Source organism: Stenotrophomonas sp. YJH_SMC_138 (assembly GCF_059369855.1).
The window spans coordinates 57,672-113,506 of the sequence record NZ_JCAFTB010000011.1 but is presented as its reverse complement, the minus strand read 5'-3'; the positions used below and the strand labels follow the sequence as shown (position 1 = coordinate 113,506).

Genomic DNA, 55,835 nt, shown 5'->3' with positions numbered 1-55,835 from the left:
GCCTTGAGCAGTTCATGCGTAGCCAGCGGGTCCAGCCACTGCTGGCCGTTGGCCAGCGCGGCATCGACCAGTGCGCGCGCGGCGGCCGTGTCGACGCTGAAGTCCTGCGGCAGGCTGGGCGGCGTTTCCATCAACGCGTTCTGCGCTTCGCGGTAGCGCACCAGATGCTGGAAGCCACGTACGGCTTCGGCCTCGGTCGGATAGGTCGGCACCCGCGCCGCGTTGAGCGTGGCGGTGGCCTGGTCGTCGTTGCCCAGCCACACCGCGAACACCGGCTTGTCGCGGTGGTGGCGCGGGCGCAGGCCGAGCGTGCGGGTGAGTGCCTGCGCGGCGTCCGCCGATGAGGTGAACGCGGTCGGCACGTTGACCACCATCACCGCGTCGTTCTCGTTGTCGGCCAGCAGCGCTTCGATGGCCGCGGCATAGCGGTCACCATCGGCGTCGACCACGATGTCGACCGGATTGCTGCGCGACCAGCCCTGTGGCAATACCGCATCGAGCTTCTGCACCGTGCTGTCGGACAGGGTGGCCAGCGTGCCACGCAGCGCGATCAGCTGGTCCACGGCAAGGCGGCCGACGCCGCCACCATTGCTGAGAATGGCCAGGCGGCGGCCAGGGAAGGTGCCCAGCCGCCCCAGTGATTCGGCGGCGGTGAACAGCTCGTCCAGCGCACCGACGCGCAGCAGGCCGGCGCGGTTGAAGGCCGCACCGTACACATCATCGGCGCGGGCCAGGGCCTGCACATGGGTATCGCGGCTGCCCGGCTGCACGCGCTCGGCGCGGCCGGACTTCACCACCACCACCGGCTTGGCGCGGGCGGCGGCACGCGCGGCCGACATGAACTTGCGCGCGTCCTTGATCTGCTCGACGTAGAGCAGGATGGCGCGGGTACGGTAGTCGGTGGCGAAGTAGTCGAGCAGGTCGCCGAAGTCGACGTCCATCGTATCGCCCAGCGAGACCACGGCGGAGAACCCGACCGAGCGCGCCACGCCCCATTCCACCAGCGCGGCGGCAATGGCCGAGGATTCGGAGATCAGCGCGAGGTCGCCGGCCTGCGGAAAATGTGCGGCGATGCTGGCATTGAGCCGCGCGTGCGGCGCGATCACGCCCAGGCAATGCGGCCCGAGGATGCGCAGGCCATGCTTGCGCGCCACCGCCTCCACCTGTGCAGACAACGAACCGGGGCCTTCGCCCAGGTGCGCGGTGAGGATGATCGCCGCCTGCACGCCACGTTCGGCGGCAGTGCGCACCACCTGCGGCACGATCGCCGCTGGTGCGGTGATCACCACCAGGTCGGGCACCCAGTCCAGGTCCTTCAGCCGCTTGACCGTGCGGATGCCATCGATCTCGGCATGCCGCGGATTGATCCACGCCACCTTGCCGGGGAAGCCGGTGCCACGCAGGTTGCGCATCACCGCGCGCCCGGCCGAACGCTCGCGCGGGCTGCCGCCGATCACCGCGAGCGACTGCGGACGGAACACGGACTGCAGGTGGTAGGTACTCATGCGCCTACGGTACCCAAATTCCGTGGCGATGGGGTCGGAGGCGGGGTCGGACCCCTTTTCGCAGGAAAGGGCTCTGATCCCCTGCTGCGGATATCCGGGGTCAGAGCCCTTCGCTGCGCGAAGGGATCCGACCCCGGTGTGCACGTTTTGTTACAGCAGCGTGCCGTGCAGGATCATCGCGGCGATGCTGAAGTAGATCACCAGGCCGGTCACATCCACCAGGGTGGCCACGAACGGGGCCGAGGCGCTGGCCGGGTCGAAGCCGAGCCGCTTCAGGATGAAGGGCAGCATCGAGCCGGACAGCGAACCGAAGGTGACGATGCCCACCAGCGCGGCGCCGATGGTGATCGCCAGCAGGATCCAGTGCTCGCCGTAGTCGTGCAGGCCGCCCAGCTGCCAGATCACGATGCGCACGATGGCCAGGCAGCCGAGGATGGCGCCCAGCACCATGCCGGTCGGCACTTCGCGCAGGGCCACCTTCCACCAGTCGCGCAGGCGCAGTTCGCGCAGTGCCAGGCTGCGGATCAGCAGCGAGGTGGCCTGCGAGCCGGAATTGCCACCCGAACTCATGATCAATGGGATGAACAGGGTCAGCACCACCGCGCGCGCCAGTTCGTCCTCGTAGTGCTGCATCGCGCTGGCCGTCAGCATCTCGCCCAGGAACAGCACGCTCAGCCAGCCGGCGCGCTTGCGCAGCATCTCGAAGAAGCCGATCTGCATGTACGGCTTGTCCAGCGCTTCCATGCCGCCGAACTTGTGCGCGTCCTCGGTGGATTCCTCGATCAGCGCATCGAGCACGTCGTCCACGGTGACGATGCCGAGCATCTGCTGCTGCGCGTCGACCACCGGAATCGCCAGCAGGTCGTGGCGGCGGATCAGCCGTGCCACCTCTTCCTGGTCCATCAGCGCATCCACTGTTACCGGCGGATTGACCTGGGCCACGTCCAGGATCGATTCCTCGGGCAGGCCGGTGATCAGCCGGCGCATGGTCACCACCTGCTGCAGCTGCTGGCTGGCCGGCACCAGCACGTAGATCGCGTACACCGTCTCGCGGGTGCGCTCGACCTGGCGGATGTGCTGCAGGGTCTGCGCCACGGTCCAGCTGGCGGGCACCGCCACGTACTCGGTGGTCATCAGTGCGCCGGCGGTGTTCGGCGGGTAGCTGAGCAGCTTCTGGATGACCTGGCGGGCGTCGGTGCCCAGCAGCGGGATCAACCGCGCGCGCTCTTCCTCATCCAGCTCGTGGACGATGTCGGTGGCGCGGTCGTCGGCCATCAGGCCAAGCAGCGCCGCAGCCCGCGCGGGTGGCAGCGCGGCCACCAGCTCACCGCTGCGGTGCAGCTCCGGCGCTTCGAGCATCTTCACTGCACGCGGCAACGGCAGCGCAGCCAGCGTTTCCGCGGCGCGGGTCAGGTCCAGCGTGTTGAGGAATTCCACCGCGTCGGCGGTGTTGTAGTTCGCCAGCGGTGCGGCCAGTGCGGCGGCATCGGCCACCGGGCGCAGCAATTGCTTCTGGTTCATCGGTTTTGCCTTGTGGGGATGCGACCTCGCGCAACGCCAACGCAGGCAAACCGTCCCGGTGTCAGGCGGTGGCCATCGCTGGCGTCGAACGAGGTCGACTTCTACTGTCGCTGGACATGGGTTGGGGACTCCGGGATGCGTATGCCAACGGACGCGCCGCCAGCGGCGGGCAGTCTGGACCCGTGGGCCATGCAGGTCAACCTGGGCGCCCCGCGCTGGGTGGCCGCCCGGCCGGTTGTTCTCGTGCATACACAGGCCGGCGCGCATAATGTCGTGGTGGCGCTCGCCACGCCCTCCCCCATCCGAACGGACGCACAGCGGGCTCCCCCGATGACCAGGTATTCCCATGCATAGCGGTGGTCTGGAACTGGCCCTGGTGCTGCTGCTGGCGGCGGTCATCGCCGTGCCGGTGTTCAAGAAGTTCGGCTTCGGCGCGGTACTGGGCTACCTGGCGGCCGGCGTGGTGCTGGGCCCGGACGGGCTGGGCTTCGTGCAGGACGCCGACCGCATCCTCGGTGCCGCCGAGATCGGTGTGGTGATGCTGCTGTTCGTGATCGGCCTGGAGCTGTCACCGGCACGCCTGAAGGTGATGCGGCGCTCGGTGTTCGGCGCCGGCGCGGCGCAGGTGGCGTTGTCCGGGCTGGTGCTGGGCGGCCTGCTGCTGCTCGATCACTTCCAGTGGAAGAGCGCGCTGGTGGTCGGCGTGGCGCTGGCGCTGTCATCCACCGCGGTCGGCCTGCAGCTGCTGTCCGAGCACAAGGCGATCAACAGCGACCATGGCCGGCTCGGGTTCGCCATCCTGCTGTTCCAGGACCTGATCGCGATCCCGCTGCTGGCGGCCATCCCGCTGCTGGGCGGAGTGAAGAACGAGACCCTGCGCTGGGAAGATGCGGCCGTGGCGCTGGGTGCGCTGGCGGTGGTGATCCTGTGCGGACGACCGGTGCTGCGCAAGGTGTTCAGCATCATTGCGCGCACCCGCAGCCCGGAAGTATTCACTGCCACCGCCCTGCTGGTGGTGCTGGGCACCGCCTGGTTCATGCAGGAAGCCGGCCTCAGCCCCAGCCTCGGCGCGTTCCTGGCCGGCGTGCTGCTGTCCGATTCGGAGTTCCGGCATGAGCTGGAAGCGCAGATCGAACCGTTCAAGGGGCTGCTGCTGGGCCTGTTCTTCATCGCAGTGGGCATGGGCATCGACCTGGACCGCATCGCCGCCGAGCCGTGGCTGATCGCCGCGGGTGTCGGCATCCTGCTGGTGGTCAAGTTCAGCCTGCTCTACGCGGTTGGACGTGTCGCCCGGCTCAGCTCGCGGCAATCGCTGCTGCTGGGCAGCGTGCTGTGGCTGGGCGGCGAGTTTGCCTTCGTGGTATTCAACGAGGCACAGCGCGCGCACCTGCTGGGCAACGCCAACCACGACCGGCTGGTGGCGATCGTCGGCCTGTCGATGGCGATCACGCCGCTGCTGATGATCGCGCTGCTCAAGCTGCTCGGCCAGGAAAAAGCCGCACCACGCGCGGCGGCCGAGGCCGACAAGGTGGCGCCGGACAACCGGCCCAAGGTGCTGATCGCCGGCATGGGGCGCTTCGGCCAGGTGATCGCGCGCCTGCTGACCGCGCAGAAGGTGCCGTTCGTGGCGCTGGAGGCGAACCCGGACACCGTTGCCGACCTGCGCCGCTTCGGCAACCAGCTGTACTACGGCGATCCGACCCGGCCGGAGATGCTGCGTGCGGCGGGGGGCGAGCACATCGATGTGTTCGTGATCACCGTGGATGACCCGGAGACCAACCTGCGCGCGGTACGCATGGTGCGCCGGCTGTACCCGGACGCGACGGTGCTGGCGCGTGCACGCAACCGCCAGCATGCGTGGCGCCTGATGGACATGTCGGCCGAGCCGTTCCGCGAAGTGTTCGGCACCAGCCTTGAGATGAGCGGGCGCGTGCTGACCGCGCTGGGCGTGGCGCCGGACGTGGCCGAACGCCATGTGCAGCGCTTCCGCGAGCACGATGAGCAGCTGCTGCGCGACCAGTATCTGGTGTACGACGACGAGGCAGCGGTGATCCAGACCTCGCGCGACGCACGCAACGACCTGATGCATCTGTTCGAGGCCGACGCGGAAAGCGACAGCAAGTAGGCGTGCCGACCAACGGTCGGCACCCACCGGGGGCAGGATCGGCATCCACCGGGGGGCAGGATTGGCACCGACCCGATCGATGGCGGACCCGGTAGTGCCGGCCGCTGGCCGGCAGCCTCGGTATCCCGGAGGTCTCAGCAGGTTGCCGGCCAGCGGCCGGCACTACCCACTGCGGATTCCGATCCCGGTGCTCAACCGTTGTCGCGCAGGAACCGCGCCATCGACGAAACGCCCGGCACGCGCGGTTCGAACTCTCCAGCGACGTCGATGAAGCCGCGCATCACCGCGATCTCGCGCGGGCTGCGGTTGAGGCTGTCGCGCACTTCCGGATCGGCACCGGCGCGCAACAGGCGCTGCACCAGCAGCGGCAGTCCATGCAGGGCGGCCAGATGCAGCGGGCCGAAGCCGCGCGGATCGCGCACGTCCAGGCTGACGTCCTCATCCAGCAGGCGCTCCACCGCCGCCATCACCACCTGCTCGTCGCAGGCGGTACCCGGCTCGGCGCGTGCGCCCAGCAGCAGCAGCAGCGGCGTGACCGAACCGGCGGCGGCCTGGTCCGGCTCGGCGCCCGCCAACAGCAGGGTGTCGAGCAGGGCCAGCAGGCGCGAGCGGTCGCGGGCACTGAAACCGTACAGCGCGGCACAGTGCAGCGGGCCCAGCTGCTGCGCGTCACCGGCATGCACGTCGGCACCGGCAGTGAGCAGGCGCGCGACGATGTCCGGCAGGCCCAGCGCCGAGGCCAGCATCAGCACGGTCACCCCGCCCGGCAGGCGATGTTCCAGCTTGGCGCCGGCATCGAGCAGGGCCGAAACGATGTCGACCTGGCGCATGCTGACCGCCGCCGACAGCGGCGTCGCACCGCTTGCAGCGGCGTGCTGCGGATCGGCACCGCGCGCCAGCAGCAGGTCGGTCACGGCCAGGTGGCCACCACCGGCCGCACGCAGCAGCGCGGTGCAGCCCTGTGCGTCGACCGCGTCGACGGCAAATCCCAGATCGATCAGGCGGCGCACGGCGTCTACATCACCGGCCATCGCAGCGGCCGGCAGATCGGCCTCGCGCAGGGTACGGCGCGGCAGCGGCCACACCCGCCAGTCCAGCCAGTCGGCCAGGTCACGGCGACCGATCGACAGCGCCACGCCCAGTGGCGTCTGACCGTCGGCGGCACGTGCTTCCGGCGAGGCACCGTGCTGCACCAGCAGCTTCAGCGCGCCTTCGCGGGCCAGGGCGGTGGCCAGATGCAGTGCGGTCATGCCATGGCTGTCGCGCGCTTCGCGATCGACACCGGCCTTGAGCAGGGCCTGCTGCAGGCGCAGCCAGCCCAGGCGTACCGCCAGCGACAGCGGTGGGTCACCGGCCGGCGAAGCGGCGAACGGATCGGCGCCACGCTCCAGCAATTCCAGCGCCAGTTGTTCCAGGCCGCGGGCGGCCTGGTCGTGCTGTGCGCAGGCGGCCAGGAAGCGTGCCAGCCCACCGCGCCCGGCCGGCGACAGGCCGCGCTGCAGCATGACCTGCAGCGCCGGCACCGCGTCGATGCCGCGCGACAGCAGCGCGAACATCGGCGTATCGGCGCAGGCGTCGCGCACATAGGGATCGGCACCGTGGGCCAGCAGCCAATCGACCGCGCGCGGCTCCAGGGCCAGCTCCGGATCGAGCAGCAGGCCGCCCAGTTCTTCCGGCTGGCACAGCCTGGCCAGCGCGGCCATGCCATCGGTGTTGCCGAAGCCCAGCGCTTCGCGCAGCAGGGTCAGCGGCGGACGGTCCGGCAACAGGCCGCTGGCGCTGGCCGCTTCACCGCGCTCGGCCAGGCCATCACTGACGGCTGCCGGCAGCGGATAGGACGGGTCCAGCAAGGCCACGATCGCCCAGCGGCCCGCTTCGGCCGCATAGTCCACCGCGCGGCGGCCAACCGGGTCGGTGGCGTCGGCGGCGATGCCCAGTTCCACCAGGCGCTTGATCAGCAGCGGCGAGACATCCTCGGCCATCACTGCCAGCTGCACCGCATTGCGGCCTTCGCCGTCCACCGCGACCAGGTCCGGCTTGTGCGGCAGCAGGTGCTCGACCACGGCTGCACGGCCGGCACGGGCGGCTTCCAGCCACGGCGTGCGGCCCAGTGCATCGCGCGCTTCCAGGTTGGCGCCGGCGCCCAGCAGCACGCCGATGATCTCCACGTGGCCGGCCAGCGCTGCCTCGTGCAGCGCGCTGCGGCGCTGGCGATCACGCGCGTCGGCGCGTGCCTTGTGCTTGAGCAGCAGCTGCACGCCGGCCGGATCGTCGTCCTCGGTGGCGGCGGCGGCCAGCAGTACCGGGGTGCCGTCGGCCGGTTCGCTGCGTGCACCGCGCTCGAGCAGGAAGCGGGCCAGGCGCCAGTTGCCGACCTGGCAGGCCACCGCCAGCGGCGACCAGCCCTCGCGGTTCAGCGCATCGACTTCGGCAGCGGCATCGCGCAGCAGCGCGGCAACGCCCGGGTCGGAACTGCGTGCGGCATGGTGCAGCGGGGTGTTGCCATCGCTGTCGGTGGCACGCGAATCGGCACCGTTGGCGAGCAGGGTCATCACCGCTTCGGGGCGGCCATGCCAGCTGTCACGGGTGGCGGCCAGCAGCGGGGTCATGCCCCGGTGCGGCGCGTTCACATCAACGCCGCGGGCAATCAGCTCGCGCAGCAGGCGCAGGTCCGGCAGCACCGCCGCCAGCACCGCCAGGCTGCGCTGGTCACGCCAGTTCGGGTCCGGCAGCGCATACGGATCAGCACCGGCCTGCAGCAGCTGCAGGCCACGGTCGACGCGGCCCTGGCGCGCGGCCTCATACAGGGCCGGTGTCAGTTCCTGCGGCGCCATCGCCTCCAGCGGCGCGGTTTCGGCCGCAGCGGGGAACATCGGTTCCTGTTCGCTGCTGGCAGCGGCGAACGGGCTGGGGCGCAGCGACACCAGCGGCGCGGGCGCGACCCGCTGCAGCAGCAGGTGCAGCGCCGGCGACAGCAGCACGACCGCCAGTGCGGCGGGCCAGCGTGCGCCGTCCGGCAACAGGCCCGGCCAGGCCGGCAGCACCACCAGTGCGGCCAAGGCGATCACCAGCGCCGCCACGCCAAGACCACGCCAGGCGGTCAGGTCGCGGCCGGCCAGCGCCTGCCAGTGCTGGGCCAGGCTGCCATCCAGGCGTTCGACATCGTTCCACAGCGGCCAGGTGCGCCAGGCCGCCAGCAGGCCGGCACTGACCAGCACGCTCAGGCCCAGCACCGCCGCCAGGCTGCCGCTGTCACGCAGGGCCGCCAGCGGCCAGGCCAGCAGCAGCGCCAGCAGCAGTGGCGCGGCAGCCCACAGCGCCAGCAGTGCGGGCAGGTCCTGGCGTGCGACCACCTTCAGCGGCAGCAGCGCACGGCTGCGACGCCACCACGACACGCCCAGCGCGAACGCCGGCTGCGCCAGTGCGGCAAGGATGGCACCCGGCACACCGCCCACCGCAGCGCCCAACGCCAGCATGGCACCCACGGCGAAGGCGATCGACAGGGCACGCGGACGGGAGGTGTCAGTCATAGTGTCGCGGCATCAGGCTGGCCACCGACGGCGGTACCTGCAGGTAGAACCCGCGTTCGCTCATTTCGCTGCGGACCTTTTCAGGATCGGCCTGGGCCAGGCGGCGCTGGGCATCCAGGGCCACCTCCAGGACGAAGGCGAGCGTCCCCAGCGAGGTGAGCAGCGGCGCGGGCAGCGCGCTGAAATCATCGCGTCGGGGAACGTAGACGTAGGTGTCCGGCTTGAGTTGGCTTTTATAGACGTAGGCGTGCATGTCCGCGGGACGATAACCCGGGAAGAGCCATGATTGTGTCGGAAAGCCGACACCGGGGAAAGCCGTCAGCCGACGATGGCGGCGCGATCGGCGGCGTTTCCCTTGCGAGGTTCAGCAATGTGGCGGCGACGTTCAGCCAACGCCGCCGCCACGCGGGCGCTTACTTGACCTTGGCGTAGGTGCCCTTCAGCGCGACACCGGCGAGGATGGTGCCGGCGTAGCACTCGTAATTGGTGCTGCTCTTGAACTCGTTCTTCTTGTAGTAGCTGACGATGTCGACCACGGCGTTGGCGCCGCGCGACCTGGCGCCGTCCTGCAGCGCGCGCAGCGCCGACAGCGCGACCCAGCGGCAGGCCTCGGCATCGCTCTTGTTGGCGGCGTTGGTCTTCTTGTTGGTCACGTCTTCACCCAGGCGCTGCTGCACGCTGACCGGCTGGCCGGCCAGGTAGAAGCGCACGCTGCCGTCGATGCCGGCGTCCTTGGCAGCCTGCGAGCTGACCAGCTCCTGCAGGGACTGCTCGACGCGGGTATCGCGGGCAGAGGCGGTGGAGGTCAGGGCCAGCAGCGCGGTGGCAGTGGCGATCATGAGAGTGCGGCGCATCGAAACTTCTCCTTGTCAGGGGTGCGGGTGGATGGCGGAAACAGTGCGGTGGGGCGGTGGATCACTCGCTCCAGCGGCGGAACACCAGTGAGGTGTTGATGCCGCCGAAGGCGAAGTTGTTGCTCATCACGTACTCGGCCTGCAGTTCGCGGCCCTGCCCGGTGATGAAGTCGAGCTGGCCACAGCGCGGGTCGACCTCGGCCAGGTTCAGGGTCGGCGCGAACCAGCCGGCGCGCATCATCTGGATGCTCAGCCAGGCCTCGAACGCGCCACAGGCACCCAGCATGTGGCCGACATAGCTCTTCAGCGAGCTGATCGGCACGCGGTTGCCGAACACCTGCGCGGTCGCCTGGGTTTCGGCGATGTCACCGTGGTCGGTGGCGGTGCCGTGGGCGTTGACGTAGCCGATCTGCGCCGCGTCCAGGCCGGCATCCTCCAGCGCCAGGCGCATGGCCTGGGCCATGGTGTCGGCGCTGGGCTGGGTGACGTGCTGGCCATCGCTGTTGGTGCCGTAGCCGACCACCTCGGCAAGGATGGTGGCGCCGCGCGCCTGCGCGTGCTCCAGGTCTTCCAGGATCAGCGTGCAGGCGCCCTCGCCCAGCACCAGGCCATCACGGCCGGCATCGAACGGGCGCGGGGTGGTCTGCGGCGCATCGTTGCGCACGCTGGTGGCGAACAGGGTGTCGAACACCGCCGCTGCGGTGGCATCGAGCTGCTCGGCACCGCCGGCCACCATCACCGTCTGCTTGCCACTGCGGATCGCTTCATAGGCCGCACCCACGCCCTGGCTGCCGGAGGTGCAGGCACTGGAGGTGGTGTACACGCGCCCGGACAGGCCGAAGAACACGCCGATGTTGACCGGCGCGGTGTGGCTCATCATCTTCAGGTAGGTGGTGGCACTGATGCCATCGGTGGTGAACTCGTTGAGCATGCGCCCGAATTCACCGGTGGCCTCGTGGCTGCCCGAGGACGAGCCGTAGGCCACGCCGGTACGACCGCTGCGCAGCACCGGATGCTCGTGCAGGCCGGCTTCACGCAGTGCCACCTCAGTGGCGCGCACCGACATGATCGCGACCTTGCCCATCGAGCGGGTGGTCTTGCGGTTGTAGTTCGGCGGCAGCTCGAAATCCTGCGCCGGCGCGGCCAGCTTGGTGTTCAGCCCGGCATAGACATCCCACTCGGGCATCGCACGCACCGCATTGCGGCAGCTGCGCAGGTGTGCCTCGATGGTCGGCCAGTCGTGGCCGAGCGGACTGATGGCGGCGGCACCGGTGACCACCACGCGACGATCGGCGGCCATCAGATCATGCCTCCGTTCACCGAGATCACCTGGCGGGTGATGTAGCCGGCCGGCTCGGACAGCAGGAACGCCACCGTGGCCGCCACTTCGTCGGGACGACCGACGCGGCCGGCGGGAATCAGCTTGAGCGCGTGTTCAACCACTTCATCGTTGAGCATTTCGGTCTCGATCAGGCCCGGGGCCACGCAGTTGACGGTGATCTGGCGGCTGGCCAGTTCCAGCGCCAGGGCCTTGGTGGCACCTATGATGCCGGCCTTGGCGGCGCTGTAATTGACCTGCCCGCGGTTGCCGGCCAGTCCGGACACCGACGACAGGGTGATGATGCGGCCAGGCTTGCGCCGGCGCACCATCGGCATGATCAGCGGATGCAGTACGTTGTAGAAACCGTCCAGGTTGGTGTGGATGACCTGGTCCCAATCCTCCGCTGACAGTGCCGGGAAGGCACCGTCACGGGCGATGCCGGCGTTGCAGACCACGCCGTAGTACGCGCCGTGCGCTTCGACATCGGCCTCCAGCACAGCGCGTGCGGCCTCGCGATCAGCCACGTCGAACATCAGTACGCGGGCCTGCTGGCCCAACGCGTGGATCTCGGCCATCACGGCCTGTGCCTCATCCAGGCGGCTGCGGCAATGCACCACCACGTCGAAGCCGTCACGCGCGATGCGCAGCGCGATGGCCCGGCCGATGCCCCGGCTGGCGCCGGTCACCAGCACGCTTCGATTCCCTGTCATGCCTGTCCACTCTCCAGATAGGCCATCGCATCGGCCGGTTCGAACACCGACACGTTGGCTGTCGCCCATTCGTCCTCGCCTGCCAGGATGCGGCAGGCGAACATCCCCAATCCATTGTCACCCAACAGCTCGCAGCGCGCCTGTACGCGCAGCCGCGATCCGCTGGGAAAGCTGCTGCGCGGGCTGCTGTAGCGGCGGCTGCCAAGCAGGAAGCCCAACTGCGGCGGCTTGCCCGCCGCACGCGCACGGCAACCGGCCCAGGCCGCGATGGCCTGCGCCATGTATTCGATGCCGACCCACGCCGGCACCCGGCCCTCCTCGACGAACAGGCCCGCGTCGGGCACCACCAGTTCGGCCTCGATGGTGTCCTGGTCCCAGTGCGTGATGCGCTCCAGCAGGCACATGTCCTGGCGGTGCGGCACCACCTCTTCGATCGCGTACAGCGTGTTCATCGACGCTCCAGCGCCAGCACGGCATTGCTGCCGCCGAAGGCGAACGAATTGCTCAGCACCCGCCGCGGTGCCTGTGCCAGGCGGGTGGCCGGTGCGACCAGCGGCAGTGCCGGCAGCGCGGGGTCTGCCACGCCGTCCCACCAGTGCGGTGGCAGCTGCTGCTGCGGGTTCCCGGCCAGCACGATCCAGCACAGTGCAGCTTCGATCGCGCCTGAAGCACCCAGCGTATGGCCGGTCAGCGGCTTGGTCGAACTGGCCGGCACCTGGTTGCCCAGCACCTGCGACACCGCCAGGCTTTCCATCGCATCGTTGTGGCCGGTGGCGGTGCCATGCAGGTTCACGTAGTCCACTTCATCGGCCGCCCAGCCGGCGCGCTGCAGCGCCTGCTGCAGGGCATCGATGGCACCCAGGCCCTGCGGATCGGGGGCGGACATATGGTGCGCGTCGGCCGATTCGCCCCAGCCGGCCAGGCATACCGGGCCGGGTTCGCGGGTGAGCAGGAACAGCGCGGCACCCTCGCCGATGTTGATGCCGGCACGGTGCTGCGAGAATGGATTGCAGCGCAGGGCCGACACCGATTCCAGCGCGCTGAAGCCGGCCACGGTGAAGCGGCACAGCGAGTCCGCGCCACCTGCGATCACGGCGTCGACGATACCGGCCCGCAGCATGCGTGCAGCTGACATCAGTGCCTTGGCACTGGACGAGCAGGCGGTGGACAGGGTCCACGCCGGCCCCTGAGCGCCGCTGCGCTGGCGCACGAACTGCGCGGCAGTACCCATTTCCTGCTGGGCGTAATCGAACCCGGGCGGCCATTGGTCCTGTTCGGCATGGGTGCGCAGGGCCTGCTCGGATTCACCGATGCCCGAGGTACTGGTGCCCAGCACGACCGCCACGCGTTCGGCGCCGTGGCGGGCGATCGCGGCGGCCACCGCCGGTGCGATCTGCGCCAGTGCCACGTCCAGCAGGGCGTTGTTGCGCCCGCGCAGGGCGGCCGGCAGTTCTTCCAGCGTCGGCAGCGGTGTACGCACCTGCCCCAGCGCCAGGGTGTGCCCCGGCAGCAGGGTATCGTTGTCGCTGAGCCCGCCCGGCACGCCGGCGAACATCGCCGAAGCCACCGCGTCGCGGCCATCGCCGAGCGCGCAGACCACGCCCAGATCGTTCAGGTAGATCGGTGCACTCATCGATCCGGCCCGCCCATGTCGATCGATTCGATGCGCAGCACATAGCCTTCGGCCCGGTTGTCCAGCTGCACGCTGCCATCGTCCAGGCGCTGCAGCTGCAGCCACACCGTGCCGTCGCGCGACAGGCTGCGCTGATGGCCATCGTCACGGACCTGCCAGCCGGCTGGCAGCGCGGCCGCGATGGCTGCGGTCGGCCACAGCGCGAACTGCAGGTCATCCAGCACGCGCTCGGCGCGCACCTGCGGCGGCAGCCACGGCGCGCGCTGCTGGGTCAGCTGCCGGCCGTCCCACTGCAGGCGCACGCCGGTCTGGCCCATCGCCTGCACCGCCAGCTGCACCTGCTGCGCATCGGCTTCCAGCAGTGCATCCAGGTCGCGCTCATGCGTGCCGAACCGGAAATGCAACTGCTGCTGCAACGCCAGCGGCGCCGGCAGGCTGGCCGGCGACAGGCGCAGCGGCGGCAGTTCCACCAACGGCTTCGGCATGCGGCCGGCGCAGGCCACCAGCAGCAGGCTCAGCAGCAGTGCTGTCGCAGGGGCGATCAGGCGCCGCACAGCTGCTCCAGCACGCGCATGCGGCGGCCACTGTCATCGGCCACGTACGGGTTGTTGGTGTCCCAGGCGTAACCGGCCAGGATGGAGCTGATCATGTCGCGCACTTCGGGCTGCTGCTGCGGGTGGTAGATGATCTTCTGGAAACCGCCTTCGTACCAGCTTTCGACAAAGCGGCGGAAGGTCTTCACGCCCGCCCGCAGCGGGACCGAGAACTCCGCTTCCCAGTCCACGGCTTCGCCGGCATAGCGGCGCGCCAGGCATGCACTGGCCAGCTGCGCGGACTTGAAGGCGATGGTCACGCCGGACGAGAACACCGGGTCGAGGAACTCGCCGGCATTGCCCAGCAGGGCATAGCCCGGCCCCCACAACGAACTGACATTGGCCGAGTAGCCGGTGATGCGGCGCACCGGCAGCACCGCCCATTCGGCATTGGCCAGCAGCCGGGTCAGGTTCGGGTCCTCGCCGACGATGGCCTGCAGTTTCTGCAGGTCGTCGCCCTCGTAGCGCTCGAAGAACGACGGTTCGGCGACCACGCCCAGCGAGCAGCAGCCGTTGGAGAACGGGATTGTCCAGTACCAGACGTCGACGTGCTCGGGATGGGTGGTGATCAGGATCTTGTTGCGGTCGAAGTCCGCTTCGGCCGGAATGTTGTCGCGCACGTGGCAGAAGATCGCCCCGCGCACCGGGAAGTTGGACGGGGATTCCAGCTGCAGCAGGCGCGGCAGCAGGCGTGCGAAGCCCGAGGCGTCGAGGATGAAATCGGCCTCGATGCGGTACTCGCTGCCGTCCGGGCGGCGCACCGTCACCGCCGGCTGCTCGCCGGCTTCGACCGACAGCACTTCATCACCGAAACGCAGCGTGGCCCCCATGCGCTCGGCACCGCGCGCCAGCACGTTGTCGAAGTCGGCGCGCTGCACCTGGTAGGTGGTGCCCCAGCCCGGCGAGAACTTCTTCCTGAAGTCGAATGCGGTACGCGCTTCGCCGTGCACGAAGGCCGCGCCGTTCTTGTGCTGGAAGCCGGCTTCGACCACGTCCTGCAGCAGGCCGGCGGCCTCGATGTACTCCATGCTCTGCGGCAGCAGGCTTTCGCCGATGGAGAAGCGCGGGAACTGCTGGCGCTCCAGCATCAGCACCTGGCGGCCCTGCTGGCGCAGCATCGCCGCAGCCACGGAGCCGGCCGGGCCGGCACCGATGATCAGGATTTCAGTACGTTCGACAGCATCCACAGCAGTATTCATCGGTGCGTCCTTGTTGCTCGATCAAGTGGAAAGAAGGAAGTCGGAAGCAGGCTCAGGCCCGCGGCAGATCATGCGGCGGCGGCCGGAACAGCGGCGAGATCAGCCAGACCAGGCCGATGCCGAACAGCAGGGTCAGGCCGAACGCGCGCAGCGCCGGGGTCTGCGACAGTCCCAGCAGGCCGAACGACAGCCAGGTGCTGGCTGCGCCCACGCACACCGCCAGCCAGGCACTGGCATCGCCGCGGTGCTCGATCAGGAAGATGCCGTAGTCGATGCCCATGCCCAGCAGCAGCATCAGTGCCAGCACGTTGAACAGCTGCAGTGGCTGGCCGAACAGGCCCAGCAGGCCCAGGGTCAACGCACCGGCAATCAGGGTCGGCGCGAACACGCGCCAGGCCTGGCGGCGGTAGCGCAGCCACAGCGCGCCGAACACCAGCACGATGCCGACCAGCAGCAGCCCCCCCATCAGTTTGCGGTAGTGGCCCAGCAGCTGCGAGAAGTCGGCGGTGCGGTCCACCCAGCGCACGCCGGGCAGGCCTTCGGCCGCCCCGCGCAGGGTCGCCAGCGCATCGGCGCGCGACAGGTCATCGACCATCACCACGCTGATCATCTGCCCACCGACCTCACCCACCCACAGGTGGCGGAACGGCTGCGAGGCCGGCGAGGCCAGGAACGCCTCCGCGGTCAGCGGCGTGGTGGCGAAGTCGGGGCGCGGCAAGGGTTCTCCGACCGCATCGGACACGGCCTGCAGCACGCCCGGTTCCACCTTGGCGGTCAGCGCCGCATCGGCCTGCTGGCGTGCCGGCGACGGCAGCCAGTCACTGATCGCGCGGTAACCGCCGATGCGCTTGTCGTTGGCCAGTACACGCAGGCGTTCGGTCAGTGCTTCTTCGCGCTGCAGCAGCTGTGCAGCGTCACTGCCCTGCACCAGATAGAACTGCGCCGGGCTGGGCATGCCCAGCAGCTGGCTCAGGCGGATCTGCTGGGCCATCAGTGCCGGCGGTGAGGACTGCAGGCTGCGCAGGTCGTCATTGCTGTGCAGGCGGGCGATGCCGATGGCAGACAGCGCCAGCGTGATCACCACGAACACCGTCACCGGCCGGCGGCCATGCAACCGCGGGAAGCGCTCCAGCGTGTTGCCCAGCCACTGCGAGAAACGGGTCTGGCGGATCTCGCCGCCATCCAGCCACGGGAACCAGAAGATCACCGTGAGGAAGGCGGCGGCCAGACCGACCACCGAGAACAGCGCCATCTGGCGCAGGCCCGGGAACGGGGCCAGGCCCAGGGCCAGGTAGGCCAGCGCGCTGGTCAGCAAGGCCAGCCACAGGCCCGGCAACAGGTGCCGCAGCAGCTTCCAGCGGCGATCGGCCGGCTCGGCCTGGCGCGAGGCAAACCAGTGGATGCCGTAATCCTCGGCCACGCCCACCAGCGACGCACCGAACACCAGGGTGAGCACGTGCACCTTGCCGAACACCAGCACGGTCACCGCCAGCGCCACGCCACAACCGATCAGCAACGACGCGGCGACCAGCAGGATCGGCCGCAGCGAACGGAACGCCAGCCACACCAGCAGCAGCACCGCGGCCAGCGAGCCCCAGCCGATCGTGTTGATCTCCTGGTTGGCCTGCACCGCGGCCGCCTCGGCGTGCAGCGGCACGCCGGCATGCAGGATTTCCAGCTCCGGCGCTGCCGCCCTGGCAGCCCGCCCGGCACGTTCCAGCAGGCCGTCGAGATGACGCTCACCGTCGAGCTGGAACGCCGAACCCGGTGTATCGAACTGCAGCACGGCCCAGTGCCTGCCCTCGGCTTCGAGCAGGCCGTCATCGCCCAGCCGCAACCCCGAACCCTGCGCCTGCTGCTGCCACCATTGCGGCCACAACGACAACGGGTCTTGCCGCCAGTCGGTCAGGCGCGGAGCGCCCATCGGGCCGTACAGCGCGGCCAACGCCTGCTCGGCCAACGCGCCCGGTTCGCTGCCCTGCAGCTGCTCGCGCTGGGCCGGCGTCAGCAGGCGGTCGCGGTACGGCGCGTAGAACGCGCGCGCCTCATCGAACCAGCCTTCGATCGAACCACTGGGCACCAGCAGGGCTCGGTCAGTGTCCTTGGCCATGGCCGCGGCAAAGGCCGCCTGCGCACGCTTGGCGGCAGCGCCGTCCCTGCTGCCCAGCAGCACCACCACCTGCCGCGAGCTGCCGTCGGCGATGCGCCGGGTGACGTCGCTCAACAGGCGGTCATGCGCATCCTGCGGCAGCAGCGCGAGGATGTCGGTGTCGATCCGCGATTGCTGGCTCCACAGGTGCCACTGCTGCGCGCCCAGTACCAGCAGCAGCAACAGCCAGGCGATGCCCAGCCAGTGCCACCAGCGCCGCAGCCGCTCCGGTGCGTTCGATGCGACGGCCTCACTCAAAGCGGCGTGCCTCGTCGGCGGTGAGCGTGGCCGGCGCCTCGCTCAATGCACTGAACTGGATCTGCGTGCGGTCCTTGTTGGCCTCGACGATCTCGACCTGGCGCACGTAGCGGTCACCCTGCAGGGTCAGCGACTGGAACGCCTTGGCCAGCATCGCCGACTTCGGCGTCAGCCGCAGCCGCCAGCCCTGCCCTTCACGGCTGGCCGCCACGTTGAACTGGCTGGACAGCGCCTGCACGTCGCCACTCATCAGCGCGAACATGATCGCGTTCACCGAACGCATCGCCGGCTGCTGCCGTGCATCGAGCTCGACACGGGTGCTGCCATCGCGCTGGCGGCTCAGGATGCGGTCGGCGGTGACCACCACTTCGGAAGGGAACGGCTTGAGCGTGGTCCAGATCACGCCGTGCCGGCGCGCGACCACGAACTGGCCCTGCGAGCGCAGCGGGTTCCTGAAGCCGCTGACCTGCTTTTCCTGGCTGAACTGGCCACGCAGCGCGTCCGGCCGCGCCACCGCCTGGGTGATCGCATCGATGGCGGGGTCGGCCGCCTGCACCTGCGGTGCGGCAACGAAGATCAGCGCGCACAGCAGCACGCTCGAAAGACGGACAAGGGGGTTCACGGCGCAGGTACTCCCAGGCGTTCCCACAGTACCGGCGGGCACTGGTACAGCATTTCCTTGCTGGCCGCGTCCACCGCGACCTGGATGGTCATCGCGCGGGTCAGCACCTGGCCGCTCTGCGCATCGAGGATTTCATACTCGATCTTCAGCCGGTTCTCCCATTCCACGATGCGCGCGACCACGCGCAGCGCCTGGTTGAACAGCAGCGGCCGCACGTACTTCACCCGCGCATCGACCACCGGCCACAGGTAGCCCGATTCGAGCATCTGCGGGTAGTCGTAGTCGTAGCGCCCGAGCAGCGCGCAGCGCGCGATCTCGAAGTACTTGAAATAGTTGCCATGCCAGACCACGTTCATCGGATCGCAGTCATGGAAGGCAGGGGTCAACGCAATTTCGCCAACCCGTTCGATGGCCTCATTCACCGGCATACAGCTCCCAACGTTGCGCGCGGATCTCCACCAGCAGTTCCCGCAGTTCGCGATCCAGCGCGCGGTCTTCCTCGACCAGGGCGATGCGCTGCCCCAGGTCGGCGTACATGTCGGCCAGACTGCCATGCAGCTGCGCGTTCAGGCCAACCCGTTCGCGCAGCGCCAGGCCCTGGCGGGCGGCGATCAGCATCGCGGCCACCACCTGTTCAGTCAGCTCGATCACGCGCAGGCAGTCGCGCGCGGCGATGGTGCCCATGCTGACCTTGTCCTGGTTGTGGCACTCGGTGGAACGCGAGAACACGCTGGCCGGCATGGTCTGCTTCAGCGCTTCGGCAGTCCAGGCCGACACGCTGATCTGCAGCGCCTTCAGGCCATGGTTGATGGCCGCGCGCGCGCCGGTGGCCGCCGACAGGTTGGCCGGCAGGCCGTGGTTGTAGCGGGTATCCACCACCAGCGCCAGCTGCCGGTCGAGCAGGTCGGCAACGTTGGCCACGGTGTTCTTCAGGGTGTCCATCGCCAGTGCGATGTGGCCGCCGTAGAAGTGGCCGCCATGCAGGATGCGCTCGCCGTTGGCGTCGATCAGCGGGTTGTCGTTGGCACTGTTCAGTTCGGTTTCGATCAGCTGGCGCAGGAACGGCAGGCTGTCTTCCAGCACGCCGATGACGTGCGGCGCGCAGCGCAATGAGTAGCGGTCCTGCAGGCGCTGTTCGTTGCGCGGCGGGCGTTCGCTATGCAGGTCGCTGCGCAGGCGCGCAGCGATGCGGCCCTGGCCCGGGTGCGGCTTGGCGGCAAACAGGGTTTCGTCGAAGTGGTGCGCGTTGCCGTCGCTGGCCAGCACGTTGAACGCGGTCAACCGCGTGGCCATGCGCGCCAGGTAATCGGCGCGCTGCCAGGCCAGGCAGGCCAGGCCGGTCATCACCGCGGTGCCGTTCATGATCGCCAGGCCTTCCTTCGGCCGCAGCTTCAGCGGGGTCATGCCGATCTTCGCCAGCACTTCGGCCGCCGGCTGCACGCGGCCGTCATGCAGCACCTCGCGCTCGCCGCACAGCACCGCCGCCACGTACGACAGCGGGGTCAGGTCGCCGCTGGCACCGACCGAGCCTTCGGCCGGGATCATCGGCAGCACGTCGTGCTGCAGCAGCGTGGCCAGGCCTTCCAGCAGCGGCACACTGACGCCGGACATGCCGCGCACCAGCGACGCCAGGCGCGCGGCCAGCACCGCGCGGGTCTCGACCGGGTCCAGGTAACGGCCCAGGCCGCAGCCGTGGTAGGTGTACAGGTGGTGCGGCAGTTCCGCCACCAGCGCCGGCGGGATGTTCACCGTGCACGAGTCGCCGTAGCCGGTGGTCACGCCGTAGATCACGCCGTCCTCGCGCAGCAGGCGGTCGAGGAAGTCGGCACCGCGCTGGATGTGCGCGCGGAACGCCGGCGCGTCGCTCAGTGCGGCCTCGCACTGGCGCTGGGCCAGGGCAACCACGTCTTCGATGGTCAACGGTGCGTCGCCAAAGCGGCACACGGGTACGGCGTCAGTCGTCATGCGGAGCCTGATCCCAGAAGGGGAAGAAATTGAACCAGTCCAACGGGGACTGGATGACCTGGAGTTCCAGCCAGCGCGCGAAGCGCTGTGCCTGTTCGGTCAGCGCGGCGTCGCGCGAGCCACGCGGCAGCACGATGCGTTCGGCGAACTGTTCGAATGCCACCCGATAGCCGTCGCCCTCGTGCAGGCAGGCCATGGTGTAGACCGGGCAGCCCAGCGCCGCGGCGAGCACATAGGCGCCGATCGGGAACGGCGCGCGGTGGCCCAGGAAATCGGCAGTGACGCTGCGGCCACCCTGTACCGGCGTGCGGTCGCCGACGATGGCAACGAAGCCCCCCGCCGCCACGCGCTCGGCCAGCATCACCGCGGTGGCCGGCCCCATTTCGGTCACCTGCACCAGTTCCACCGCCGCCAGCGGGTCCAGCCGCTGCAGCAGGCGGTTGAAGCGCTGCGCATGCGCGGTGTGCACCAGCACGGTGATGCGGAACCCCGGCACCTGTTCGGCCAGCACCTGGCACAGCTCCAGGCAGCCGATGTGCGCGGTGAGGATCAGTCCGCCCTCGCGGCGCGCGATCTTCTGCAGCACCAGGTCACGATGCAGGTGGATGCGCTCGGCCGGGTAGCGCCCGCCCAGGCCGAGGATCTTGTCCAGCATCGTATCGGCGAAGGCGAAGAAGTGGCGCAGGCTGTCACGCCGTGTCGGCGCGCGGCCGAGCACGCCGCTGTGCGCCTGCAGCCGCTGCAGGTACTGCATCGAAGCCTGGCGCCCTATACGGTTGCCCAGCCAATGGCAGGCCACCACCGGCCACACGCACAGGCGGAACGGCCAGCGCCCGAACCAGCGGTGCACCCAGCACAGGAACAGCACGCCGGCCACCGACGTCGATTCGCCGATGTCGGCCCAGTGCGGGGCACCCTGCGCGGCCGCCATCTCAGCGCTGCCCCCGCAGGCGGCGCCACAGCAGCCGCGGCGCACGCCAGAGCATGCCGAAGAACAGGCGGGTATGCATGCGGCTGATGCGCACGTTGTCGCGCCACACATCGAAGTGCGACACGCCATCGGATGGATAGGTCACACGCGTGGCCAGGTGCTCGACCGGCAATTGCCGCCAGTACAGCCGCACCATCACTTCGGTATCGAAATCCATGCGCCGGCCGATGGTCTCTTCACCGATCAGGCGCAGTACCGGCGGCAGCGGATACACGCGGAAGCCACACATGGTGTCGCGCAGGTGCAGCGACAGCGTGTTGATCCAGACCCAGATGTGGGTGGCGTAGCGGCCATACAGGCGCGCCTTGGGAACACTGGCGTCGTAAGCCGGAATGCCGCAGATCACCGCCTCGGGATGGGCGCGCGCGGCTTCGATGAAGCGTGGCAGGTCAGTGGTATCGTGCTGGCCGTCGGCATCGATCTGCAGCACGTGGCTGTAGCCACGCGCGCCGGCCTCGGCAAAGCCGGCCAGCATCGCCCCGCCCTTGCCCTGGTTGACGTCCAGGCGCAGCAGGTCGACGCCCTGGCGCTGTGCCAGCGCGCGCAGCACCGCCGCGCACCCATCGTGCGAACCATCGTCGACCAGCAGGCAGGGCAGTCCCGCGGCCTGCACGCCATCGACCACCGCCGCGATGGCGTGCTCGTGGTCGTAGACGGGGATCACCACCAGTGGCGCGAATGCGGCACCGGCAACGGCCGGGTCAGTCCGCATCAGCGAAAACCACCCTGCCGCTGGCATGCACACCGTGGCTGGAGGTGTAGCGGAAGGCCAGCACGTTGCGTGCGGCATCCCAGTCCAGCTGCAGGGTCAACTCGTCACCGGGGCGGGCCACGTGCTGGAATTTTACCGCATCCATGCGCACGAACGCGCCCGGCATCACAAACGCCTGGCGGGCGAAGCGCACCGCCCAGTCCAGCTGCGCCACGCCGGGCAGGATTGCCGCCTGCGGGAAGTGGCCCTGGAACGGCCGCAGCGCCGGGTCCAGGGTCATGCGCAGGGTGGCGCTGGCGGCATCGCGGTGATCCCACGCCGGCACCGGCATCAACGGCTGGAACAGCGCCGCCAGCGCGGCCTGGGTCACCTTGCCCTGCGCATTGATCGGCAGCGCCTGCACCAGGCGCCAGCGACGCGGCCGGGTCACTGCGTCATGCGCATGCGCCAGGCGGGCGCCAAGGCGCTGGCCCAGCGCCCGCCGCGCAGCGTCGCCGCCCTCCAGCAGCGCCGGATCGGCCGGCACCACCACGGCGGCCAGCTGCTCGCGCTGCCCGGGCAGCACCAGCACGCGCGCGTCATCCACCTCGGCGTCTTCGCGCAGCGCGCGTTCCAGCGCATCCAGCGACACCCGGCGTTCCTCGATCTTGACGATGCGGTCGGCCCGGCCCAGCAGGCGGAAGCGGCCGTCGGCCAGGGCTTCGACACGGTCCTGGGTGCGCCACCAACCGGGGGTGTCCAGGTGCGCCGAGGCCACCGCCAGGCAGCCATCGTCGATGCGCCACTGCACGCCCGGCAGCGGCTGCCACGGCGGCAGGTCGATGTCCCAGCGGCGCCAGGCGATGCCGCCGGTCTCGCTGCTGCCATAGACCTCGGTCGGGGCCACGCCCAGCCACTGCCGCACCTGCCGCGCTGCGTCTTCCGGCAGCGGACCACCGGAGGAGAACACCGCGCGCAGGCGGCCATGCAGGCTGGCCCAGTCGAGCTGCCCGGGCAGGCGCTTGAGGTGGGCCGGCGTCGCCACCAGCACCGTATCGGTACCGGCCAGCGCACCCACCAGGTCTTCGTGGAAGAACCGGCGCGGATGAATCAGGCGGCCGGCGGCCAGCGGCCACAGCACGCGGAACAGCAGCCCGTAGATGTGCTGGTGGGACACCGTGCCATGGACCTGCACACCCTCCATCTGCGCACCGAACGCGGCCTGCAGCGCCTCCACCTCGCGCGCCAGCTGGTCCAGGCGCTTGCCGATCGCACTGGGCTGGCCGGTGCTGCCGGAGGTGAACACGCACAGCTCGCAGGCGCGCTCGTCCAGCGCCTGCAGCTCATCGTCCAGCGCGGCGTCCAGCGCCACCAGCGAGCGGTAGTCGGCGGACACGTCGCCTGCGAAGCCGCTCACCTGCGGCTGCAGCGCCTGCAGCGTGGCTGGCAGGTTGTCGGCGGCCAGGAACACCCGCTTGCCGGCATGCCAGGCACCGAACAGCGCGGCGGCAAAGGCCACGGCATCATCGAAGTACAGGGCCCAGTCGCGGCCTTCGGCGGCCGCAAAGGCGGCGCGCCAGGCCAGTACGCGCTGGCGGAAGCCGGCATGGTCGATCACCTCGCCGTCGCACAGGCCGACGCTGCGCTGCGGCCGTGCCTCCAGCAGCAGCCGGTCCAGGGCAATCCACTCAGCCATGCGCGTGCGCCGCCTTCACCTGCCGCCGCACCAGCCACTCCCCTGCGAACAACACGCCCATCATCACGTACGCCAACAATCCGTTGTAGAGCATCCAGACCCGGTCCGACGCGTACAGCGCGGTCAGCAGGGCCAGGCTGCCGTTGAGAACGAAGAAGCCGCACCACACCTGGGTGACGCGGCGGGTATAGGCCACCGCGAACGGCGGCAGGTCCGGCTCCTGCAGCCGCGCCAGGCGCTCCACCAGCGGTGGCCCGAAGCGCAGGCTGGTGCCGAACACCGCCAGCATCACCACGTTGACCAGCGCCGGGTACAGCTTCAGCGGCAGGGCCTGGTTGAGCACGGTGGCCAGCACCGCCAGCAGGCCGGTGCCAGCGGCGGCGGCCCACCACAGCGGCTGTCGCGTGCTCAGTGCACGCAGCAGGGCCAGGGTGAACAGCAGCAGCGACAACCAGCGCGGCTCGAAACGGCCCATCGCCAGGTACACCAGCAGCGGGTAGGCAAGCGAAATCGCTGCCACCACGACGGTACGTGCGCGAGCCATGGCGAAGCCGCCGGCGCTGCGGTCAGGCGGCTGCCTGGTCCGGCAGCAGTCCATGCACGACATCGACGATGTCCTGCACGGTGCGCACGGCCTTGAACGCTTCCGGCTGCAGATTGCGGCCGAGCAGCGGCTTGAGCTGCACGATCAGGTCGACCGCATCGATGCTGTCGATGTCCAGGTCGTCGTACAGGCGGGCCTCGGGGGTGATCCGGGCGGTTTCGATCTCGAAGCTGTCGGTCAGGATGCTGACGATGCGTTCGAACAGTTCATTCTTGGTCATGGCAATTCCTGGCGCCGTTACGACTGGCGGGCGGCGACGAACTCGCCGAGCGCGCGCACGCTGGAGAAATGGCGACGGGTTTCTTCTGAATCGGCCGAGAGGCTGACACCGTACTTCTTCTGCAGCGCCAAGCCCAGTTCCAGCGCGTCGATCGAATCCAGGCCGAGGCCCTCGACGAACAGCGGCGCGGTCGGATCGATGTCCTCCGGCGTGATGTCCTCCAGCGAAAGGGAGGAAATGATCAATTCCTTGATCTCGTGCTCAAGTGCTTGCACGGGGCGGATCTCCAGACAGGTCGAAATAACGAGAAAGGTGCTCGGTGACGCGGCGTGCTGCCAAGGCATCCCCCCTTGGCGAGTCGTCATCGGCCAGGAAGGGCGCGATCGGGATATCTTCGCCGATCTGCAGCCGAACGTGAAAGCGACGTGAGGGGACACGATACCACTTCTGTCCCTTGGTCAACGTGGGCGGGGTGCAGGTGATCCGTACCGGGGTGATGTCCAGCCGGCCGCGGACGGCGATGTTGGCGGCCCCGCGCTGCAGCCGCGGCGGTTGGCCCGGCACGCTGCGGGTGCCCTCCGGGAAGATCACCAGGGTACCGCCGGCATGCACCGCCGCTACGCAGTCGTCGACCAGGCCGGCCCCGTCATCGTTGGCGATGTAGCCGGCCGCCCGCACCGGGCCTCGCATGAACGGGTTGCAGGCCACGGCCCGCTTCACCACGCAATCGGCGTTGGGCAGCAGCGAAATCAGGCAGACCACGTCGATCAGGGTCGGGTGATTGGCCAGAACCAGCAAACCGTCGCGCTGCAGGCGTTCCCCGCCCTCGATCTGGTAGGTCATCACCCCCAGCGCACGCATCAGGCGCAGGTGGCTGGCAAAGGCGACCTGGACCACGCGGCGGGCCCGGCGGCGGCGGACCACCGGGTCGCGCATCAGCAGCAACACCGGCATCACCAGCACGCCCAGCAGCAGGCCGCCCACGCCAAATGCGGCGAAGCTCAGGCCGGTGCCGAACACCCGCCAGGCATGATCGAGGCGGCGCAGCGCCTCAGCCACGGCGTCCCCAGCGCCAGCGCTGGCCCTGGGCCACGTGCTCCAGCGCCGGCGCGCCAGACAGCAGGAAGCGGTGCAGGTCCAGCGCGTGCGGCAGCGTGCCCGGGGCGGTGGCGGTGGCCTCCGGCGCCGCCTCCCATTGCAGCGAGAGCGTCGGCTGGCCCGCTGTCGGCGCGGTCAAACGCCAGCACCAGGCAAAGAACGGGTCGGGTTCGTCGGCAAACGTCGCGTAAATTTCAGGAAGCGGCGACTCATAGACCACCACCCGCACTTCGCGGGCACCATCGGCCAGCAGCCCGGCGGCCTCCAGGCAGGCGGTCTCGACCGTGGCCTGGCCGGCGGCCAGCGCCAGGTAGTTGCCGCGGTGGCCGCGGGCGATCGAGTACAGCGCCGCGATCGCGTTGTGCACCGACAGGCCGAACCCGGTGGGGGACAGAGGCTGATCGCTGGCCAGCGCCCCCAGCAGGTCCATCGAACGGGCCACGTCGCCGTGGCGGCTGGCGAACACCAGCGGCACCTGGCTGTCAGCGCCCTGCCCGTCCTCGCACCAGCAGGCAGCCTGGATCGCCATCCGGCCCAGCCGCTCGATGCGGCGGCGCTGCATCGCCGGGATCTCGGCCAACGCCGGCGTGTCTTCGCCCTGCGGCGGATACGGCGCATCGGCCCAGCCCAGCCACTGGCTACGCTCGCTCAGGCCGGGCGCCCAGGCGGCCCAGTCGACGATGGAGAATTCGATCATTTAGCGATGGTGCTTCAACGGGAGAACGATAGGCACGAGCCATTACGGCGACGCGCGGCGGCCCCCCATTCCTGCAGCCGTGCGTCCGTCCAGGACGTCGCCGGCTGCCCCCCTGGCCGCCGGAAAGGAGCGCACGCTAGCACGTCCTGCGCGGGGTGTGCAGGTTTCACATTCCCCAACGCGGGGGCCGGCACCGGCCGGCCCCGCATTCAAACGATCAGTGGTAACCGGTGTCGGCGTGCACCTTGCCGCGGAACACCCGGTACGACCACGCCGTGTAGCCGAGGATGACCGGCAGCAGAATGACCAGCCCGACCAGGGTGAAGCCCAGCGAGGAGGCCGGCGCGGCGGCCTGCCACAGGGTCATCGACGGCGGCAGCAGGTAGGGCCACATGCCCAGCACCAGGCCAAGGAAGCCGAGCACGAACAGGGCCAGGCTGAGCAGGAACGGCGGCAGGTCGCGGCGCGGATGGGTCGCGCTGCGCCACAGCGCGGCTGCCACCGCCAGGGTCAGCAGCGGGACCGGCGACAGCCACCAGAAGTTGCCGTCGCTGAACCAGCGGTCCATCAACCGCGAATCGAGGAACGGCAGCCAGCTGCTCACCAGGCCCATCGCCGCGATCACCGCCACCACCAGCGGGCGGGTCATCTGCCGCGCCAGCGCCTGCACGCGCCCTTCCGTCTTCAGGATCAGCCAGGTGCTGCCCAGCAGCGCATAGCCGGCCACCAGCGCGGCACCGGTCAGCATCGCAAACGGGCTGAACCAGGCGAACGCGCCGCCCTGGTAGGCACCGTCCACCAGCGGGATGCCCTGCACCAGCGTGCCCAGGATCACGCCCTGGGCAAAGGTGGCCAGCAGCGAGCCCAGGCCGAACCCCACGCTCCACAGCCGGCGCGAACGATGTGCCTTGAAGCGGAACTCGAACGCCACGCCGCGGAACACCAGCGCCACCACCAGCAGCAGCACCGGCAGGTACAGCGCCGACAACAGCACCGCATAGGCTTTCGGGAACGCCGCCAGCAGCCCGGCGCCGCCCAGTACCAGCCAGGTCTCGTTGCCGTCCCAGATCGGCGCGGCGGTGTTCATCATCAGGTCCAGCTGCTCCTCGTCCTCGGCGAACGGGGCCAGGATGCCGATGCCGAGCACGAAGCCGTCCAGCACCACGTACATCAGCACGCCGAAGCCGATCACCGCGAACCACGCCACCGGCAGCCAGGTCATCAGGTCCATGTCAGCGCTCCTCCAGCGGTTCGTCGGCCGCCGACAGCGGGCGTGCCGGCGTATGGCTGCCATGGTCCAGCGACGGCCCCTCGGCATACGGCTGCGGCCCGTGGCGCAGGATCTTCACCAGGTACCAGATGCCCCAGCCGAACACGAAGGCGTAGCCGACCACGTACACGCCCAGCGACAACGCCGTCATCCACGCGCTCTGGGGGCCAACCGCATCGGCGGTGCGCAGCACGCCGTACACCACCCACGGCTGGCGCCCCATCTCGGTGACGAACCAACCGGACAGCAGCGCGATGAAGCCACTCGGCAGCATCCAGTTCCATCCGCGCAGCAGCCACGGTGAATCCAGCAGCTTCCTGCGCCACAGCTGGAACGCTGACACCCAGGCCAGCAGCAGCATCAGCGTGCCCAGCCCGACCATGATGCGGAAGGCGAAGAACACCGGCGTCACCGGCGGCCGTTCGCTGGCCGGTACCGAGGTCAGCGGGTCGAAGGTGCCGTCCAGGCTGTGGGTGAGGATCACGCTGCCCAGCTTCGGGATGGCCACTTCGAAATCGTTGCGCTCTTCCTTCTCGTTGGGCAGCGCGAACACCACCAGCGGCACGCCCTCGCCTTCCCGGGTTTCATGCCAGTGCGCTTCCATCGCCGCGATCTTCATCGGCTGGTGCTTGAGCGTGTTCAGGCCATGCATGTCGCCGACGAAGATCTGCACCGGCACGGTCAGTGCGGCGAACGCCACCGCCGCGATCAGCATGCGCCGGCCCGCTTCCACGTGCGTGCCCCTGCGCAGGTACCACGCACCGACGCCACCAATCACGAAACAGGTGGTGATGAACGAGCCCAGCGCCATGTGCGCCAGGCGGTACGGGAACGAGGGGTTGAACACCACCTGCCACCAGTCCACCGGATGCACGATGCCGTTGACCATCTCGTAGCCGGCAGGCGTATGCAGCCAGCTGTTGGACGACAGGATCCAGAACGTGGAGAACAACGTGCCCAGCGCCACCATGCAGGTGGACAGGAAATGCAGGCGCGGCGAGACCCGGCCCCAGCCGAACATCATCACGCCGAGGAAGCTGGCTTCCAGGAAGAACGCGGTCAGCACCTCGTAGGTCAGCAACGGGCCGATGACCGTACCGGCCACCTCGCTCAGCCGCGGCCAGTTGGTGCCGAACTGGAAGGCCATGACGATGCCGCTGACCACGCCCATGCCGAACGACACCGCGAAGATCTTCTGCCAGAAGAAATACAGCTCGCGCCACACGGGCAACTTCGTGCGCAGCCAGCGCCATTCGATGAAGGCCAGCCAGCTGGCCGTGCCGATGGTGAAGGCCGGGAACAGCACGTGGAAACTGATGACGAATCCGAACTGGATCCGGGACAACAACAACGCGTCCAAGGGACGCCTCCTGCCTGCGACCGGTGGGATACCGGACCACTTTAGGAGGATTTCGTTAAGGTGGGATGCGACCGGGTGACGCGCTGCTTCACTTTGTCGCAGGGGTCAACCGTTCTGGTAGCTGCCAGCCTTGGTTGGCACACACGCCCAAACGCCGACCCAGGTCGGCATCTACCAACGGCGACTGGAACGGCCCACCGCCCGGAGGGCGCCTCAGAGCCAGAAATACCAGGCCGCTGCAGCCAGCAGCGCGCCAAACAACAGCACCTGCACCACCACATAGCCCACGCCACCGTCGCGCGACTCAGCGGCAATGCGCTTCTGCAGCGCCTCGCTCACATCCGGCGTTGCTTCCTGCTGCGCCTGCTCGCGCAACGCCTGTGCCAGCACGCGCGCTTCCGCATCGCGAGGATCGGTGGGTGGGTTCACAGCAGCTCTCCGGCAGTGGCATGCCGCGTCAGTTCCTGCTTCAGGACCTGGCGCGCGCGGTGCAGGTGGCTCTTGATGGTACCGCGTGCCAGTCCGGTCACCTGCTCGATCTCGGCCAGATCGAAATCCTCCAGGTAATGCAGGCCGACGATCAGGCGCTGCGGCGCGCTCAGCCGTTCCAGTGCCGCGCCGAGCTGGCGCCCGGCCTGCAGCGCCTCGCTCAACTCGGCGGGCCCGGGGCCTTCATCGCCGATCCCCAGTTCCTCCGGCACCTCCACCGCCACCATCCATTGCGCCTCCAGCCGCCGCCGGCGCAGGTGCTGTAGTGCAGTGGTGTAGGCCACCCGCGAAACCCAGGTACGCAACGAAGATTCAAAGCGGAACCGGTGCAGCTGGCGGAACACGGCCAGGAAGGTTTCCTGCAGCAGGTCAGCCACCTGGTCGCGGTCGCCCACCATGCGTCCGATCACATGCGCGCAGGTGCGCTGGTGGGCTTCAACCAGTTGCGCGAAGGCCGACTGCGAGCCATCGATGATGGCCCGCACCAGGGCCTGGTCCACGTCCAGCGCTTTGGCGGGGGCCGCCGTCGCCGCCGTATCCTCGCGGCGACGGCCCCGCAGTGCCGACAGCGCTTCGCCGAGCAGGCTCATGCGCGGGGCGCCCCCTGTGCCCGTGGCATGCGCCGGCTCAGCCCTTGGGTGCGGCGGGGCGGGTGAAGTGCCAGGCCAGCAGCTGGCCCAGGCCGGCACTGCCGACCAGCGCGGCAGCGGCACCGAAGGTCAGGTCACGCGCACCGATGGCCTCCAGCAGGGCCATGGCCAGGGCCAGGCAGACCAGGCTGATGCCCCAGCGCAACGCCCCCTGGCGGCGCCGCTCTTCTTCCAGCACGGCCAGCGAGCGGATCACTTCCTCCGGCACGTGCGGGGCCACCAGCTTGCTGCGCGCGCGCGCATCGGCAATGGCATGGATCGCGTAGGCGATGCAGATGAAGAGGGTGATCGGGATCAGTTCCTGCATGGTCGGGCTCCTGTTCGATGGATGATGCGGGTTCAGGAGAATGGATGCGCGACCACGGCAACCGGTTGCACTAGCTGCCTGCCACCTCGTCGCTGGCGCCGGGCGTGTCCGCCGGCTCCGGGAAATAGGTCTCCACCTGGAAACCCAGCTGCAGGTCCGCCAACAGTCGCAGCAACTGCTGATCCAGCACAAAACCCGCCCATGCGGTCTTTCCAAAGATGCCGACACGCACGCCGATCGAAGCCCCCTCCTGCAGCAGTTCCCCGATCACATCGGCGCGTGCCCGCAGGAGATCGACCAACGCCGGCCAGGCATCCATCAGCCAGCCGTCCTTGCCCCTCTCCAGTACGAACACCACGCGGGTCTCCGCATGCCCGCTGATCAGGCTGCCGTCGCGATCCCGGTATCCGGTTCCGACGTCTCGGGAAAACGCCGGTTCCAGATCCAGCCGGGCGGCAATCCCGGCGCCGGCCTCTGTTGGGTGCTGCACGCGCAGCGAGATCCTGTAGTCGTAGCAGTACATATCGGTTCCATCCGAACGGAATGGCCATCATGCCGCACACGCCGTCGCAGCGACCTGGAGGGGGCCATTTTGCCGATTCCGCTGCCATGACCTGTGGCCCCTGCCCCGGGCCCGTGCGGCTGCTACGCTTGCCCGGTTTCCTCTACTGGTGCCGTCCGCCCATGTCCCGAGTGCTGCCCCTGTCCCTCCTGCTGTCGGCCGTGCTGGCCGCACCGGCTGCGCATGCCGCGCCGACGCCGATCACCATCGAACAGGCCATGGCCGACCCGGACTGGATCGGTCCGCCGGTCGAGAAGGCCTGGTGGTCGTGGAACAGCCAGCAGGTGGAGTACCAGCTCAAGCGCAACGGCAGCCCGGTACGCGATACCTTCCGCCAGCCGGTGGCCGGTGGCGTGGCCGCGCAGGTGGCCGATGACCAGCGCGGCACCCTGGACGTGGCCGAGCCGGTCTACGACCGCAGCCGCAGCCGCAGCGCCTTCGTGCGCAATGGCGATGTGTTCGTGCGCGACCTGCGCAGCGGCGCGCTGACCCAGCTCACCCGCAGCAACGAGCGCGCGGGCAACGTGAACTTTGCCGCCGACAACGGCGTGATCTGGCGCGTCGGCCAGAACTGGTTCCACTGGACCGCCGCCAGCGGCGTGCAGCAGGTGGCCAGCCTGAAGGCCGAGAAGGACCCGCGTACGCCACCGAAGGCCGACGTGCTGCGCGACCAGCAGCTGCGCACGCTGGAAACCCTGCGCCGCGACCGCGAGCAGCGCGAGGCATTGAAGGACCAGGACCAGCGCTGGCGCCAGGCCGACCCGACCCGCGCACCGGGCCCGGTCTACCTGGGCGCCGACGTCGAGATCGGTGACAGCGTGCTGTCGCCGGACCTGACCCACCTGATTGTGGTGACCAAGCCGAAGGACTTCGACGACGGCCGCACCAGCAAGATGCCGCTGTACGTGACCGAATCGGGCTACGAGGAAACCGAGGACACCCGCACCCGCGTCGGCCGCAACGGCTTCGAGCCACACACCCTGTGGTACGTGGACGTGCGCACCGGCAAGGCCGAGAAAGTCTCGCTGGCCAGCCTGCCGGGCATCAGCACCGACCCGCTGGCCGAGCTGCGCCGCAAGGCCGGCAAGGATGCGCTGAAGGGCGAGCGCAGCGTGCAGGTGATGAGCGACTTCATGGGCGGCGGCATCCGCTGGAGCGCCGACGGCCAGCAGGCCGCGGTGATGCTGCGTGCCAACGACAACAAGGACCGCTGGATCATCAGCGTCAATGCCGCCGACGGCCGCGTGCAGAACCGACACCGCCTGACCGACAACGCCTGGATCAACTGGGGCTTCAACGATTTCGGCTGGATGGCCGATGGCCGCACGCTGTGGCTGCTGTCCGAGGAATCGGGCTTCTCGCACCTGTACACCCAGGCCGGCACCGCCAAGCCGCAGGCGCTGACCAGCGGCAAGTGGGAAACCTCGGCACCGGTGCCGTCGGCCGATGGCAAGGGCTTCTACTTCCTGTGCAACCAGCAGGCGCCGCATGACTACGAAGTCTGCGCGGTCGACACCGGCAACCGCCAGGTACGCGAGCTGACCAGCCTCAATGGCGTGGAGGATTTCTCGCTGTCGCCGGATGGCCAGCAGCTGCTGGTGCGTTACTCCGGTGCCTACCTGCCGCCGCAGCTGGCGGTGCTGCCCAGCACCGGTGGCCAGGCACGCGTGCTGACCGATACCCGCACCGCCGATTACAAGGCGCGTGAGTGGATCCAGCCGAAGCTGGTCGCGGTACCGTCCAGGCACGGTGCCGGCGTGGTCTGGGCCAAGTACTACGAGCCGGAAAACAAGGAACCGGGGAAGAAGTACCCGATCGTGATGTTCGTGCACGGCGCCGGCTACCTGCAGAACGTGCACCAGCGCTACCCGGCCTACTTCCGCGAGCAGATGTTCCACAACCTGCTGGTGCAGAAGGGCTACATCGTGCTGGACATGGACTACCGCGGCAGCGAGGGCTACGGCCGCGACTGGCGCACGGCCATCTACCGCAACATGGGCCACCCGGAACTGGAAGACTACAAGGACGGCCTGGACTGGCTGGTCGACACCCAGCAGGGCGACCGTGACCACGCCGGCATCTACGGCGGCTCCTACGGCGGCTTCATGACCTTCATGGCGCTGTTCCGTTCGCCGGGCACGTTCAAGGCCGGCGCCGCGCTGCGCCCGGTGGTCGACTGGCACAACTACAACCACGGCTACACCAGCAACATCCTCAACACCCCGGACATCGATCCGGAGGCGTACCGCGTGTCCTCGCCGATCGAGTACGCGCAGAACCTGCAGGACAACCTGCTGATCGCCCACGGCATGATGGATGACAACGTGTTCTTCCAGGACTCGGTGAACCTGACCCAGCGCCTGATCGAACTGCACAAGGACAACTGGTCGATCGCACCGTACCCGCTGGAACGCCACGGCTACGTGCGTGCCGATTCCTGGCTGGACCAGTACAAGCGCATCCTCAAGCTGTTCGAGCAGAACCTGAAGTGAGCAACGCCGCGGGCACGATCCGGATCGTGGGCGCGGTCATCCTGGATGACCGCGGCCGGGCACTGCTGGTGCGCAAGCACGGTGCCCGCCGCTTCATCCAGCCCGGTGGCAAGCCAGAACCCGGCGAAGCACCGTTGCAGGCGCTGGCGCGCGAGCTGGACGAAGAACTGGGCGTACGGCTGTGCGCCGATGCTGCCATCGCGCTGGGCACCTTCGAGGACTGGGCGGTGAACGAGCCCGGCCACCGCGTGCAGGCCCAGGCGTGGTGGGTGCAGGTGGACGGCACGCCGCAGGCGCGCGCCGAAATTGCCGAACTGGCCTGGGTGCCGCTGCAACCACCGCATGGCCTGCCCTTGGCACCCTTGAGCGAACACCATATCCTGCCGGCGGTCGCCACCCGGGTGACGGCCCGCTGAGCAGGCGGGCGCCGACTGCAAGGACATCGGATGTCAGTGCCGCTCCCGCCGCTTCCCACCCGCACCACGCCACCCGCTCACGCCTGGGTGCGCCCGATGGCGCAGGCGTCGTTCTGGCTGTGCCTGCTGCTGACGCTCTACTTCGTGCTGCAGGCGCTGCTGTTGTGGCCACTGCACGGCACCCCGCTGTGGCAGTCGCTCGCCGGAATGGCGCAGGCGCACCGGGTGCACAGCGTCACCTGGCTGCTGGCCCACCCGGTGGGCGCCTCGATGATCATCGCGCTGGCCTGCCTGGTCTCGACCGCAGCCAGCTGGGGCCTGCTGCGCGAACGCCGCTGGGCCCTGTGGGGCTTCGTGGCGCTGTTGCTGCTGAGCGCACTGGCCAACTTCGCGATCGCCTGGTGGCTGGACGCGTGCATGCGCGATCTCATCGCACTGCTGGCCGATGACCCGGCCCTGCAGCAGGAGCTGCAGCCGCGGCGCTGGATGGTCACCTTCATCGTGGTCGGTACCTCGATCCTGTTCCTCGGCCTGCAGGGCTGGCTGGCCTGGCGCCTGTTGAGGCCGGACATCCGCTCGCGCTTCCGCTGAGCCCCATCCGATTCCCGCTGGACAAGGACCGTCGCATGCGCGTGCTGACCCTGCTCCCCGCACTGCTGCTGTTCGCCGCGCAACCTGCGTCCGCCGACGCGTTGCGATGTGGCGAGTACCGCAGCACCGAGGGCGCCATGGCGCTGGTGTTCGAATCATCCGCTGCCGGTTATCGCGCTCTGGAAGGCCAGGAACACGCGCCTGTGCGCATCGACCGCAGCGGCGGCGATCTGCGCCTGGTATTTCTCGACGACGGTGTATCCACCGCCATCAGCGTGGCTGCTGACGGGGCGCATATCAACGACGGCATGACCGACTTCGAGTTGCATCGACCCCAGGCCTGCCAGCGCGCCCCTGCGCCCGTCACCGACGGCTGCCTGGGCCAACCTGCGCTGTGCATTGCGCGGCTCGCGGATGCGCCGCCGGAACAGGCGCAACGCGCGTGCGAGGAAAGCGTCGGCGCCGGGTGCTCGGCGCTGTTGCGCCACTTTCTCGCTGCACCCGCCGCCGCAGCCGGGCAGCAGGACGCGCCATTGCCTGCCGCGCAGCGCACCACGCTGCAGCGGCTCTGCCTGCACCAGCGCGGTGGTCGCTTCTGCACCGAGGTTGCCGAGCAGCAGTTGATCGCGCTGGAACCCGCGTTGGCCGTGCAGGCGCTGCAGGTGGTCTGCGATGCTGGGCGCGCCAGTGCCTGCGAACGTGTTGCGCCATTGCGTGAACTCGGCACCGATCTACGCCTCGTGCCTCTCCAGCAAGTGCCCTGTGGCCGCTATCAGGCCGATGGCGGCGCGATCGACAGGCTCGACTTCGGCGATGGCACGCGCGGCCGACTGGAAGACGGCGCCATCCACCTTCAGCAGGACGGCGAAACCCTTGTCCTGCGCCAGCTGGGCAACGGCGACCTGCTTGGCATGGATACGCAGACCGGTTACCAGCGCTACCAGCCGGTGCCCGGCACGGCACAATGCACGCCCCCGCGCGAGGGCCGTGATTCGCCGTAGCGCCTGGAGTTTCCCGTTCGATCGTCAAGGAGACGACATGCATTCACCCGCACCGCGCCGCCGCTGGCTGGCCTGGGCGCTGCTGCTGGCCGCGCCGATGGCCGCCGCACAGTCACCGCAATGCGGCCTGTTCAAGGCCGACGAAGGCAGCAGCACGCTGCGCATCAGCTCACCGAACCGCGGCGAGCAGAAGCACTTCGGCAGTGCGCCGTCTCCGGTCGCGTTCCAGCAGATCGACGGAAAGCTGCAACTGGTGAACCTGGAGTACGGCCTGCCCAGCGCGTTGCAGGTGCGCGATCGTGGCCGCACGGTCGAGGTGGATGGCACGGTCTACATCCTGCAGGCCCCCGCACAGTGCGCCGCCGCAGCCAGGCCGGCTGAAGGCAGCTGCCTGTCCGATGCGGCGGCGTGCCTGGACAACCGCCGTGAAGCGCCCCCGGCCGCGCTGGAAGCAGGGTGCCGGGAAGGCGTGCCCGGCATGTGCCTGCAGCTGGCCGATCGCTGGCATGACGAGGCCAGGGCGCCGGCCACGCCGGATGAGGCGCAGCAACAGGCCATCCTCGATACCGCACTGGCCGGCATCGAACTGCCTGTGCCGTGCCGGAATGGCGGCTTCAGCAACGAGACACCGGCCTGTGCAGCGGCGCTGGAAGCGGATCCGGCGCTGCAGGATCAGATCGTCAAGGCCGCGATGGGTGCGGCGATGGTCGAAGCCGTGAGCTCCGTGCTGTCACCCTCCACGCCGGTGGTGGTGCCGGCCGCGCAGCGCCAGCAGCTGTTGCAGTTGTGCCAGCAGGTCGGCCATGGCGGCTTCTGCAGCCGCGTGGCCGAGCTCTCGTGGGAATCCGGCGACCCCTTGCAGGCGGTGCAGGCACTGACCACAGCGTGCGCGCCCGGTAAGGAAAGCGCCGCCTGCGAGCGCCTGCCTGCATTGCAGGCGCTGGGCGCCTCGTTGCGGCCGCAGCCGGCTACGGCGCTGCCCTGCGGCACCTTCCGCGCCGCAGGTGGCCTGATGGATACGCTGGACTTCGGCGATGCAGGACGGGTCGGCATCGGCTGGGACAGCCAACTGCGTGCTCGTGTCGAAGACGGCGACATCCGCATCCGCCACGACAAGGGCGGCGACTTCGTGCTGCGGCCGTTGCCCGGGGGCCAGCTGCTGGGCCTGGACACGTGGACACGCTTCCAGGTGTTCGTGCCGACCGGCGAGGGCGCGAGCACCTGCAGCCCGCCGAAACACTACACGGTGCTGCCGCTGCCGCAGGACTGCCCGCAGGCGCTGGCCAGCGGCGGTGCCGAAGCCTGCTGCGCGCAGGGTAAGCTGCAGGGCTGCAACATTCTTGGCAACCGTCTTGCGCTGTCCGGCCAGTGGCGGCAGGCGGCAGAGCACTACACCACCGTGTGCCGTGCCGGCGTGCGCGAGGGCTGCGAAAACCTGGTCGCAGCGCAGGGCCGCAGCAGCGACATCGACGCCCATGCGACGCTGGAGCGGCTGTGTGCCGCCGACCGCAGCGGGCGCCACGTCGCCTGCGACGTGCTGGACACCGGAAACTGGAGCGCCCTGGAGCTGGGCCGTGTCCTGCAGGAGGCGGTGGACGAAGCGACGGCCGAGGACACTCCGGCGCCGCGCGCTTCCAACCGCAAGCGATGAGCCGGCCAAGGCCTGCCCGCAGCTTCGGGCGGGCCCTGCGGTAAAGTAGCGCCATGAACGAATTCGAGCGCGTGCGCACCTACCTCACCGACCTGCAGGACCGCATCTGTGCGGCGATCGAGGCCGTCGATGGCCAGGCCCGCTTCCAGGAAGACCTGTGGCAGCGGGCCGAGGGCGGTGGCGGGCGTACCCGCGTGCTGCGCGACGGCGCGGTGTTCGAGCAGGCCGGCATCGGCTTCTCCGACGTGGCCGGCAGCCGCCTGCCGCCGTCGGCCTCGGCCAACCGCCCGGAACTGGCCGGCGCCTCCTGGCGCGCCACCGGCGTGTCGCTGGTGTTCCACCCGCTCAATCCCTACGTGCCGACCACCCATGCCAACGTGCGCTTCTTCCAGGCGCAGCGCGACGGCGAAGTGGTGGCCAGCTGGTTCGGCGGCGGCTTCGACCTGACTCCGTTCTACCCGTTCGACGAGGACGTGCAGCATTGGCACCAGGTCGCCCGCGACCTGTGCACACCGTTCGGCGACGAGCGCTATGCCGCGCACAAGCGCTGGTGCGATGAATACTTCTTCCTGCGCCACCGCAATGAAACGCGCGGCGTCGGCGGCCTGTTCTTCGATGACCTGCACGGCGATTTCGAGCGCGATTTCGCTTATCTGCGTGCGGTCGGTGATGGCTTCCTCGACGCCTACCTGCCGATCGTGCAGCAGCGCAAGGACGCCGCATATGGCGAGCGCGAACGCGAGTTCCAGCTGTACCGCCGCGGCCGCTACGTGGAGTTCAACCTGGTCTACGACCGCGGCACCCTGTTCGGGCTGCAGAGCGGTGGCCGCAGCGAAAGCATCCTGATGAGCCTGCCGCCGCGGGTGCGCTGGGAGTACGGCTTCACCCCGGAAGCGGGCAGCGCCGAGGCGCGCCTGGCCGACTACCTGGTGCCACGCGACTGGCTCTGATCGTCCGGCGCCACGCCTGATCCGTGGCGCCTTCTTACGCCTGTGGTGCGCCCCGCGCCGGACAGGCCCTGCACTGCCTCCTTCAAGGATGACCCCATGCCTGCTGCTGTTCCCTTCCGCCCCCGCGCCGCGGGCTGGCGCTCCCTGCTGTTGCTTGCATTGGCCTCGGCCAGCCTGCCGGCCGCCGCGCAATCGATGGCCTGCGGCACCTACAAGGACGTCGACGGCAACACCACGCTGACCATCGAAAGTGAAGGCCATGGTTTCCTGTCCGGCCCCTACCAAGCCACCGAGCAGCTGCGCATCGCCCGCCAGGAGGACGTGCTCGGCACCGGCAACCTGTCCACCGGCCGCCTGGAAAACTGGTACTTCTCGGACAACGATCGCACGATCAGCACCCCCTATCGCGAATTCACCCGCGAGCACACCGCCGCCTGCAAGACGATGCCGGAGCCCATCGAGGGCGGCTGTGTAATGAACACCTCCGAGTGCCTGGAGGCGTTGCCGGAAGCCGAACCGCTGAAGCTGCATGCCTGGTGCGCCGAAGGCGTGGGCGCGGCCTGCATGCAGCTGCTGGAGACCTACCAGCGGCAGGCCAAGGACGCAGCGCCGGCGCCTGCACGTTCCGAGCCGCCGATGCCGGAGATCTGCAAGGAGGATTCGGCGTCGTTCAATGCCGAGGGCTGCAGGGCGATCGCCGAGGTGGTCGGCGCCGAGATGATGGGCAAGGCCGTGCTCGGCCTGCAGCATTCGAACGACCCTGTCTTGCCGACCGCACAGCTCGATGAACTGGCCGCACTGTGCCGGCAGCAGCACGGCGAGGCGTTCTGCGCCGACGTTGCCGAGGCGCTGTGGAGTGGTGGGCGCCTGTTGCAGGCCCATGAGGCGCTGCAGCTGTCGTGCGCCCAGCGCGCGGATGGCGTGGCCTGCGGCCGCGCCGAGGCGCGTGCCCGACTGGCCTCGGTACCGGCCGCTGCACTGGCCCCGGTGCCGGCTTCCGCGCTGCCCTGTGGGGGCTATGAAGCGGAGTACGGCGTGCTCTCGCAGCTGCGCTTCCTCGATGGTGGCCTGGTGGAAGCCGGGGGCCGCGACCAGCGCCTGCGCGCGAGCCTGCAGGACGGGCGCATCCTCATCCATCGCGACGTCGGCAGCGACTTCGTACTGCAGCCGCTGAAGAACGGAAACCTGGCCAGCGTCGACGGCGGCAACCGCTTCGCCTACTACGAGCGCAAGCCGGGCTCAGGCAATGCCAGCTGCACACCGCCGGTGGCCTTCGTGGAGATCCCCCTGCCGCTGGACTGCCCGACCCTGGACCGCAAGGACGGCGCCAAGGCCTGCTGCACCGATGGCAAGCTGCTGGGCTGCAAGGTTGCCGGCGAGGCACTGTTCAAAAACGAACAATGGGCCGCATCGCTGTCCTACTTCCAGACGCTGTGCAGCGCGGGTGTGCGCGAAGGTTGCCTGGCAATGGCCGCGGTGTATGCGCATACTGCGGATCCGAAGATTCCGCAGGCCATGGCGGCGATCTGCGCGAAGGACGCCAAGGGCACCCACGTCGCCTGCGATGTGGACGCGACGCGCAACTGGCCGGCGCTGAAGGCTGAAGCCGCTCCCTGAGGCCAGGCACCTGTTGAGCCGGGCATGGGCCCGGCGCTACGAGGTCAGGTGCTCTTCCGCGCGATGATCGTGATGTGCCCGGTCGTCTCCAGCAGGGCGATCTGCACGTCCTCGATCCGCAGGCCGCCCTGTTGGCGCAGCGCGGCATCGAAATCGGCCCGGCTGATCAGTTCGCGGCGGAGAACGCCCTCCAACAGCCGGCCATCACGCGCGATCACGGTGGGCTCTCCTTCGATCATCCGCTCCATGCGCCGATTCCGGGTGGTCAACCAGCCCACCCCGTAGTTCAGCACGATCAGGGTGGCCGCCAGCAGCAGGCCACCGCCCAGCGAGGTGTCGGTGCCCAGCAGCGCGTTCTGCACCGCGTTGCCCAGCAGCACGATCAGCAGCACGTCGAAAGGCGTGATCTGCCCCAGAGCCCGCTTGCCGCCCAGCCGGACCATGCCCAGCACCACGACATAGACCACCACCGCGCGCAGGATGAATTCCCACCACGGCATGGCCAGGGCGAACAGGTCGGGCATGGTCTTCCCCTGCGGAACGGTGGCCCAGCCTAGCACCTGGGGTCAGATCCCTTTGCCCGGCGGGCAAAGGGATCTGACCCCCAGTGTGTGTTCCGTTGGCGCAAATAAAAAGCCCCGCTGACCAGGGGGAGGTCAACGGGGCCGGGGAACGGGCACTTGGGGAGGAGTCCCCGTTCCGAGATCTGCTCCAGGGGATGGGAGAGATCCACAACAGGCGTTGCGCCTGTCGGGAGTTATAGAAGCACTTCGAACACTAACGGTTCGTGAAGGGGCCCCATTTAATGAATTTCAATAGGGGCAACATTCATGGTCGAGTCAGAAACACCCGACTCATGAACAAATTCACGTCGTTTTCGGCCTGAAACACCGTCAGTGCGCTTCGTCCCAGTTGTTGCCGACGCCCGTGTCGACCACCAGTGGCACCCGCAGTTTGGCCGCTTGCGACATGCGCTCCACCACCTGCAAACGCAGGTCCTCGACGAAACTGCTTTCGGTTTCGAACACCAGTTCATCGTGCACCTGCAGGATCATCCGTGCCGGCGCCCCGCTGTCACGCAGCCACTGGTCCACATCCACCATCGCGCGCTTGATGATGTCGGCGGCAGTGCCCTGCATCGGCGCGTTGATCGCCGCGCGTTCAGCACCGGCACGCAGGCCCTGGTTGCGGGCGTGGATGTCGTTCAGGTACAGGCGACGGCCGAACAGGGTTTCCACGTAGCCCTGGTCACGGGCCTGCTGGCGCATCCGCTCCATGAAGTCGCGCACGCCCGGGTAGCGGCTGAAGTACAGCGCCACGTAGTCCTGCGCCTGGCCACGGTCGATGCCCAGGTTGCGGGCCAGGCCGAAGGCGCTCATGCCGTACATCAGGCCGAAGTTGATGGCCTTGGCGGCGCGGCGCTCGTTCGGGGTCACTTCCTCCAGCGTGCGCCCGAACACCTCGGCGGCGGTGGCACGGTGTACGTCGGCGCCCTGCTCGAAGGCACGCACCAGGCCCGGGTCCTCGGACAGGTGGGCCATGATCCGCAGTTCGATCTGCGAATAGTCGGCCGCCAGCAGCTGGAAACCTTCCGGGGCGATGAACGCGCGGCGGATGCGGCGGCCGTCCTCGGTGCGGATCGGGATGTTCTGCAGGTTCGGGTCCGACGAGGACAGGCGGCCGGTGGCGGCACCGGACTGGTGGTAGCTGGTATGCACCCGGCCGGTGTCCGGGTTGACCATCTCCGGCAGCTTGTCGGTGTAGGTGCTGCGCAGCTTGGCCAACCCGCGGTAGTCCAGGATCACCCGCGGCAACTCATGCTGGTCGGCAATCGCCTCCAGCGCCTCTTCATTGGTGCTGGGCTGGCCCTTCGGGGTCTTCACCACCGCCGGCAGCTTCAGCTCGTCGAACAGCACCGCCTGCAGCTGCTTGGGCGAATCCAGGTTGAAGCTGCGCCCGGCCAGCTCGGTGGCCTTCTGCTGCGCGGCCAGCATGCGCGAGGACAGGTCCTGGCTCTGCCGGCGGAGTTCGTCGGTGTCGATCCGCACGCCATTGGCTTCAATGCTGGCCAGCACCGGCACCAGCGGCATCTCGATGTTGCGGTACACGCTGTCCAGCGCCGGCTCGGCCAGCAGCTGCGGCTGCAATGCGTGGTGCAGGCGCAGGGTGATGTCGGCGTCCTCGGCGGCGTAGCGGCTGGCTTCGTCGATGCCCACCTGCGAGAACGGGATCTGCTTGGCGCCCTTGCCGGCCACGTCCTCGAACTTGATGGTGCTGTAGCCCAGGTAACGCAGCGCCAGCGAATCCATGTCGTGGCGGGTGGCGGTGGAATTGAGCACGAAGCTCTCGAGCATGGTGTCGTCGTGGTAGCCCTGCATCGCCACGCCGTGGCGGCGCAGCACATGCAGGTCGTACTTGCCATGCTGGCCCAGCTTCTTCTTCGCCGGGTCCTGCAGCGCCGGGCGCAGTGCGTCCAGCACCTGCTGCATGGGCAGCTGGGCCGGCGCACCCGGGTAATCGTGGCCGACCGGAATGTACGCCGCCCTGCCCGGCTCGACGGCCAGGCTGATGCCCACCAGGCGCGCGCGCATCGCGTCCAGTGCATCGGTCTCGGTATCGAAGCTGATCAGGTCGGCCTGCTGCAGGCGTTCGACCCAGGCCTGCAGCTGCTCGGCGGTCAGCACGGTCTCGTACTCACCCGGCGCGGACAGTGCCGGATCCAGCGTGCCGGCGGCGGGCGCCTCGCCGCTGCCACGGGCGAAGCCAGCGGCGGTGCCACGCAGGCTCGGGGTCGCCTCGCTGGCGGCCACCGGTGCCGGCACCGGCGCGCCCAGCTCCTTCAGCGCCTGGGTGAAGCCATAGCGCGTATACAGCTCGGTCAGCGCCGGCACATCCTGCTCGCGCAGGGCCAGCGTGGTCGGGCTGGCGTCCAGCTGCACGTCGGTACGGATGGTCACCAGCTCGCGGTTCAGCGGCAGCCGCTCCAGTGCGGCACGCAGGTTCTCGCCGATCTTGCCCTTCATGGCCGGCGCGGCCGCCATCACGCCGTCCAGGTGCTGGTACTCGGCCAGCCACTTGGCGGCGGTCTTCGGCCCGCACTTCTCCACGCCCGGCACGTTGTCGACCGCGTCGCCCATCAGCGCCAGCAGGTCGATGATCTGGTCGGCGCGCACGCCGAACTTCTCCATCACCGCCGCATCCGAATCCATGCGGCTGCCGGTCATGGTGTTGACCAGCTCGATGCCCGGGCGCACCAGCTGGGCGAAGTCCTTGTCGCCGGTGGAAATGGTCACCTTCAGGTCCTGCGCCAGGCCCTGAAGGGCCAGCGTGCCGATCACATCGTCGGCCTCCACGCCGGGGATGCGCAGGATGCTGATGCCCAGCGCTTCGACGATGCGGCACATCGGCTCGACCTGGCTGCGCAGCTCATCGGGCATCGGCGGGCGGTTGGCCTTGTACTGGTCGTACAGGTCGTCACGGAAGGTCTTGCCCGGGGCGTCGACCACGAACGCGACGTAGGCCGGGCGCTCCTTCAGCGTCGAACGCAGCATGTTGACCACGCCGAACAGCGCGCCGGTGGGTTCACCCTGTGCATTGGACAGGGGCGGCAGCGCGTGGAACGCGCGGTACAGGTAACTGGACCCGTCGATCAGGACTAATCTGCTCATGTGCCGATTCTACGCGCCCGTGCCTGCACCGCGGCGACACGGCCCGTACACCGCGATGGGGCATAATCAGGGCTCTTTCCAGGCAAAGGCCCCGCCGATGAAGACCCTGATGCTGGCTTCCCTGCTCCTGCTCGCTGGCTGCGCCAGCATGGGTGGCGCGGGCGCTCCCCCGGTGGACGTCAAGGGCGCGGATGTATCCAAGCGCACCATGGACAACGGTGACACCATCGAGGAATACCGCGTGTCCGGCCAGCTGCGCATGGTCAAGGTGACCCCGTCGCGCGGTGCCCCGTTCTACATGTACGACAAGAACGGCGACGGCCGCATGGACAACGACAAGGACGGCGTGTCGCCGGTCTACTGGAAGCTGTACAGCTGGTGAGGTGACCGGGGTTGTGACCGGGGTCGGATCCCTTTCCACAGGAAAGGGCTCTGACCCCCTCAGGGCCACCGGCACGGCCCCGATCCCCCCCACAAAAAACAACGCCGGCGCGCATCCTGCGGCCGGCGTCGGGTCCCCTCCCCGGGAACGCTTGAATCAGCGGGTATGGATCAGCGGATGACCAGCACCGGCAGCGTGCTGCGCGCCAGCACCTCGGCGGTCTGGCTGCCCAGCAGTACACGGGTCACGCCGCGGCGGCCGTGCGAGGTCATCACGATCAGGTCGCTGTTGCGCTCGCCGGCGGTCTCGATGATGCCGTCGGCCGCATAGCGGTCCAGCACGTGCACCGGGTTGGCGGTGATGCCCTGCTCGGCGGCCTTGGCCAGCGCCGGCTGCAGCACCTTCTGCGCGCCTTCCTCGCGGTCGGCCTTGTATTCGGGGCTGTTCATGTAGCCCACGCTCCAGCCCATGGCGTCGTACATGCCGACGGCCCACGGCTCGGAAACAGTGACGATATCGACCTCGGCGTTAAGGTCCTTGGCCAGCTCCAAGCCCTTGGCCAGGCCCTTGTCGGCCAGTTCGGACCCGTCAGTGGCAATCAGGATGCGCTTGTACATGGTGGGGCTCCGTGGCGGTCTGCCGGATGGGAACGACACCATTGCACACCGTATGTGCAGGCGGCGCCTTGAGCAGGATCAATCCGGCGCCGCGCAGCGGCGTGTGCGCACCGTCACGTGGTCCGGGGGACAGGCTCGGCCCGCCCTCTTCTGTAGAGCCGAGCCCGTGCTCGGCTGCTTCTGGCGGGAAAAGCAGCGGAGCATGGGCTATGCCGGTCGTCCTGACCGGCACCCTTCGGGCCGTCGCAAGCGACGTTGGCAGCGGCTCCTGCCGCTACCTTCGGCTCTACAACAACGTCGCTCAGGCGATCTGCACCACGCGCGCGTTCTGGCACAGCGGGTAGCTGGCCACGAACTCGTCAATCGCATCGCGCATCGCCTCGAACGATTGGCCGTACATGTACAGCGCGGTCTCGGTCGGGCCCTGCCACCAGCTGCAGATCTCGCCCAGGCCGTCGATGTTCCCGGACAGCTGCTCGAACACGTGGTTGGAATCGCACTGTTCGTAGACCTCGTCCGGCAGGTTCAGGCCATCCAGGTAGATGCCCAGGCCTTCGGTCACGCCGAAGCTGCGGTCGGCTTCACCCGCGCCCCGCAGCTGCGAACCCTTCGGTGCACCCAACTGCTCCAGCAGGTCGATCAGCTTCGGCACGCCAGCCGCATCGACCAGCGCCACTTCGATATCGCCGTATTCGACCTCACCCAGGTCGGACATCGCGGTGCCGCCGCCGGTCAGCTCGCCCACCTGGGCCGCCTGCAGCAGCGCGTCGAGCGGATCCTCGAACAGTTCGTGGCGGTGCTCCGGCTGCAGCCGGGCGTTCAACTTCACGGTGACGTGCAGCGTGGGTTCGGTCATGGGGGCGTTCCTGGAAGAAGTGCCACCTATTGTAGAGCCGAGCCCATGCTCGGCTGCTTCTGGCCGGAAAAGCAGCCGAGCATGGGCTCGGCTCTACAACAGCCTGTCAACGCAGGAACGGCGTGACCTTGCGCTTCAGCAGTTCCACCAGCACCGGGTCCATGTACTCGTAGTCATACGGAATATCCAGGCAGATCACCCGCTTGCCGTTCAACCAGGCCTTGTAGCGGCTGGACAGCCGGTTGCGGTGGGCGCGCTCCATCACGAACACGATATCGGACCACTGCAGCAGCTCGGGGCTGAGCACTTCCTCGGCGTCGGCCAGCAGCCCGGCCGAGGCGGTCTCGATGCCCGGCCAATCGGCGAATACCTGCTCGGCCGTCGGGCTGCGCAGGCGGTTCTGGCTGCAGAGGAAGAGCACATTGCGGGTCATGAGCGCAGCCTAATCGGGGTCGGATCCCTTTTCCAACGGAAAAGGGCTCTGACCCCACTCAGGTACATTCGGACAAGTTGCATGGCCGGAAAACACTCGAAAGACCATCATGGGCCTTTCCACCGTCCAGATGCCCATGATCACCAAGGATGACCTGTTAACGACGTTCGCAGAGGTAGCCGAGGCGCACGACTGCTACTTCAGCAAGTACGTAGTCGCGACGTACGTGCTCTATTGCTGCATCAGAAATGCCAAGGAACATGACCTCGCGATCGCGTCCAAAAATGTCGATGATCCGGAGTTCGCCGCCAGCGTTGTGCTGAACGCGCCGCCCCGTCTTTCACATGATGGGCCAACGATCTTTGAAATTCCTTCCAACGCCTATGGGTTCACTCATGCGATGGTGGTTCCCAGCACTTATCACGGGCTTCTGAATGGGATCGAGAAGCGCACGGGTCTGTTCCTGTGCCTGCCGATCTTCCGGTGTGAGTTCAACGGCAACGAATCAGCAGAGGATTTCAGGTGGTCCACACATCACATCGTTGACGTCAACAACTGGCATAGGACCAGGCAGCCGAAGATCAGCGTGTACTTCGACAATCCCCGCACTGGTGGCGGCACGGACAAGGACGGTGCCATTGTGAGCCTGGAGACATTGATAGCGGAGATCGACAACGTTAGCGGAGTGAGCAACGGCTTCATCGAGATCACCAACTACCGCGGCGAAGTGATCGAGGTGTTGTCGCCGGCGGAAGGCCACTACGCGCTGATCCGCAACCGCCAGGATGAAGAAGCGATGGACCGCGCCGGGTTGGTGGCAGCCGTGGAGAAGTTCACCATCGGCTGATAGCCGACCGCTGTTGTAGAGCCGAGCCATGCTCGGCTGGTTTTCCCGCCTGAAGCAGCCGAGCATGGCTCGGCTCTACAGGAATTCCCGCCCCCTGACGGCGATCAGATCACCGTCAGGTTGGCGTAGGCCATCACCAGCCACTTGCTGCCGGCATCAGCAAACTCGACCTGCACGCGGGCGTGCGCGCCGCTGCCTTCGTAGTCGGTCACCATGCCTTCGCCGAACTTGGGATGGGTAACCAGCGCGCCGAGCTTGACCGGCGGCGCCTCGATCGAGGCATGGCCCATCACCCGGCTGGCGCCCATGGAGGCCGGCCGCGAGACCTGCACCTTCGGGCGCACTTCGTGCAGCAGTTCGCGCGGAATCTCGCGCAGGAAGCGTGACGGCAGGCTGTAGTTGTCCTGGCCGTGGATGCGGCGCGATTCGGCATAGCTCAGCACCAGCTTCTGGCGCGCGCGGGTGATGCCGACATAGGCCAGGCGGCGCTCTTCTTCCAGCCGCCCGCTTTCCTCCAGCGAGCGTGCGCTGGGGAACAGGCCTTCTTCCAGGCCGGCCAGGAACACCAGCGGGAATTCCAGGCCCTTGGCCGAGTGCAGGGTCATCAGCTGCACGCCCTCTTCGCCTGCCTGCGCCTGGCCCTCACCGGCCTCCAGCGCGGCATAGGCCAGGAACGCGACCAGCTCGTCCATGTCCTCGCCCACTTCCTCGATGTCGTCGGCCCGGCGCACGAAGCGCGAGGCCACCGAGACCAGTTCGTCGAGGTTGTCGGTGCGCGACTCCGAGTCCAGCGCATTGCGGCTTTCCTTGCTCCAGTGCTCGCGCAGCTGCGAGCGGGCCAGCACGTGGTCCACGCGCTCGGCCAGGGTCATGTGCACGGTCTGCGCCTGCAGCTCGTTGACCAGCCCCAGGAAGCCGGCCAGCGCATTGCGCGCGCGTGCGGCCAGCCCGTTGCCCTGGGTGACCAGCATCGTTGCTTCCCACAGCGAGATACCCTGCGCGCGTGCCTCGCGGCGCACTTCGTCCAGCGTGCGGTCGCCGATGCCCCGGGTGGGCGTGTTGACCGCGCGCTCGAACGCGGCGTCATCGTTGCGGTTGGACAGCAGGCGCAGGTAGGCCAGCGCGTCCTTGATTTCGGCACGCTCGAAGAAGCGCATGCCGCCATACACGCGGTACGGCACCTGCTCGCTCAGCAGCGCCTCTTCCAGCGCGCGCGACTGCGCGTTGCTGCGGTAGAGCACGGCCACTTCGGTGTAGCTGCCACCGTCGCGCACCCACTGGCGGGCGCGCTCGACGATGTAGCGCGCCTCGTCCATCTCGTTGTACGCGGCGTACAGGTCGATCGGCTCGCCGTCACCGCTGTCAGTCCACAGCTGCTTGCCGATGCGATCCGGGTTGTGCGCGATCACCGCGTTGGCAGCGCCGAGGATGTTGGCGGTGGAGCGGTAGTTCTGCTCCAGGCGGATGGTCTGCGCGCCCGGGAAATCGCGCAGGAAGCCCTGCACGTTCTCGACCTTGGCGCCGCGCCAGCCGTAGATGGCCTGGTCATCGTCGCCGACCACGAACACGTGGCCGGAATCACCGGCCAGCACGCGCACGAAGGCGTACTGGATGGCATTGGTGTCCTGGAACTCGTCCACCAGGATCTCGCGGAAGCGGGCGCGGTAGTGCGACAGCAGCGCCGGGTTGTCGCGCAGCAGTTCGTGCGCGCGCAGCAGCAGCTCGGCGAAGTCGACCAGGCCGGCGCGGTCGCAGCGCGCCTGGTACTCGATGTAGGCCTGGCGCATGGTCTCCAGCCACGCGTCGTGCGGTTCGGGCTGGATGTGCTGCGGGCGGCGGCCCTCGTCCTTCTGCGCGTTGATCCACCACGCGATCTGCTTGGGCGGGTACTTGCCGTCGTCCAGCTCCAGCGCCTGCACCACGCGCTTGACCAGCCGCAGCTGGTCGTCCGAATCCATCACCTGGAAGCCTTCGGGCAGCTTCGCGTCCTGCCAGTGCAGGCGCAGCAGGCGATTGGCCAGGCCGTGGAAGGTACCGATCCACATGCCACGGCTGCCATGGGGCAGCTGTGCGTCGATGCGGTGGCGCATCTCGCCGGCCGCCTTGTTGGTGAAGGTCACCGCGAAAATGCCGTGGGTCGGCACGCCATCGACTTCATGCAGCCAGGCGATGCGGTGGGTGAGTACGCGGGTCTTGCCGGAACCGGCACCGGCCAGCACCAGGTGGTGGCCGGGGGGAGCGGAGACGGCTTCGCGCTGGGCCGGGTTCAGGCCATCAAGCAGGTGGGAGACATCCATACCCCCATTTTACGGCATCGCCGTCGCGGCTCCTGCGACCACCTGGGTGGCCAGTGCCTGCGCCTGCTGACGCAGTTCAGGCACCGCCAGGCTTTCCCACAGGCTGCCGATGCGCAGGCTGCCGAGTACGCCCAGCCGCGCCTGCGGCTGGCCACCGGCGGCACGCAGGCGGTCGCCCGGCACCGTGCTGTCCAGACCCAGCCCGTGCGGGCCGGGGCGGGCCAGGCCATCGCTCTGCAGCTGCTGCAGCAAGGGATTGCGCAGCGCGCTGGCGCGGGTTTCCACGCCGGTGGCGTTGATCACGCCGCCGATTGTCCAGTGCTGTTCATTGCCAGACGGAGCGCGGCCAGAAAGCCGCAGCGCTTCGCCTTCGCGGCCGACGCGTTGCAGGCGGGACCGGTGAATACGCAGTTGGCCGCTTTCGATCAGCGCCTGCAGCTGTGCGTCGACCTCTTCGGCGATGCGGTGGCGATGCACGTCCCAGTAGCGCACCACATGGCGCAGGAAGCGGCGCTGGTCGGCCGCGTCGAGGCTGCACCACAGTGCCTGCCCGTGCGGACGGATGCGGTCCATCACCCCCTGCCACGGCAGACCATCGGCCTGCGCCTGGCGCGCGAACCCGCGCAACGCGCGCAGGCGCTGGCGCAGGCTCATCGGCAGCAGCGCAGCCGGGTCGAACGTGGGCAGGCCGCCATGCGCATGCGGCAGCGGCAGCAGGCCATGGCGCGAGATCACATGCAGCGGGCCGGTGTGGCCGGCTGCAACCAGCGCCAGCACGGTGTCGGCCATGCTCAGGCCGGAGCCGACGATGGCCACGGCCTGCTCACCGGCCAGGGTGCGTACGCCGTCGTAGTCCCAGGCCTCGATCACGTCATCGGCGGGCAGTGCCTCGGCACCGGCTACCGGCAGCGGCCGCATGCTGTTGCCGGTGGCGAGCACTGCCTGTGCGGCGTGCAGCGTCTGGCCATCGCCGAGTGCCAGCTGGTAGCCGTGGTCATCCGGCTGCAGGCCCAGTACCGGCTGCACGATCACCTGCAGCTGTGCCGGGCTGGCCGCGGCGGCCTCCTGCAGGCGCTGCTGCAGGTACGCTGCAAAGTAGTGGCGGCACACGTAACGCTCGCCCAGCACCTCGCGCGCCTCGCCCGGGTAGGCGTTGGCGGCCATCAGGTAGTCGAGGAAATCGCCGGGCTGGTCGGCAAACGCACTCATCTTCGCCGCCGGCACGTTCAGCAGGTGCTCCGGCCACGGCGTGGCATAGGCGATGCCCTGCGCCAGCTGCGAAGCCGGTTCGAAGATGGCCAGCGCCAACGGCGCCTGGGCCTGGCGCAACACCTGGATCGCCACCAGCACCCCGGCCGCACCACCACCGATGATTGCCAGGTCCAGTTCGCCATTACGCGGTGAATCAGTCATGCGCCGATTGTAGGCCATCAGCGATGACGGGCCGGATTGCCGAAGCGGGCGGTTGCCGCCGTTTCACATCAACGCATCGGCCAGCCGTGCGATGCCTTCGCGGCTGCGCCGCCACGTGGGACGGCTGCGCCACTGCTGCAGGTCCAGCTGCCGCGACTCGCGCAGGTAGCCATCCTCGATCGCGCACAGCTGCTGCACCAGCGCGCGGTCGTAGCAGACCAGGCCGATTTCGGCATTCAGCGCGAACGAGCGGATGTCCATGTTGATCGAGCCGAGCACGGCGATGTCCTCGTCCACGCTCATGTGCTTGGCATGCAGGAACTGCGGCTCGTACAGCGCGATGCGCACGCCACAGCGCAGCAGCTCGTCGTAGTAGGCCTCCTGCGCCCACGACGTCAGCCGCTGGTTGTTGCTGGCCGACAGGATCAGCTGCACCTGCACGCCGGACAAGGCCGCAATGCGCAAGGCGCTGAGCGTGGCTTCGTCGGGCACGAAATACGGGGTGACCATCACCAGCCGGCGCCGCGCCAGGTGGATCAGCGCCGCCACCGCATCGCGTGCGTTGCTGTAGGGATAGGCGGGGCCGCTGGGCAGCAACTGGGTGGCGATGTCGTCGCTGCACTCGGGCACATCGGCGATCACGTCCAGGCGCTGGCCGGTTTCCATGTACCAGTCGCTGGCGAACACCGCTTCCAGATGCGCCACCGCCGGGCCGCGCACGCGCGCCACCAGCTCGCGGTTCGGGTGGCCGGGCACGAACTGCGGGCCGGCCAGGTTCTGCGAACCGACATAGGCCACTTCGTTGTCGATCACCGCGATCTTGCGATGGTTGCGCAGGTCCATGCGCCCGCTGCGGCGCCAGCGCAGGCCACCGGGCAGCATCGCGCGCACTTCGATGTCGCGCGCCTGCAGGCGCTTGCGATAGGCACGCAGGCCGCGCTTGGCGCCCACCGCGTCGAGCAGCACGCGGCACTGCACGCCACGTGCAGCCGCACGCTGCAGGGCCTCGACGATCGCCTCGCCCACCGCGTCGTCGAACATCAGGTAGTACAGCAGGTGCACGCGGTCTTCGGCCTGGTCGATGTCGGCGATCAGCGTGTGCAGTGATTCGTCGTAGTCGGTCAGCAGATCGACGGCGTTGCCGTGCACCGGCATGAAGTCGCCCTGGCGCTGCACCAGCGGCACGATCTCGGCGCTGGCGGTGTCCGGCTGCGGTGTCCAGCGCAGGCGATGCTGCAGCGCCTGTTCCTCGCGGATGACCTGCGAGGCCTCGGCCTGGCGGCGGATGCGCTCGCGCGACAGCCATGGGTGGCCGAACAGCAGGTACAGCGGCAGGCCCAGCAGCGGCACGAAGCCGACCAGCAGCAGCCAGCTGCGCGCCGCCCCCGGCGTGGTGCGGGTGGGGATCCAGCACAGTGCAACCAGCCGGATCAGCCAGTCGATCAGCAGCAGGTACGAACCCAGCAACCACTCGAACAGCATCGTGTCGCCCGTCGGGAGGTGATGGGCCATTCTGCCCACCGGCCCTTGTGGAGTCGAGCCGCGCTCGACGGCCTTCCGGTCCGACCGCACAGCAGCCGAGCGTGGGCTCGGCGCTACAGGATGGCTCAATGCCGCACCGGCACCTCGCACAGCTGCCGCACCGCGTCGGCATGGCGACGGCCGTTGAGCGCCATGCAGGCAATGGCCTGCGCGGCCCGCTCCAGCTGCGCCTCCGGCAGCGGCGACGGCGCGCCGTTGGCCAGTGCCAGGTGGTGGTCGCACAGCAGCAGCGCCATGCCCTCGATCCCTTGCAGCATGCGCTGCAGGCGCAGCCAGCCCAGTTCCAGGTCCTGCCAGTGTGACGGGGTGTTCATGCAACCTCCTTCAACGGATCTGGCCACCGTGAAGGTGGCGGACGATGCGTGGTTGCAATACCGGGAACGGTAGCCACCAAACCGGCGGGCGCGAGGCCCCCACGCACCGTCCGCCAAAGAGGCAGATGGGTCGCCCGCCGTCGGCGGAGTTTTTCCGGCAACGGCGGGCGAGTTTACTGGCTACCGATTCGACGGGATTGCAAGCCCGACCGCTGCAACCGCAGCGGCTTGCCATCATGGGCACGGCCACGCCCGTCGTTCCAATCGATTTGAACCGTGCGAGGCGCCGGAACCGGTAGGAACAATCACTTATCGCATTCGGCCCTTCGCTCCAGGCATGGCGCCATTGGCGACAGCGTGCGCAGGGACTGCCCAGTGCCGACCAACGGTGGGCACCCACCACCACCACAGCAGCATCGGAACGGTCGGTATCCGCTAGGTAAACGCAGGGCATGAAAAAACCCGCCACAAGGGCGGGTTTCTTCGCGGGGACCAGCAATCCGTGCGGATTACTTGATCTTGCCTTCCTTGTACAGGACGTGCTTGCGCACGACCGGATCGTACTTCAGGAATTCCATCTTCCCCGGGGTGTTCTTCTTGTTCTTGTCGGTCGTGTAGAAGTGGCCGGTACCGGCCGAGGAAATCATACGGACCTTATCGCGCTTGCCTGCCATGATGCTTTACTCCTCAGACCTTTTCGCCGCGCGCACGCAGCTCAGCCAGAACGGAATCGATGCCGTTCTTGTCGATGGTGCGCAGTGCATGCGCGGAAACACGAAGCTTGACCCAGCGGTTCTCGCTGGCCACCCAGAAACGGCGCTCGTGCAGATTCGGCAGGAAACGACGACGGGTCTTGTTGTTGGCGTGCGAGACGTTGTTACCCGTCTGCACTCGCTTGCCGGAAACCTGGCATACGCGGGACATTGCGCACCTCGATAGTAGTAGTTGTCAGCCCGTAGCCCGGGCGACGGCGGCCTCGATGGTTGCCCACCACACGTCAAGAGAATCAAAGGGTTACGCTGGCGTTGGGCGGCCGGGGACGTGCTCCCGGGAGCGCCGCCCGGTAGAAAACCGGACACAGCGAGCCGCGCATTATGCACGGGTTCAAGCACTTGCGCAAGTTACCCACAGGCGGGGACTGGACCGGCGGGGCCGGGGGGACTTCGCCAACCGGCATACTGGCCCGGATCACTGCGGAGCTTTCCATGCGGCTGCTGGCCCTGACCTACGGAACCGAAGGCGATACGCGTCCGCTCGCCATGCTCTGCCATGGGCTGATCAGCGCAGGCCACGCGGTGACACTGCTGGCCGATGGCGGCACCCTGGGCAGCGCGCAGGCCCTGGATGTGCCCCACGCGGCCCTTGAGGGTGACATCCATGACGAAGTGGTCGCCCTTGTCTCGCGGGGCAACGGTGTTGCCGCCGCCAGTACCGGTCTGGCACGGATGGCGCTGCAGCATGTCAGCGGCTGGATGCGCCAGGCCGATGCCGCCGCCGAAGGCTGCGATGCGATTCTGACCGGCGGACTGGCGGCCCTTGTCGGCATGAGCGTGGGCGAACGTCGGGGTCTGCCGGTCATCGGCACCGGCATGATTCCGCTGACCCCGACGCGGGCCTTCCGCTCTCCGTTCCTGCCACCCGGACGCTCGCCGGGCTGGTTGAACCGGGCCAGCTACGGGTGGGTCAACGGCCTGATCTGGCGCCAGTTCCGTCGGCCGATCAACGCGGCACGCCAGCAACTGGGGCAATCGCCGCGTCGCGCGCTGTGGTCCGGCCTGCCGATGCTCTATGGCATCTCGCCGCAGCTGCTGCCGCCACCGGCGGACTGGCCGGCCGACCACATCGCCTGTGGCCAATGGCGGCTTCCTGATGCGCCCTGGACGCCGCCAGCCGATCTGCAGGCCTTCCTCGATGCCGGGCCGCCGCCGGTCTATCTGGGCTTTGGCAGCATGACCGGATTCGATCGCGAGCGCGTGCTGCCGGCCCTGCTGCAGGCGCTGGCACCGCGCCGGGTGCTGCTGTTTCCAGGGTGGGCCGGATTGCCGACGGGTGCGCTGCCAGCAGATGTGTTCGTGCTCGGCCCGACGCCACACGAAGCACTGTTCCCGCATTGCGCACTCGCCATCCACCATGGTGGCAGCGGCACCACGCATTCGGCCTGCCGCGCCGGCATTCCCTCGCTGGTGATGCCGTTCGCCGCGGATCAGTTCTTCTGGGCCGATCGCCTGTATCGGTTGGGCGTGGCACCGCCACCGTTGTCACCGAAGCGACTGGATGCAGCAACGCTGGCGGCAGCCATCATCTTCGTTGAAACCGACGCAACACGCGCACGCGCGGCGGCCCTGGGCGTGGCGATGGGCCATGAGGACGGGGTGGCCTGTGGCGTGGCGATGATCGAGCGCTGGTTACGGCCGGTGTAACAGCGGCCAGGCCTCAGCGCAGGTGCGGGATCACCTGCGCCAGCAGATGGGCATCCTTGAGCGCGCCGTGCAGGCCGCGCTGGCTGGGAATGCGCAGGCGCTGCAGCACATCGTCCAGCTTGTTGCCCTGGCCGGGCCAGCGCCCGCGCGCCAGCTTCAGGCTACAGGTGATGCGGCAATGCTGGGCCAGCGTGCCAGGAATACCGGACAGACGCAGCTCGTTGTCCAGGAAGCCCACATCGAAGGTGGCGTTGTGCGCGACCATCTCGCTGCCGCGCAGGAAGTCCAGCAGTTCGGCGGCCTTGCTGGAGAACAGCGGCTTGCCCACCAGCATCGCATCACTGATGCCGTGCACGCGCTGTGCGCCCCAGTCGACCCTGCGCTGCGGCTGCAGGTAGGTGTGGAACTGGCGGCCGGTGAGCTGGCCATCGATCAGTTCGACGGCACCGATTTCGATCACCCGGTGCCCCAGGCGGTGGGAGATGCCGGTGGTTTCGGTATCCAGTGCGACGATGCGACTCATGCGTGAGGCTGTTTCCTGTTGCGTGCCGCGATGATTTTCGCATGCCTGCAGCAGGAAGCTCCCCACTGTAGAGCCGAGCCCGTGCTCGGCTCACGCGCTAGGCGCAGGCCTTGAGCGTTGGAGCCAGAAGCAGCCGAGCGTTGGCTCGGCGCTACAAGTCCGGTCATTGCCACGATGGTGAGGCCTGGTCCAAGTCTGATACGCAGGCGTTGGTGTATCAGCGACCTGCTCTATACCACTATATTCAGCCTTCCATACAGGGACAGGGGAAACGATGAACACAATCGAGGAAGTGAGACAACGACTGAACCAAGCGCTGGAGGATACCCGGCTTGCCGACTTCTACAGCATCCGCCGACAGGTAAGGGGAAGAGGTAACAACCACGGGGGGCTCTTCCCCAAGGCAGGCGAGGCCTTGAACTATGTATTCCATCGAGGAGGCCGGGAGGAGCTTCAGTTCAACATTGGTTTTGAGAAAGGTGACCTTTTCCGCTACGGCGTTGCGTTCGGCTTGCAGCCCGGACAGAGCCTACCGGATCCGACAAAGCAGCTAGCCAGCCGTATTGATGCGTTCAACAGCATCCTTCCTGGGATGCCGTCATTGTCTGCTTACGAAATCTGGATTCATCGTGGAGACGGGAGTGAGGCCAGACTTCCTGCCGGGCCAATACCGGCCAGCGAAGTGATCAATGGCAACTTCATATTCTTTGGCGTCAAAGAGTATGTGGGTCCAGCCGGCGTGAACGAATCGGCAGTGCAGCGCGCCGTCGCGACGCTAGTGAATATCCTGCCCCTCTATGAAGAAATCGAGCGCTGTGTTTTCGATGAGGTCCCAGTGCAGGGGCGAACGAAGGCCAGCAATCGCTACACAGCCCGGATTGCCCACAACAGCATGGGGTGGCGTAGACCGGCAGGCGCACATGATGTGACTGAGAGCGGATCAAGCTATCGGAGCGAGTACGGCTTCGGCCATGAAGACTGGCTTTTTCGCGACGAATGGCAGCTCGGTGGCTGGCGATACGCGTTTGTTCAAGGTGTGAATCGCAGCAGGAAGCGTCTGCTCAAGCGAGGCGAGGCATTTGACCTCGAGCTCTTCGTTCTTTCGTCACAAGGTCGGTCAATGGTGTGCGAGATCCGAGACGTGGAGGTTCTAAGCGATCAGCAATCAGCAGATGCAGTTGAGGC

At 68.4% G+C, this 55,835-nt stretch carries 53 protein-coding genes (2 of these 53 cut by a window edge); 12 read left to right on the top strand and 41 right to left on the bottom strand.

Annotated features, from left to right (window positions below):
* Positions 1–1,505, bottom strand: partial view of a bifunctional acetate--CoA ligase family protein/GNAT family N-acetyltransferase gene (locus tag AC5P7I_RS19445; RefSeq protein WP_088375393.1) — the 5' portion only. It extends 1,222 nt beyond the left edge of the window; the window shows 1,505 of its 2,727 coding nt (coding positions 1–1,505); the start codon lies at positions 1,503–1,505; its stop codon lies beyond the left edge, outside the window.
* 150 nt (positions 1,506–1,655) lie between these two features.
* On the bottom strand, positions 1,656–3,026 hold the full coding sequence (mgtE, locus tag AC5P7I_RS19440) for a magnesium transporter (RefSeq protein ID WP_262087766.1): 1,371 nt from the start codon (positions 3,024–3,026) through the stop codon (positions 1,656–1,658).
* Positions 3,027–3,372: 346 nt separating this feature from the next.
* Between mgtE and AC5P7I_RS19435 the strand changes: the two genes are divergently transcribed.
* Positions 3,373–5,151 (top strand): monovalent cation:proton antiporter-2 (CPA2) family protein, encoded by a 1,779-nt coding sequence (locus tag AC5P7I_RS19435; RefSeq protein WP_262087765.1) that lies wholly within the window; start codon positions 3,373–3,375, stop codon positions 5,149–5,151.
* Positions 5,152–5,342: 191 nt separating this feature from the next.
* On the opposite strand, the gene AC5P7I_RS19430 is transcribed toward AC5P7I_RS19435, so the two are convergent.
* From AC5P7I_RS19430 to AC5P7I_RS19300, 27 genes are all read right to left on the bottom strand, one after another.
* Positions 5,343–8,681 carry an ankyrin repeat domain-containing protein gene (locus tag AC5P7I_RS19430; protein WP_032960601.1) on the bottom strand — a complete coding sequence of 1,113 codons (3,339 nt, stop codon included), beginning with the start codon at positions 8,679–8,681 and terminating at the stop codon, positions 5,343–5,345.
* On the bottom strand, positions 8,674–8,934 hold the full coding sequence (locus AC5P7I_RS19425; RefSeq protein ID WP_014648833.1) for a YcgL domain-containing protein: 261 nt from the start codon (positions 8,932–8,934) through the stop codon (positions 8,674–8,676). Before AC5P7I_RS19425 ends, AC5P7I_RS19430 begins: the two co-directional genes overlap by 8 nt.
* A gap of 160 nt (positions 8,935–9,094) precedes the next feature.
* A complete protein-coding gene (locus tag AC5P7I_RS19420; RefSeq protein WP_032960605.1) occupies positions 9,095–9,535 on the bottom strand; it encodes a hypothetical protein in 441 nt (146 codons plus the stop codon).
* A 61-nt stretch (positions 9,536–9,596) separates the two neighbouring features.
* Positions 9,597–10,835, bottom strand: coding sequence for a beta-ketoacyl-ACP synthase (locus AC5P7I_RS19415; RefSeq protein WP_262087764.1), 1,239 nt, complete (start codon positions 10,833–10,835; stop codon positions 9,597–9,599).
* A complete protein-coding gene (locus tag AC5P7I_RS19410) occupies positions 10,835–11,566 on the bottom strand; it encodes a 3-ketoacyl-ACP reductase FabG2 (RefSeq protein WP_032960607.1) in 732 nt (243 codons plus the stop codon). Before AC5P7I_RS19410 ends, AC5P7I_RS19415 begins: the two co-directional genes overlap by 1 nt.
* Positions 11,563–12,018: a hotdog family protein gene (locus AC5P7I_RS19405; protein ID WP_014648837.1), complete on the bottom strand. Its 456-nt coding sequence runs from the start codon at positions 12,016–12,018 to the stop codon at positions 11,563–11,565. The genes AC5P7I_RS19410 and AC5P7I_RS19405 overlap by 4 nt, the downstream gene beginning before the upstream one ends.
* Positions 12,015–13,199: a beta-ketoacyl-[acyl-carrier-protein] synthase family protein gene (locus AC5P7I_RS19400; protein WP_049442067.1), complete on the bottom strand. Its 1,185-nt coding sequence runs from the start codon at positions 13,197–13,199 to the stop codon at positions 12,015–12,017. The genes AC5P7I_RS19405 and AC5P7I_RS19400 overlap by 4 nt, the downstream gene beginning before the upstream one ends.
* Positions 13,196–13,753 carry a DUF3261 domain-containing protein gene (locus tag AC5P7I_RS19395; RefSeq protein ID WP_262087763.1) on the bottom strand — a complete coding sequence of 186 codons (558 nt, stop codon included), beginning with the start codon at positions 13,751–13,753 and terminating at the stop codon, positions 13,196–13,198. Before AC5P7I_RS19395 ends, AC5P7I_RS19400 begins: the two co-directional genes overlap by 4 nt.
* Positions 13,741–14,991: an NAD(P)/FAD-dependent oxidoreductase gene (locus AC5P7I_RS19390; RefSeq protein WP_014648840.1), complete on the bottom strand. Its 1,251-nt coding sequence runs from the start codon at positions 14,989–14,991 to the stop codon at positions 13,741–13,743. Before AC5P7I_RS19390 ends, AC5P7I_RS19395 begins: the two co-directional genes overlap by 13 nt.
* A 52-nt stretch (positions 14,992–15,043) precedes the next feature.
* Positions 15,044–17,398: an MMPL family transporter gene (locus AC5P7I_RS19385; RefSeq protein ID WP_032960614.1), complete on the bottom strand. Its 2,355-nt coding sequence runs from the start codon at positions 17,396–17,398 to the stop codon at positions 15,044–15,046.
* On the bottom strand, positions 17,391–18,020 hold the full coding sequence (locus AC5P7I_RS19380; protein WP_262087762.1) for a LolA family protein: 630 nt from the start codon (positions 18,018–18,020) through the stop codon (positions 17,391–17,393). The genes AC5P7I_RS19385 and AC5P7I_RS19380 overlap by 8 nt, the downstream gene beginning before the upstream one ends.
* A complete protein-coding gene (locus AC5P7I_RS19375) occupies positions 18,017–18,448 on the bottom strand; it encodes an acyl-CoA thioesterase (protein ID WP_032960618.1) in 432 nt (143 codons plus the stop codon). The genes AC5P7I_RS19380 and AC5P7I_RS19375 overlap by 4 nt, the downstream gene beginning before the upstream one ends.
* Positions 18,435–19,985 (bottom strand): HAL/PAL/TAL family ammonia-lyase, encoded by a 1,551-nt coding sequence (locus AC5P7I_RS19370; RefSeq protein WP_041863964.1) that lies wholly within the window; start codon positions 19,983–19,985, stop codon positions 18,435–18,437. The genes AC5P7I_RS19375 and AC5P7I_RS19370 overlap by 14 nt, the downstream gene beginning before the upstream one ends.
* Positions 19,975–20,916, bottom strand: coding sequence for a lysophospholipid acyltransferase family protein (locus tag AC5P7I_RS19365; RefSeq protein WP_262087761.1), 942 nt, complete (start codon positions 20,914–20,916; stop codon positions 19,975–19,977). The genes AC5P7I_RS19370 and AC5P7I_RS19365 overlap by 11 nt, the downstream gene beginning before the upstream one ends.
* A gap of 1 nt (position 20,917) precedes the next feature.
* Positions 20,918–21,688 carry a glycosyltransferase family 2 protein gene (locus tag AC5P7I_RS19360; RefSeq protein WP_014648846.1) on the bottom strand — a complete coding sequence of 257 codons (771 nt, stop codon included), beginning with the start codon at positions 21,686–21,688 and terminating at the stop codon, positions 20,918–20,920.
* Positions 21,678–23,363 carry an ApeI family dehydratase gene (locus tag AC5P7I_RS19355; protein WP_262087760.1) on the bottom strand — a complete coding sequence of 562 codons (1,686 nt, stop codon included), beginning with the start codon at positions 23,361–23,363 and terminating at the stop codon, positions 21,678–21,680. Before AC5P7I_RS19355 ends, AC5P7I_RS19360 begins: the two co-directional genes overlap by 11 nt.
* On the bottom strand, positions 23,356–23,907 hold the full coding sequence (locus tag AC5P7I_RS19350) for a COG4648 family protein (RefSeq protein ID WP_046433259.1): 552 nt from the start codon (positions 23,905–23,907) through the stop codon (positions 23,356–23,358). The genes AC5P7I_RS19355 and AC5P7I_RS19350 overlap by 8 nt, the downstream gene beginning before the upstream one ends.
* A gap of 22 nt (positions 23,908–23,929) precedes the next feature.
* Positions 23,930–24,187 (bottom strand): acyl carrier protein, encoded by a 258-nt coding sequence (locus AC5P7I_RS19345; protein ID WP_005411609.1) that lies wholly within the window; start codon positions 24,185–24,187, stop codon positions 23,930–23,932.
* 17 nt (positions 24,188–24,204) lie between these two features.
* Positions 24,205–24,462: a phosphopantetheine-binding protein gene (locus tag AC5P7I_RS19340; RefSeq protein ID WP_005411610.1), complete on the bottom strand. Its 258-nt coding sequence runs from the start codon at positions 24,460–24,462 to the stop codon at positions 24,205–24,207.
* On the bottom strand, positions 24,449–25,246 hold the full coding sequence (locus tag AC5P7I_RS19335) for a lysophospholipid acyltransferase family protein (RefSeq protein WP_014038937.1): 798 nt from the start codon (positions 25,244–25,246) through the stop codon (positions 24,449–24,451). The genes AC5P7I_RS19340 and AC5P7I_RS19335 overlap by 14 nt, the downstream gene beginning before the upstream one ends.
* A complete protein-coding gene (locus tag AC5P7I_RS19330; RefSeq protein WP_014648849.1) occupies positions 25,239–25,982 on the bottom strand; it encodes a beta-ketoacyl synthase chain length factor in 744 nt (247 codons plus the stop codon). Before AC5P7I_RS19330 ends, AC5P7I_RS19335 begins: the two co-directional genes overlap by 8 nt.
* Positions 25,983–26,199: 217 nt before the next feature.
* The gene (cydB, locus tag AC5P7I_RS19325) at positions 26,200–27,213 is read right to left on the bottom strand and encodes a cytochrome d ubiquinol oxidase subunit II (RefSeq protein ID WP_032960627.1); all 1,014 of its coding nucleotides are present in this window, start codon (positions 27,211–27,213) and stop codon (positions 26,200–26,202) included.
* 1 nt (position 27,214) lies between these two features.
* Complete coding sequence (locus AC5P7I_RS19320; RefSeq protein ID WP_053494556.1) at positions 27,215–28,612, bottom strand: cytochrome ubiquinol oxidase subunit I; 1,398 nt, start codon at positions 28,610–28,612, stop codon at positions 27,215–27,217.
* Between the two features lie 213 nt (positions 28,613–28,825).
* Positions 28,826–29,041 carry a hypothetical protein gene (locus tag AC5P7I_RS19315; RefSeq protein WP_014648852.1) on the bottom strand — a complete coding sequence of 72 codons (216 nt, stop codon included), beginning with the start codon at positions 29,039–29,041 and terminating at the stop codon, positions 28,826–28,828.
* Positions 29,038–29,691, bottom strand: a complete 654-nt coding sequence (locus tag AC5P7I_RS19310) for an RNA polymerase sigma factor (protein WP_262087759.1) — start codon at positions 29,689–29,691, stop codon at positions 29,038–29,040. Before AC5P7I_RS19310 ends, AC5P7I_RS19315 begins: the two co-directional genes overlap by 4 nt.
* A 37-nt stretch (positions 29,692–29,728) precedes the next feature.
* The gene (locus AC5P7I_RS19305) at positions 29,729–30,058 is read right to left on the bottom strand and encodes a hypothetical protein (RefSeq protein ID WP_197621033.1); all 330 of its coding nucleotides are present in this window, start codon (positions 30,056–30,058) and stop codon (positions 29,729–29,731) included.
* Between the two features lie 70 nt (positions 30,059–30,128).
* Positions 30,129–30,581: a hypothetical protein gene (locus tag AC5P7I_RS19300; RefSeq protein WP_046433210.1), complete on the bottom strand. Its 453-nt coding sequence runs from the start codon at positions 30,579–30,581 to the stop codon at positions 30,129–30,131.
* Between the two features lie 161 nt (positions 30,582–30,742).
* Here AC5P7I_RS19300 and AC5P7I_RS19295 point away from each other — a divergent pair, with 161 nt between their 5' ends.
* The 7 genes from AC5P7I_RS19295 to AC5P7I_RS19265 all read left to right on the top strand — a co-directional run bounded on the left by AC5P7I_RS19295 (position 30,743) and on the right by AC5P7I_RS19265 (position 39,338).
* Positions 30,743–33,112 (top strand): S9 family peptidase, encoded by a 2,370-nt coding sequence (locus AC5P7I_RS19295; RefSeq protein ID WP_262087758.1) that lies wholly within the window; start codon positions 30,743–30,745, stop codon positions 33,110–33,112.
* Positions 33,109–33,528 carry an NUDIX hydrolase gene (locus tag AC5P7I_RS19290; RefSeq protein WP_262087757.1) on the top strand — a complete coding sequence of 140 codons (420 nt, stop codon included), beginning with the start codon at positions 33,109–33,111 and terminating at the stop codon, positions 33,526–33,528. The genes AC5P7I_RS19295 and AC5P7I_RS19290 overlap by 4 nt, the downstream gene beginning before the upstream one ends.
* A 30-nt stretch (positions 33,529–33,558) precedes the next feature.
* Positions 33,559–34,119, top strand: a complete 561-nt coding sequence (locus tag AC5P7I_RS19285) for a hypothetical protein (RefSeq protein WP_262087756.1) — start codon at positions 33,559–33,561, stop codon at positions 34,117–34,119.
* 137 nt (positions 34,120–34,256) lie between these two features.
* A complete protein-coding gene (locus AC5P7I_RS19280) occupies positions 34,257–35,120 on the top strand; it encodes a hypothetical protein (protein ID WP_495222175.1) in 864 nt (287 codons plus the stop codon).
* 37 nt (positions 35,121–35,157) lie between these two features.
* Entirely contained in the window at positions 35,158–36,771 is a 1,614-nt protein-coding gene (locus AC5P7I_RS19275) for a hypothetical protein (protein WP_262087754.1), read from the top strand.
* A 53-nt stretch (positions 36,772–36,824) separates the two neighbouring features.
* The gene (gene hemF / locus AC5P7I_RS19270; protein WP_014648860.1) at positions 36,825–37,721 is read left to right on the top strand and encodes an oxygen-dependent coproporphyrinogen oxidase; all 897 of its coding nucleotides are present in this window, start codon (positions 36,825–36,827) and stop codon (positions 37,719–37,721) included.
* A gap of 96 nt (positions 37,722–37,817) precedes the next feature.
* A complete protein-coding gene (locus AC5P7I_RS19265) occupies positions 37,818–39,338 on the top strand; it encodes a hypothetical protein (protein ID WP_495222174.1) in 1,521 nt (506 codons plus the stop codon).
* 44 nt (positions 39,339–39,382) lie between these two features.
* On the opposite strand, the gene AC5P7I_RS19260 is transcribed toward AC5P7I_RS19265, so the two are convergent.
* Together AC5P7I_RS19260 and polA are read right to left on the bottom strand one after the other, a co-directional pair.
* Positions 39,383–39,862 (bottom strand): DUF421 domain-containing protein, encoded by a 480-nt coding sequence (locus AC5P7I_RS19260; protein ID WP_014648862.1) that lies wholly within the window; start codon positions 39,860–39,862, stop codon positions 39,383–39,385.
* A 369-nt stretch (positions 39,863–40,231) separates the two neighbouring features.
* Positions 40,232–43,006, bottom strand: a complete 2,775-nt coding sequence (gene polA, locus AC5P7I_RS19255) for a DNA polymerase I (protein WP_014648863.1) — start codon at positions 43,004–43,006, stop codon at positions 40,232–40,234.
* 97 nt (positions 43,007–43,103) lie between these two features.
* On the opposite strand from polA, the gene AC5P7I_RS19250 reads away from it, so the two are divergent.
* The gene (locus AC5P7I_RS19250) at positions 43,104–43,388 is read left to right on the top strand and encodes a DUF2782 domain-containing protein (RefSeq protein ID WP_014038952.1); all 285 of its coding nucleotides are present in this window, start codon (positions 43,104–43,106) and stop codon (positions 43,386–43,388) included.
* 170 nt (positions 43,389–43,558) lie between these two features.
* Here AC5P7I_RS19250 and AC5P7I_RS19245 read toward each other — a convergent pair whose 3' ends face one another.
* From AC5P7I_RS19245 to AC5P7I_RS19235, 3 genes are all read right to left on the bottom strand, one after another.
* The gene (locus AC5P7I_RS19245; protein WP_005411629.1) at positions 43,559–44,005 is read right to left on the bottom strand and encodes a universal stress protein; all 447 of its coding nucleotides are present in this window, start codon (positions 44,003–44,005) and stop codon (positions 43,559–43,561) included.
* Between the two features lie 301 nt (positions 44,006–44,306).
* Positions 44,307–44,861, bottom strand: a complete 555-nt coding sequence (locus AC5P7I_RS19240; protein ID WP_262087752.1) for a hypothetical protein — start codon at positions 44,859–44,861, stop codon at positions 44,307–44,309.
* Positions 44,862–44,967: 106 nt separating this feature from the next.
* Positions 44,968–45,294, bottom strand: coding sequence for a low molecular weight protein tyrosine phosphatase family protein (locus tag AC5P7I_RS19235; RefSeq protein WP_014648866.1), 327 nt, complete (start codon positions 45,292–45,294; stop codon positions 44,968–44,970).
* A gap of 109 nt (positions 45,295–45,403) precedes the next feature.
* Here AC5P7I_RS19235 and AC5P7I_RS19230 point away from each other — a divergent pair, with 109 nt between their 5' ends.
* Complete coding sequence (locus AC5P7I_RS19230) at positions 45,404–46,141, top strand: hypothetical protein (RefSeq protein ID WP_249327265.1); 738 nt, start codon at positions 45,404–45,406, stop codon at positions 46,139–46,141.
* A gap of 104 nt (positions 46,142–46,245) precedes the next feature.
* Here the strand turns inward: AC5P7I_RS19230 and uvrD are convergent, their stop codons facing one another.
* The 6 genes from uvrD to rpmB form a co-directional block, all read right to left on the bottom strand.
* Positions 46,246–48,438 carry a DNA helicase II gene (uvrD, locus tag AC5P7I_RS19225; RefSeq protein WP_126411522.1) on the bottom strand — a complete coding sequence of 731 codons (2,193 nt, stop codon included), beginning with the start codon at positions 48,436–48,438 and terminating at the stop codon, positions 46,246–46,248.
* Positions 48,439–48,447: 9 nt separating this feature from the next.
* Positions 48,448–49,869: an FAD/NAD(P)-binding protein gene (locus AC5P7I_RS19220; protein ID WP_169411232.1), complete on the bottom strand. Its 1,422-nt coding sequence runs from the start codon at positions 49,867–49,869 to the stop codon at positions 48,448–48,450.
* A gap of 45 nt (positions 49,870–49,914) precedes the next feature.
* The gene (cls, locus tag AC5P7I_RS19215; protein ID WP_014648869.1) at positions 49,915–51,333 is read right to left on the bottom strand and encodes a cardiolipin synthase; all 1,419 of its coding nucleotides are present in this window, start codon (positions 51,331–51,333) and stop codon (positions 49,915–49,917) included.
* Between the two features lie 125 nt (positions 51,334–51,458).
* On the bottom strand, positions 51,459–51,707 hold the full coding sequence (locus AC5P7I_RS19210; RefSeq protein WP_262087751.1) for a hypothetical protein: 249 nt from the start codon (positions 51,705–51,707) through the stop codon (positions 51,459–51,461).
* A gap of 509 nt (positions 51,708–52,216) precedes the next feature.
* Positions 52,217–52,384 (bottom strand): 50S ribosomal protein L33, encoded by a 168-nt coding sequence (gene rpmG / locus AC5P7I_RS19205; protein WP_169411268.1) that lies wholly within the window; start codon positions 52,382–52,384, stop codon positions 52,217–52,219.
* A 10-nt stretch (positions 52,385–52,394) separates the two neighbouring features.
* On the bottom strand, positions 52,395–52,631 hold the full coding sequence (gene rpmB, locus AC5P7I_RS19200; protein ID WP_005411638.1) for a 50S ribosomal protein L28: 237 nt from the start codon (positions 52,629–52,631) through the stop codon (positions 52,395–52,397).
* A gap of 281 nt (positions 52,632–52,912) precedes the next feature.
* Between rpmB and AC5P7I_RS19195 the strand changes: the two genes are divergently transcribed.
* Entirely contained in the window at positions 52,913–54,127 is a 1,215-nt protein-coding gene (locus AC5P7I_RS19195; protein WP_262087750.1) for a glycosyltransferase, read from the top strand.
* 13 nt (positions 54,128–54,140) lie between these two features.
* Here the strand turns inward: AC5P7I_RS19195 and dnaQ are convergent, their stop codons facing one another.
* Complete coding sequence (dnaQ, locus tag AC5P7I_RS19190; RefSeq protein ID WP_014648871.1) at positions 54,141–54,650, bottom strand: DNA polymerase III subunit epsilon; 510 nt, start codon at positions 54,648–54,650, stop codon at positions 54,141–54,143.
* A 274-nt stretch (positions 54,651–54,924) separates the two neighbouring features.
* Between dnaQ and AC5P7I_RS19185 the strand changes: the two genes are divergently transcribed.
* Positions 54,925–55,835: the 5' portion of a hypothetical protein gene (locus tag AC5P7I_RS19185; RefSeq protein WP_142235030.1), read on the top strand. The gene runs 661 nt beyond the window's last position; only the first 911 of its 1,572 coding nucleotides appear in the window; its start codon is at positions 54,925–54,927; its stop codon lies off the right edge, out of view.

What these genes read in the sequence shown, in the direction of transcription:
- mgtE (WP_262087766.1), bottom strand. Translation starts at nt 3,026, where the DNA reads ATGAACCAGAAGCAATTGCTGCGCCCGGTGGCCGATGCCGCCGCACTG.
- AC5P7I_RS19435 (WP_262087765.1), top strand. Translation starts at nt 3,373, where the DNA reads ATGCATAGCGGTGGTCTGGAACTGGCCCTGGTGCTGCTGCTGGCGGCG.
- AC5P7I_RS19430 (WP_032960601.1), bottom strand. Translation starts at nt 8,681, where the DNA reads ATGACTGACACCTCCCGTCCGCGTGCCCTGTCGATCGCCTTCGCCGTG.
- AC5P7I_RS19425 (WP_014648833.1), bottom strand. Translation starts at nt 8,934, where the DNA reads ATGCACGCCTACGTCTATAAAAGCCAACTCAAGCCGGACACCTACGTC.
- AC5P7I_RS19420 (WP_032960605.1), bottom strand. Translation starts at nt 9,535, where the DNA reads ATGCGCCGCACTCTCATGATCGCCACTGCCACCGCGCTGCTGGCCCTG.
- AC5P7I_RS19415 (WP_262087764.1), bottom strand. Translation starts at nt 10,835, where the DNA reads ATGGCCGCCGATCGTCGCGTGGTGGTCACCGGTGCCGCCGCCATCAGT.
- AC5P7I_RS19410 (WP_032960607.1), bottom strand. Translation starts at nt 11,566, where the DNA reads ATGACAGGGAATCGAAGCGTGCTGGTGACCGGCGCCAGCCGGGGCATC.
- AC5P7I_RS19405 (WP_014648837.1), bottom strand. Translation starts at nt 12,018, where the DNA reads ATGAACACGCTGTACGCGATCGAAGAGGTGGTGCCGCACCGCCAGGAC.
- AC5P7I_RS19400 (WP_049442067.1), bottom strand. Translation starts at nt 13,199, where the DNA reads ATGAGTGCACCGATCTACCTGAACGATCTGGGCGTGGTCTGCGCGCTC.
- AC5P7I_RS19390 (WP_014648840.1), bottom strand. Translation starts at nt 14,991, where the DNA reads ATGAATACTGCTGTGGATGCTGTCGAACGTACTGAAATCCTGATCATC.
- AC5P7I_RS19375 (WP_032960618.1), bottom strand. Translation starts at nt 18,448, where the DNA reads ATGCCGGTGAATGAGGCCATCGAACGGGTTGGCGAAATTGCGTTGACC.
- AC5P7I_RS19370 (WP_041863964.1), bottom strand. Translation starts at nt 19,985, where the DNA reads ATGACGACTGACGCCGTACCCGTGTGCCGCTTTGGCGACGCACCGTTG.
- AC5P7I_RS19365 (WP_262087761.1), bottom strand. Translation starts at nt 20,916, where the DNA reads ATGGCGGCCGCGCAGGGTGCCCCGCACTGGGCCGACATCGGCGAATCG.
- AC5P7I_RS19360 (WP_014648846.1), bottom strand. Translation starts at nt 21,688, where the DNA reads ATGCGGACTGACCCGGCCGTTGCCGGTGCCGCATTCGCGCCACTGGTG.
- AC5P7I_RS19355 (WP_262087760.1), bottom strand. Translation starts at nt 23,363, where the DNA reads ATGGCTGAGTGGATTGCCCTGGACCGGCTGCTGCTGGAGGCACGGCCG.
- AC5P7I_RS19350 (WP_046433259.1), bottom strand. Translation starts at nt 23,907, where the DNA reads ATGGCTCGCGCACGTACCGTCGTGGTGGCAGCGATTTCGCTTGCCTAC.
- AC5P7I_RS19345 (WP_005411609.1), bottom strand. Translation starts at nt 24,187, where the DNA reads ATGACCAAGAATGAACTGTTCGAACGCATCGTCAGCATCCTGACCGAC.
- AC5P7I_RS19330 (WP_014648849.1), bottom strand. Translation starts at nt 25,982, where the DNA reads ATGATCGAATTCTCCATCGTCGACTGGGCCGCCTGGGCGCCCGGCCTG.
- cydB (WP_032960627.1), bottom strand. Translation starts at nt 27,213, where the DNA reads ATGGACCTGATGACCTGGCTGCCGGTGGCGTGGTTCGCGGTGATCGGC.
- AC5P7I_RS19310 (WP_262087759.1), bottom strand. Translation starts at nt 29,691, where the DNA reads ATGAGCCTGCTCGGCGAAGCGCTGTCGGCACTGCGGGGCCGTCGCCGC.
- AC5P7I_RS19305 (WP_197621033.1), bottom strand. Translation starts at nt 30,058, where the DNA reads ATGCAGGAACTGATCCCGATCACCCTCTTCATCTGCATCGCCTACGCG.
- AC5P7I_RS19300 (WP_046433210.1), bottom strand. Translation starts at nt 30,581, where the DNA reads ATGTACTGCTACGACTACAGGATCTCGCTGCGCGTGCAGCACCCAACA.
- AC5P7I_RS19295 (WP_262087758.1), top strand. Translation starts at nt 30,743, where the DNA reads ATGTCCCGAGTGCTGCCCCTGTCCCTCCTGCTGTCGGCCGTGCTGGCC.
- AC5P7I_RS19285 (WP_262087756.1), top strand. Translation starts at nt 33,559, where the DNA reads ATGTCAGTGCCGCTCCCGCCGCTTCCCACCCGCACCACGCCACCCGCT.
- AC5P7I_RS19280 (WP_495222175.1), top strand. Translation starts at nt 34,257, where the DNA reads ATGGCGCTGGTGTTCGAATCATCCGCTGCCGGTTATCGCGCTCTGGAA.
- AC5P7I_RS19275 (WP_262087754.1), top strand. Translation starts at nt 35,158, where the DNA reads ATGCATTCACCCGCACCGCGCCGCCGCTGGCTGGCCTGGGCGCTGCTG.
- hemF (WP_014648860.1), top strand. Translation starts at nt 36,825, where the DNA reads ATGAACGAATTCGAGCGCGTGCGCACCTACCTCACCGACCTGCAGGAC.
- AC5P7I_RS19265 (WP_495222174.1), top strand. Translation starts at nt 37,818, where the DNA reads ATGCCTGCTGCTGTTCCCTTCCGCCCCCGCGCCGCGGGCTGGCGCTCC.
- AC5P7I_RS19260 (WP_014648862.1), bottom strand. Translation starts at nt 39,862, where the DNA reads ATGCCCGACCTGTTCGCCCTGGCCATGCCGTGGTGGGAATTCATCCTG.
- polA (WP_014648863.1), bottom strand. Translation starts at nt 43,006, where the DNA reads ATGAGCAGATTAGTCCTGATCGACGGGTCCAGTTACCTGTACCGCGCG.
- AC5P7I_RS19250 (WP_014038952.1), top strand. Translation starts at nt 43,104, where the DNA reads ATGAAGACCCTGATGCTGGCTTCCCTGCTCCTGCTCGCTGGCTGCGCC.
- AC5P7I_RS19245 (WP_005411629.1), bottom strand. Translation starts at nt 44,005, where the DNA reads ATGTACAAGCGCATCCTGATTGCCACTGACGGGTCCGAACTGGCCGAC.
- AC5P7I_RS19240 (WP_262087752.1), bottom strand. Translation starts at nt 44,861, where the DNA reads ATGACCGAACCCACGCTGCACGTCACCGTGAAGTTGAACGCCCGGCTG.
- AC5P7I_RS19235 (WP_014648866.1), bottom strand. Translation starts at nt 45,294, where the DNA reads ATGACCCGCAATGTGCTCTTCCTCTGCAGCCAGAACCGCCTGCGCAGC.
- AC5P7I_RS19230 (WP_249327265.1), top strand. Translation starts at nt 45,404, where the DNA reads ATGGGCCTTTCCACCGTCCAGATGCCCATGATCACCAAGGATGACCTG.
- uvrD (WP_126411522.1), bottom strand. Translation starts at nt 48,438, where the DNA reads ATGGATGTCTCCCACCTGCTTGATGGCCTGAACCCGGCCCAGCGCGAA.
- AC5P7I_RS19220 (WP_169411232.1), bottom strand. Translation starts at nt 49,869, where the DNA reads ATGGCCTACAATCGGCGCATGACTGATTCACCGCGTAATGGCGAACTG.
- cls (WP_014648869.1), bottom strand. Translation starts at nt 51,333, where the DNA reads ATGCTGTTCGAGTGGTTGCTGGGTTCGTACCTGCTGCTGATCGACTGG.
- AC5P7I_RS19210 (WP_262087751.1), bottom strand. Translation starts at nt 51,707, where the DNA reads ATGAACACCCCGTCACACTGGCAGGACCTGGAACTGGGCTGGCTGCGC.
- rpmB (WP_005411638.1), bottom strand. Translation starts at nt 52,631, where the DNA reads ATGTCCCGCGTATGCCAGGTTTCCGGCAAGCGAGTGCAGACGGGTAAC.
- AC5P7I_RS19195 (WP_262087750.1), top strand. Translation starts at nt 52,913, where the DNA reads ATGCGGCTGCTGGCCCTGACCTACGGAACCGAAGGCGATACGCGTCCG.
- dnaQ (WP_014648871.1), bottom strand. Translation starts at nt 54,650, where the DNA reads ATGAGTCGCATCGTCGCACTGGATACCGAAACCACCGGCATCTCCCAC.